Below are 54,901 nucleotides of genomic sequence, written 5' to 3'. Positions count from 1 at the left end.
CCTCAGGAAGGCTTGTGGTTTGAGTGACGGGTGTGCAGCTAGGCTACGTTCCGACTTTCGTGTGGGTGCCGACTTTATGACATCACCAAAAGGCAATTCATCGGATATTCTCCGCAAACCCCCAGTTCCCCACTTGCGAAGATTATCTGCAACTGTGCCCTCTACAGGCTTCCGGAAGAGAACCCATGGTTCCCACATTGACCGTGGCATAACCGAAATATCAGAGAATTCGTCGTGAGCATTCTTGGGGCGATCTCCACCTCGCATTGTCTGGACCAGACGAATGATTTCCCCCCTCTTCTCCAGTCCCGCCAATCCAAGCGAATTTGAAACCAAATGAGAAACAAGGGGATTCGAAGCAATCATCACATGAGCGCCGGGTACGAGCACAGGCAATAATGCCTCACCGAGATTTCGGAAGAAATTCTTCAAATGCTCAAGGTCGGCATCGGTAAGGGTGGTGAAGCGAGGCAGAGGAGACCTCTTATGGCCATCAAATGAGGGAGGAATTCGCCAAACCCCGCCTTTCCCGCTGCGAAGCTTCTGCTGATGGCTTTGCGTATATTCCACAAGCCCATACGGTGGGTCTGTAACGACACCGTGAATCGACTCGTGCGGTTGTGAACGCAACCAATCGAGGGCATCTGCCTGGTACAGCTTCGCCGAGCCAAAAGTGACAACTGGTGATTCGGCCGGATCGTTTGCAGTCTCTTCAATCTGGGCCGTCACCCCTTGCTCCCCAGCTTGTAGGCGCCTCGACCAGTACGAATGAAACGTCCTGGCGTGTTGAGCCTGAGGTAGGAGCGAACGGAAGACCTTGCCACCGGATGGCCGATGATTTCACTCACCGCAATAACCAGCTCGTCAATGGTCGCGCCATTGGGTCGGCTCGACAGCGTGGTTATGATCGCATCCCGCACCTGACCGGGGCTAAGTCTCGTCATCGAAGTCTCCATCGTATGGACGTCTGGACGTCTTTCGCCGAGACTATACTACTTGGGTCCGACAACAAGTAGTAGGCCAAACGGCGTTGCGTGCGGTTTGCGCCAACGCGAACGGTGACGCGCGTTCGTGAGCGCACACGGTCACAGCTCTAGTCCCAGATCCTGCAATTGATCAAGCACGTGACCTACATGTCACCCAGGGGAGGAACCCTCAGGTCCGCGCCATCGGCCTACCCTCAGGCACAGTCGCCAATCTCGCGCGCAACCGGGGGAGGGGGTACTCCGCACCGAGGACGAACATCGCCGGGCGGGCCCCTCCCTCCTTGCAGCGCGACTCCGATGCGGCCTGTTCGCCTGCTTCCCCCGCCTGCCAGTACTTGAACTCGTCCCATGCGTTCAGGGCCGCTTTCCGATTGCCGCCCAGCCGTTCACACGCCTCGTTGCCCGTTTTCGGGGGAGGGGTCATGGTCTTCAGTTCCGCCAATCGATCACGGCGAGGCCGACCAGCCTTCTGTGGAGTTACCCCACCTTCGGCGGTGATCTCCCACGCAATCCCATCCTCGGTTTCGTTCATGACGAACGTCCCGACGATGAACTTGTCAGCCGAACCGTCCTCCATCGGAACGCAATTCCGCGACACGGTCCCATGCCGATCCTTGTTCCCGGTCAGCAGCGATTGGCCGCCCTGGCCGGGGATGAACGGCTCTTTGCCTGTCACGCGGATAGATACGCCGCTGATGCGTTGCAGCTTCGCCGAGGACCCTTGCGCACCATGCCTTGCGCTGTCCGGGTTTTTCGATACGTGATCGATGTAGGCCACCACTGCACCCGTCTGTGACATCGGAACCATCACCCGGAAGTTCACACGGTTGAAGTCGTCGGCGTCGTTCGCCGAGCCCCCGCTCATGGTGACCACGGTCCCGATTGAGTCGATCACCACGAGCGACGGACGCCACCGCTTCATGTCCTCCACGATGGCTTCCAGGTCCTCAATATCCGAAGGCGTGCAGTACAGGAACTTGCCCTTGTCGGCGATGGTTTCGCGCAGTGTACCGAATGCTTCGAGTCGCCAACGGATTGCGCCGCGCCCGTTGTCATCAACGTCGATGAATAGGACCCGGCCGCCATCGTTGAGTGTCTCGCTGACCACCGCGAGCATCAGCCACGTCTTACCTTCCCCCGGTGGTCCGAAGATCGCGTTTACCGCATTCGGATACAGAAGCGCTTGCCCATCGATGCGTCGGCAGATAGTTGGCTCCGGGGCTGTGTCCGCCCCCTCGAAATCCATGTTCGCGTACAGGTCCGGGCGTAACAGGACGCCAGTACCAGTACCGGCGGCACCCTGGGGTTGGCTGGTATCGGTACCAGTCACTGGCTCGCCTCCGGAATCGACCACAGGACTCGGTTCGACTCGTATCGAGTGGATTTCACCCTGAGCCAGCCAGCAGCAACAGTCATGTGATCCTCACTAAATCCGCGGACGGTAGCCGCCTTCAGCACGTGCTGACGCGGCAGTGGACCAGCGTTCAGGATGCCGCGAAGGAATTCGACCGAGCCCGGCTTGACCTTCATTCCCTGTCCCGCACGGAGTGTCACGGCACCTTCTCCCGAAAGTGCAGCCAGCGTGGCGCAGATTCGTTCCTCTGCGGGCATGTCGCTGGTGAGTAGTGCGCGGATGGCGTTCTTGTCCATGATCATGCGGCCACACCACCACGAAGCCAGTGGTCCAAATCTTCTGGGAAGATCCGCCAGCGCCCTTTCGGTGCGCGGCGCTGGTAGCCCTTTAGTTCACCGGCCAGGAGGGCGGCATAGATGCTGTTCTGGTGGCACCCAGCGACGCGTGCAGCTTCAGCCGGGCTCATAGGTGTGGTCATCGCGACCTTCTCCTTGCTTGTCGGAATTATTGCCAACCTCAAGGGGCGGGAGATTCAATATCTCACCCCTCTCGACCAACCGTACACCACGGTTCTCGGCTGATACCCACAACTCCATGTCCACGCATCGCAGTATCGTGCTACTCTTGCACTGCGCTAGGGGCAAGAGTTGAAAGGAGTGGACCGTTGTGGATGACAAAAGTGACCAGGATTACTACGGCGACTATCCCGATGAGGTCGATCCGTCACATGGTGAAGATTTCGACGTCGACCTCGAGGTGTTCTACCGACTGCATCAAGGGGAGAGGCTTGACGCCGAGGACCGGGCGCGGTTCGCAGCCAAGATCATGCGGGAACGTCAGGCGCTGAAACTGACTCAAACTCGGCTGGCCGAACTTTCCGGCGTCCCCGTGCGCACAATCAAGGGCATGGAGGCGTCCGCGCCGACCGTGCCGCAGCTCGCGAACCTGCTCAAACTCTGGGATGGCATCTCCACAGTCAAGGGAGCGGCTAATCCGGCTCCCGCAGTCACCGCCGACTGGCCAGCCGACCCTGTGCAGGTCCTCGCCGACGTGGTCGGCCCCATGTACGCGGCGCTCACGCCGCAGCAGCAGGCGGCGGCCCTGCGGCGAATTGTGCTGCTACTCAATGAGATCAAGGAGAACTAGCTAGATGACGACCACCAACAAGGAGAGGGCCACCAACTACCCCGGAATCTACGAGTACGACGTTCGAAAGACCCCGAAGGACAAGGGGATTCGATATCGGGTCGTTTATCGGACACCGGCAGGCAAGCAAACGTCAAAGTCTGGCTTCAAGACCCTCGGTGCGGCCAAGTCGTTCCAGGCAGAGACGGAAACCAAGAAGGCCACAGGCGATTACATCGCACCTTCTGCCGGTCGAATCAAGGTCGGCGCGCTCGCGCCGGACTGGCTGAAGGAGAAGGGGGCCACGACCGCAGAGACGAATTCGGGGCCTTTGGAGTCGTCGTGGCGTAACCACGTGAAGGAGCGCTGGTCGGGCGTCGGGGTCGGAGACGTGGACACCGAGGACGTGAAGACCTGGATTCTGGACATGCGGCTGGCAGCTCAGCAGCGCGCAGAGAAGAACAGCAAACCCGACATTAATGCCGGTGCCACCGTCATCATCCGCGCCTACGGTGTCCTCGCGGGCATCCTGGATCTCGCAGTGAGTCGTGGCCTGCTGCCCAAGAATCCGGCGCGCAGCAAGACGGTCTCCAAGGTGATGCCGAAGAAGCTCCGCAAGAAGCACATCTACCTGACAGCCGAGGATGTTGGCCGACTATCGAAGGAAGCTGACGTTCACGGTCACGGTCTGCTTGTACTCGTACTCGCTTACTGCGGTATCCGGTGGGGTGAGGCAATCGCGTTGCGGGTCTTCGATATCGACTTCATGCGCAAGCGGCTCTCGATCACCAAGGCTGTGACCGAAGAGACCGGGTTCAAGGTTGGCCCGACAAAGGGGCGCGAGAACCGCGAGGTACCAGTGGCGAGGTTTGTCCTCGATCTGCTGCGGTTCCACGTCGAGGATTTGAAACCTGACGCCCTGGTGTTCCCGAACAAGGAGGACGCCACCAAGTACCTCGGACGGTCCAAGAGCGATGATGGCTGGTTCGTCGGCGCGGTAAAGCGGGCCAAGGTTCAGCGGATCACACCGCACGATCTCCGGCATACCTGTGCGTCACTGGCGATCTCGGCGGGTGCGAACGTGTTGGTGCTGTCGAAGATGCTCGGGCACAAGGACCCATCCGTAACGCTGAACGACTATGCAGACCTGTTCAATGCGGACCTGGACAACGTTGCGGACATCATGGATACGCGGTACTCATCCGCCGCCCGTTGCGGAAATGTTGCGGAACCGACGGATCGCGATCCGATCGCGGCATAAAAAAGGCCCCTGAACTGGGCTTAGCAGGTCAGGGGCACTGGCGGTGGCGGAGGGATTTGAACCCTCGGAGGGGGGTTACCCCTCACACGCTTTCGAGGCGTGCTCCTTAGGCCGCTCGGACACGCCACCGCAGGTGACTTTACCTGAGGGGACCCGGGATTCTGAAATCGCCTGGAGAGGGGGGTCAGGGGCGGTGGGTGCGGAAGAAAATGTCGAGGAGAGCGGCGCATTCGGGTTCGAGGACGCCGGCTCGGACTTGGGGGCGGTGATTGAGACGTCGGTCACGGACTACGTCCCAGAGGGAGCCGACGGCGCCGGTTTTGGGTTCCCAGGCGCCGAAGATGAGGCGGTCTACCCGGGAGAGGACGAGGGCGCCGGCGCACATGGTGCACGGTTCGAGGGTGACAGCGAGGGTGCAGCCCTCGAGGCGCCAGCCGTCGCCGACCACTCGGGCGGCGGCGCGCAGGGCGAGGACTTCGGCATGGGCGGTCGGATCGCCCAGGGCCTCACGGGCATTGGCGGCGCGCGCCAGCTCGCGGCCCTGGGCGTCGAAGACGACCGCGCCGACGGGGACGTCGCGCGGATCCGCGGCGGCTGCCGCGGCGATGGCGGCCCGCATCATCGCCTCATCGGAGGCGAGCGAGCCGATCAACGCGGGAGCTTGTCCAGGACCGCGGAGAATTCGTTGGCGAAGCCGAGGCGCTGGGCGATCATGCCGAGCTGTTCGTCCGGGTAGAGGTCGGTCTCGGCGAGGATCACCGACAGCACCGGTTCGGGCAGGCCGAGGTCGGACAGCACGCCGAGGTCGCCCTCCTCCCAGGGCTCGATGTCGTCGAGCTCGTCGGGGTCGATGTCGGGGATCTCGATATTGAGTTCCTCCAGTACATCGGCCGCGATGTCGTAGTCGATGGCGGCGGTGGCGTCCGACAGCAGGATTCGGCTGCCGGTCGGGCCCGGGCGCAGGATGATGAAGAATTCGTCGTCGACGTCGAGCAGGCCGAAGACCGCGCCGGAACTTCGCAGCGTGCGCAACTCGTGCTCGGCCGCGGACAGACTGGACAGTGCGGCCTCGCTCAGGGGCGTCACTTTCCAGTTGGCTTCCTCGCGGACAACCGCCACTGCGAACCCTTCCACGTCGTCGAACTCATCCGACGCCGCCCTGTTCGTGCTCGAGCGCTGTGCTGCCATGGCCGCAACGGTAGTCCGCTTCGGGGGAAATGTTGAAGTCGTATGCCAATCTGATCGCATGACGGGCACTCCGAAACCAGCTGTCTGCGTCCTGGGTACCGGTTTGATCGGCGGATCGGTGCTGCGCGCCGCCGCCGCGGCCGGCTACGAGGCGTTCGGCTACAACCGCTCCGAGGTCGGCGCGAAGGCCGCCCGGATGGATGGATACGACGTGATCAGCGATGTCGAGGCGGTGCTCACCCGGGCCGCCGGGCGCGACGCGCTGATCGTGGTCGGCGTGCCCATGCCCGCCATCGACGCGGTGCTCTCGGATGTGAAGACCTTCGCCCCCGATTGCGTCCTCACCGACGTGGTGAGCGTGAAGGCCCCGGTCGCGGCGGCCGTGCAGCGGCACGAACTGGGCGCGCGCTACGTCGGCGGGCACCCGATGGCCGGGACCAGCGAATCCGGTTGGGCGGCATCGGCTCCCGACCTGTTCAAGAACGCGGCCTGGGCGGTCAGCGTGGATCCCGGTGTACACGCCGACCCGTTCCGGCGTGTCGCGCAGCTCGCGCTGGACTGCGGCGCGGTGGTGGTCCCGGTGCTGGCGGTCGAGCACGACCGCGCGGTGGCCCGCATCTCCCACCTACCCCACGTCCTGGCCGAGGCCCTCGCCATCGAGGGCGCGAACGGCGGTCCCCTGGCCCTGGGTCTGGCCGCGGGTTCCTTCCGCGACGGCACCCGGGTCGCCGCCACCGCCCCCGACCTGGTCCGCGCCATCTGCGAACCGAACGCCACCGCACTGCTCGACGTCCTCGACGACACCCTCGAGGTCCTCACCCAGGCCCGTGACAGCCTCCGCGCCAACGGCACCATCACCGAACTCACCGAGGCGGGCCACGACGCCCGCACCGACTACGACGACAACGAACGCTGGTTCATCACCGATGTCCGCCCCGGCGACCACAACTGGCTGACCAAGCTCATCGACGCCGGTCGCTCCGGCGGCGTCCTCAACTCCCTCGACTGATTCATCGAGTGGCAGGTTCTGGAGGGGGCAAATCCCCTCCAGCATCTGCCACTCGGCGGATCAGATGCGTTCGGCCAGGCCGGGGTAGTCGAGGAGGAAGCCGTCGGGGTCGACGGTGACGGTCGCGCTCGATACGGGGGACAGGACGTGGATGCCGTCGGGGCCGCTGCTGTAGGTGAGGCTGGCTTCCTGGACGAGCAGGTCGGGGAGGCGGACGTAGACGACCGGGACCTGGACGTCCTCGCTGGCATGGGCCAGGCCGTATCTACGGATCGGGAGGGTGTTGAAGAAGGGGCTCAGCACCACGTCGACGTCCAAAGCTCCGCCGAAAGTGGATCTCACGTGGGTGTTTCCGGCGTCGATGAGCCAGTAGTTCTCCTCGTCGCGGGCGATCGAGGCGTGGCGTTCGCCCGTGGCGAGCGTGCTGCGCAGGGACAGCCGCTTGGTGACCCCGGACTCGTCGGTGACCAGGTCGTAGGAGGCGCTGAAGGCGGGGTGATCCTCGCACTCACCGGCGATGATGCGGCCCGCGGCGCGAATCCGGTTGCCGCTCAGCACCACCCGCACCGACTCCATCCGGGACGCGTTGTGTGCCCGCCAGGTGAGAATCGCCGGCCACCGTGGTGCGCCCGGCTTGGCTTCCTCACTCCCGTTATCCGTCACGCCTATAACCGTAGTTGCAGGTGTCCGCACACTCGCGCTCCCCGGCCGGTATCACTCGCGACGGGGGACATCGTGATCAACATGCAATGGTGTGCGCCGGTTCTCGGCATTTCCGCACGCCATCGCATGCTGATCAATTGTCCTGGTGATAGCGGACGGCTCTGGGTGGGGGCTGTGGAACAGTGTTGATCACCATGGGGGTGTGGGTACTCGAGTAACCTGCTCGGGGCACGGGGACTCCGGGGTGAAAGGGACTGTTGTGACGGGCGCGCGGATGGTCGGGCTGTTCGCCGGGATCGGCGGGCTGGAGCTCGGGCTTGCGGCGCACGGGTGGCGCAGTGAGTTGCTGTGTGAGATCGACTCCGGTGCGCAGGCCGTGCTGGGCGCGCATTTCCCCGATGTGCCATTGCATTCCGATGTGACCAAGCTGCGTGCGCTGCCCGCCGGAACCGAGCTGGTGGCGGCGGGATTTCCCTGCCAGGACCTGTCGCAGGCCGGGCGCACGGCCGGAATCACCGGGGCCCGTTCGGGTTTGGTGGACGAGGTGTTCCGGCTGGTCAAGCGGAAGAAGGGCCCGCGCTGGCTGCTCATCGAAAATGTGCCGTTCATGCTGCAGCTCGGCAGCGGGGCGGCCATGCGCCACATCACCGACGCGCTCACCGAACTCGGCTACACCTGGGCCTACCGGGTGGTGGATGCGCGCGCGTTCGGGCTGCCGCAGCGCCGCGAACGGGTGCTGATGCTGGCCTCACGCACCGATGATCCGCGGCCGATCCTGTTCGGGGCGGATGCGGGCCCCCGCGATGGGGGCCATCCGGCGCAGGATCCGTGCGGCTTCTACTGGACCGAGGGCACCCGTGGGCTGGGGTGGGCGGTGAATGCCGTGCCGACGCTGAAGGGCGGCTCGGGTCTCGGCATCGCGAGCCCGCCGGCCGTGCGGCTGCCGTCGGGTGAGCTGGTGACTCCCGGCATCACCGACGGTGAGCGCCTGCAGGGCTTCGATCGGGACTGGACCACACCGGCTTTGACGGTTCCGGGCATTCGGCACGGGCATCGCTGGAAGCTGGTCGGCAATGCGGTGAGCGTGCGCATGGCCTCGTGGATCGCCGAGCGGATCACCAATCCGACCGACGACCCGGTGCCCGAGGGAGAACCGTTGACCCGCCGCAGCTGGCCCTCGGCGGCCTGGGGGCATGGCGGGGTGGTGCATCGGGTTCCGGTGTCCACCTGGCCCGTTCACGCGCCCTACGAGGATCTGCGCTGGTTCCTCGACGATTCCCGGCTGCTCTCCGCACGGGCGACCGCGGGATTCCTGCGCCGCACGCGCATGGGTTCGCTGCGTTTTCCCGAAGGCTTCCTCGACGATGTGGAGAACCATCTCGAGCGCATGGGGGGCGCGCCGCGCGAGGCGGCATAGGGTGCCCTGATGGCACAGGCGCGACCGGGCACCGATGCGGCGACCAGTGCCCGCATGGCCAAGCAGCGGCGGGTGGGCACGCAACCGGAGCTGGCGCTGCGGCGGGAATTACATCGGCGGGGCAAGCGGTTCTTCGTGGACAGGGCTCCGCTACCGGGCCTGCGGCGGCGGGCAGACATCGTGTTTCCCCGGCGGAAGGTCGCGGTTTATGTGGACGGATGTTTCTGGCACAGCTGCCCGGAGCATGCGACGCGACCGAAGAACAATGCACAGTGGTGGGCCGACAAGCTCGCGGGAAACGTCGCGCGGGATCGGGATACCGATGCCCGGCTGGCCGCCGCCGGGTGGACCGTGATCCGGGTTTGGGAACACGAGGGCGCGGAATCGGCTGCCGACCTGGTGATGCGGGCGCTGGCGCGCGGGGTGTGACGGGCGTGTTAACAAATGCGCCACAATGGACTTACGACCGGACCAGCCGACCAGTCCGGACAGATCAACTGCGGGCAGGGCAGTACGAGTAAGCGAGGCCAGCGAAAGCGAGCGCGGTGATGATGCCAACCGAGCAAAAACTAGCCGAGGCGGCTCCGGGTGAAAACGCTCGGCAGCCGCGGTGGCGCCGGGCGCTCCGCTGGTTCATCGCGATCTTGATCGCCGTCGCCGGGCTCGGCTACTCCTCCTGGGTGCTCGAGTTCATCCTGCCCATCCCCAGCGACCCCACCAATACCTTCCTCAGCCAGCTGGCCGAGAAGGGCGCACCCTTCCGGTGGGTGTTCACCACCGGTGACACCGTGTCCGGCTCGCTGCTGGTGGTGGCGGGACTGGGTGGCGTGCTGCTGTTCTCGCGGCGGCGCTACTCGACCATCGGCTGGGTGGCGCTGGCCTGCTTCGGCGCGGCCACCATCTCGGACGCGCAGTGGCCCATCGTGCCGGATGATCCGAGCAGGCCCAAACGCTATGTGGATACCGGGCTTTTCCCACAGCTGCATCAGATTCACGCGCTGACCAGCACCCTGGCCGTGTTCTCCATCTACATCGCCATGATCGCTTTCACCGTGGCGGCCTTCAAATATCGGCGCTGGCCGATCCTGCGGCACACCGGATTGTGGATTCTGATCGTGGGTTCCGCGGTGACGGCCTGGATGCTGATCGCCGACAATCTGCCCGGCAATTACGGTCTCGGCATCGCGCAGCGCATCCAGGTCGGGGCCATGTCGCTGTGGCTGGTGGCGCTGGCGGTGCAAATCGTTGTCGCCGAACGGGATTCCGGCATTCCGGCCCGCCGGGGGCGCACCGCCGCGACGTCCGGCCGCTGACCGCCGGAAGCGTCTAGGGTCGGATTCGTGACCAGCGACGCCCCGCAACTCGCCGAGACCACCGCCCTGCTCGACGCCGTCGCCACCGCGACCGCGCCACTCGTTCCAGCGGTCGCCGCCCTGACCGACGCCGACCTGGTCGAACCATCGCTACTGCCCGGCTGGACCCGCGGCCATGTGCTGGCCCATCTGTCCCGCAATGCCGACAGCCTGGTCAACCTGCTGCTGTGGGCCCGCACCGGCATCGAAACCCCGCAATACGCAAGTCAATTCCTCCGCGAAGCCGACATCGAGGCGGGCGCGCCCCGCCCCCTGCGCGAGCAACTGGAGGATCTCACCGCCTCCCACGAACGCTGGCTCGCCCTGGCGCGCGTCATGCCGCCGGACCGTTGGCCCGCCCTGGTCCGCAATCGTCAGGGCGGAGAAATCCCCGCCACCCGGATCCCCTGGATGCGGCTGCTCGAGGTGGAAATCCACCACGTCGATCTGAATGTCGGCTACACCCCGCAGGACTGGCCCGCCGATTTCGTGGCGCGATTGCTCGCCCAGTCGGTGGGTGAACTGTCCCCGAAGGTCGATTCCGCCCGTACCCTCACCGCCACCGACACCGGCTACACGGCCGTACTCGGCACCGGCGACCCCGTCGCGGCGGTGGCCGGTCCCGCGGCGGCGCTGACCGCGTGGCTCATCGGCCGTTCTCCCGGCACCGGACTCAGCGGCGATCTGCCGAGTCTGGGCGCGTGGAAGTAGCGGCCTCCGCGCGCACCGGAACGAGCCGGTAGGTGACCCACGAACTGTGCGGCAGATGCGGTTTGTCGATCTTGATGTGCAGGTTCCGGACGACGCCGGTACCCGGATCGGCGACCCGCAGGATGGGTCGCAGCGTCGCCGGACCGTCCGGATCGGTGGCGTACATCCGCTCGAATTCCGGATGCACCCGGCACCGCTCGATGATCTCGTTCAGCACGGTTTCGGGCACCGAGAGCGGCCCCATCATGCGCAGCCCGTAGGTGAATCCGTGCGCCACCTGCTCCCAGTCCACGAGCATCCGCTCGGCCTCCGGATCGGTGAACAGATAGCCGAGCAGATTCGACCGCGCCCGCAGCCCGGGAAAAGCGGCGGCCCACGCGGCATTGACACCGAGCACGTCGCCCTCGGGCAGCGCCAGATAGGCGGCCGGATAGGGCAGGTCCTCGAGATCGGCGAGCGCGTCGGCGTCGGGCAGGGCGGGCGAGGGTCCCAGCACGCGGTCCAACGCACCCGGATACAGCGCCGCCACGATGCGCTCCCGATAGATGTACGGAATCCCCAGCGCATCGAACAGCGCCCCCGCGAACTCGAGGCTCGGCGTCAGCGTCCCCGCCTCCACCTTCTCGATGGCCGACTTGGACCACCCGGTGCTCCCCGCCAGCTGAGCCTGCGTCATGCCGAGCGCATCGCGCCGCGACCGAATGAACACCGCCAGTTGCCCTTTGGACATCGACTCCCTCTCACTTCGCGGTCCGCCCCACCTCGCTCCGGGCCCGGATTCTCACCTCTGGTGCGACACCACCCTATTGACTTTCCCACACCGGAAAACAACCCTTGACCAGGTGCTGGAACCCGCATGCCCGGGGTTGGTGATGCGCGGGAGGGGTGCGCATCAACCCCACACCCCCGGCCGATCACAGCTCGCCACCTCCCCCACCACCCACTCTCCCCAAATGACAACGGCCCCAAACCGATTCGGTGTGGGGCCGTTGCCTTGCGCGCCCGGAGAGACTCGAACTCCCAACCTTCTGATCGAGAGTTTCGATCAACGTGCCGGTGGTGTGCAGGATTTCGGCACAAACCCGCAGTTGTCAGTTCAAGTCGGTAAGAACGACGGACCTGCACACCCTGCGGGTTTGGACCGGGAAATCACGCAAAGCGCACCCCGAATTCTTGGGGAAATTTTGGGGATAGGTCGAGTCCGTACACCCCGCCACCGCATGAGCGAGTGTCGATTCCATGCAGCCGGCCGCCCTGTGTCGAGGTCGCCGGTTTGCACCTCGCTCGGGTTCACGACCGACTCCGTCCGGTCAGCCGGTAGCCCCGGCGGGACGACTGACCGGCACGATCGTGACGAGGCCGTCGAGGCCCTCGAAGTCCTTCGGATTGGTCGTGTACAGCGGCAGCCCGTTGCGCGCAGCGGTGGCGGCGATCATGAGGTCGGCCGTCCGGCGTCGCGGCTGTCGGCCGATCGCATATACCGAAGCGCAGATCAGCCCGAAGATGCGCGCGGCTTCGCTGTCGTAGGGCAGCGCCTCTCCGAACGTCGCCTCCGTGTGCTGCAACACCGCAATCCGGCGAGCGCGCTTGATCGGATCGTCGGTGGCATACGGTCCCCGTGACAGTTCGCCCAAGGTGACCGCGGTGATAGCGGATTCGACGGGCAGTTCGGCCGGATCGAAAACCGACAACGCGGCGACGATGCTCGTGTCGAGCACGCCCCTCGCCAGGGGATCGTTCACAGGCCGGTCCCTTCGAACGGGTCCTCGGACAACTCGTCGGTGACGGCCGTATCCAGGTCACGCCGCAACTCCTCGTAGTCCAGCGTGGGAGCGGTAGCGAACATCGTCTGGGCCTGGCTGGTGCGGACGAAGCGGTGTCGCCTGATCGGCGTTACCTCGGCCAACGGCTCACCATTGATGGTGAGCAGGTATTTCCGACCTTCCCGCAGCCCGCGGGTCACGGCACCGGAGTCGTTGACAAATTGCCGGACGCTGACCTCGGTCGGCGGGGACATTTCCGGGACAGCCATAGATACACCGTACCACGCTGTGGCACGGTGCGGGTCTGATCGGGATGAAGATCTGCCAGCACACAGCGGGCACCGCCAACGCGCGACCGGCCACAACGGCCGAGAAGACCATCACATCGAACCCAATTTACGGCCATAATTCATCACCGAAATATGGCGACATAGGGGTTTGATCATGGACGTCGGAATTCGAGAACTCCGCGACAGCCTCACCCGTCACCTGGCCGAAGTTCGCTCCGGCCGCACCGTTACCATCACCGATCACGGACGGCCGATCGCCCGCATAGTTCCCGTCGAGCAGCCGACCAGACTCGAACAGCTGCGGGCCGAAGGGCGAATCCAAGCGGCACGCAAGAAGAAGCAGCCGGCGCCCACGCCCGTCCGTGGGAAAGGCATCGTCAGTCAGCTGATCGACGAGCAGCGCCGATGATCGGATACCGGGACACATCGGCGTTCGTACGGCCTGTTGATCGAGGAGCCGAACAGTCCGGCCCTGCCGCCGATGCTGGAATGACGCCGCCGCCGTGGTGTCAAGCCGGATGCTCTACGTCGAAACCGCTGCCGCACTGGCACAAGCCGACCGCATGGCACGCCTCGACGAAACCGGGCGTGCGGCCGGTCGACGACTCCTCGACCAACTCTGGCCACAGATAGATGTAGTCGAAGTGGACGAACCCCTGATCCTGCGCGCAGCACAACTGGCGGGCACCCTGGCGCTGCGCGGCTACGACGCGGTCCACTGCGCATCGGCCGAACAGTTGGAGGACACCGATCTCGTCGCCGCCTCGGGTGACAAACGCCTCCTCGACGCGTGGAGAGGTTTGGGAGTGGCGACCTTCGACACCAACGCGGCAGAGTCCACGACCTGAGCTTGATTTCGGGGCGCGCCGACCTCGTGCGGGTTTGCTCGCTCAGCCGGGTGGGCAGTGAGATCGGTCGGTATTGCGACCTTCATCTTTCCGCCCTGAACCTACACAATTTCAGCGTGCCCAATGTCGGTACGCCTCGATCCATTCGGCTCCGCTCGGAGGAGGCGAGGGCAAGGGGAGGTCGAGAATGCCGATTGCCTGGCGGGACCGCCCGTGGGTGCAGATGGCGACAATCCCACTGCCAGCCAGCAAGTCGATCGAGCTGACGGTGACCGTCAACCCGAAGACCTCCACCTCGAAAGGGGTCTCCAGGTGGTCGACGATCATGGTGTAGAAGCCGACCAGCTGTTCTTCGTCGCCGTAGGCGTCCACTGTGGCTTCTTCGACCATGGCCCGCAGCTGCGCTTCTGTGAGCCTGCCCATCTCGTGGCCTATCGGTTGCGACGGAGAAGTTCGGCCAGACGCTCGCCGACGACGGAGATGCTGGGCGTCGGCGCGCGATCGAAGAATTCCTTCTTGCGACGGCGCAGCAGAGCTTCTCCGTCGCGGTCCCAACAGAATCCGGGCTTTCCCAACAACTTACGGAACACCGGATCGGCCCCTTCCCGATGACGCTCGACCAGACGCCGGATCGGCAGTGTGGAAACGGAATCGTCACGCAGATAGCCGCGCAGCACCGCGAGGTAGGTCCGGTCGCCGGCGAGCGCGGGATCGGCGAACAGGGCCTCCAGCCGACCGAAGTCGCCATAGAAGTTGAGCCCTTCGACCTCGTCGTAGATCACGCCGACCGTCTCCGCGTCCCACAGCTGCTCGGGCAGTTCGGCAAGCATGTCAGGAGTCGGTCCGGCCGCGGCGGCGCGCTTGGCCGCCTTGTCGTCGAGACCCGCGAGTGCCTTCTGCCGGCGTCGCCGGTAATGCTCGCTCAGTCCCTCCCGGAACTCCTCCACCGGCAGCACCACCAGGTCGCCGCCGAACAGGTCGATGAAATCCGCGCGGTCCTGCGCCTGCATCTCCCAGGCTCGCCGCAGCAGCTCGGGGTTGCGGCGCAACAACTCCGAATGCGCGGTCAGTATGGTCAGGGCGTTCTGCGCTACTTGGCGCACCGCGGATTTGGGGAGCGCCACGAAATTTCCGCTGACGAGCCACGCATCAGCATCCTGCGACAGGGGCACAATCCTGGCGATGGCGAACATGCCCTTTCGCAGACGAGCGAACGGCGCAGCCCCGAGATTCGAATAGACGCGGTAGACCAGGTCGTCGATCAGGTTGTGCAGCACAATCTCGACCCCATCGACGAGCCTCACCTCGAAGCATCCCTCGACGACGTCGCGCCATCCCAGCAGCAGCTCCCGATCACCGCCGGACAGCGGCGGACGATGTTGAGCGACAAACCGTTCGACGACGGTACGACCGTCGGGCAGTCGATGCTGCAGCGCGAAATGATCGACGGTCAGAATCGCCAGGTCTTCGTCCAAATAGCCCTGATCGTCGGCGGCGTCGATCAGCGCGGCGGTCAACTGCCTGTCGAAACGCGAACTTTGCGCGAACGCCACCAGTTCCGCCTTGAGCTCACCGGCGCGATAGATCAACTCCTCGAGTGGACCGGCCGCAGCTCGCTGCGAATTCTTGATCGCCTTCAGAATCCTGTCCTTGCTCCTCAGGTGACGGTGCCGACGTCTCCAGACCCTACCGGTGACCGGCACCCAATAATCCGGAAACCTCACGGCAGCATGCGATTCCGCTGAAAATCCCCCTCAACAGGATGCGGTGTCTCACGATGTCCCTCACACACCGTCGACGAGCAGGGCAGTGCACGGCAGACTGGTTGCTCGTGGAACGCTATCCCGGAGAACTCGAAAGCCTCCGTGCGGAGACCGCTCGTCTGCGCCGTCTGCTCGATCTGACCGAGCAGCAGGCTCGTGCCGCCGCTCCGGACCAGACAGCGGTGGGTACGCCGGTCGACATGCGTTCCAGTCCGGAAGCCAAGGTCCGGTTCTATCTCGACCTTTTCGGTTGCCGCGACGACGTCTACGCGCTCCGCTGGGAGAACCGCCGTGACGGCCGTTCGGGTTGGATGCCTGCCATCCGAGGCCGATGGAGCAAAGGCAGGTCGCGGGCGGAAGCGCCGTATCTGCCGCTCACAGACGACGTCATCGCCGGTCATTTGCGCGGCGATCACCACGTCGGCCTGTACCCGCTCACCGACGATGACACCTGCTGGTGGGTAGCGGCGGACTTCGACAAGAGCGCGGCCATGCTCGATGCGCTGGCATTCCTGAAAGCCGCTCGCGCCAAAGACATTCCAGCAGCGCTCGAGGTGTCCCAGTCCGGGCGTGGCGCGCATGTCTGGATCTTCTTTGCCGAACCCACACCCGCGACCACGGCGCGGCGGATCGCTACCGGCCTGCTCGCCGAGGCAATTCAGCTGCGCGGCAGCATGAGTCTGTCCAGCTACGACCGGCTGTTCCCGTCGCAGGACACCCATACCGGCCGCGGCATGGGCAATCTGATCGCCGCACCACTCAACGGCACCCGACGCCGACACGGAACCACGCTGTTCTTGGATCCGGCCACCCTCGAACCGTTCGACGACCAGTGGGCGTACCTGTCGAGCATCCCCCGGCTGTCGCCGAAACAGGTCGACGCACTGGCCGCCGGACTCAGCGAACCGAAGGTCGGCCACAATGTCCGGCGGCTTCAGCTACCGACCTCGTCGAAGATCGTGCCCCGCCCGGCACCGATCATCCGTGCAACGTTCGAGGCGCGGCTCCAGCTGAGCATTGCCGATCTCGGCCCGGCCATGATCTCAGCGGTCAAGCACGCCGCCTCCATCCCGAATCCGGAGTTCTATACCCGCCAGCGCGCCCGCCGAAGCACCTGGGACACACCACGATTCCTGCGCAGCTACGACGAAACCCTCGACGGCGACCTGATCCTGCCCCGCGGACTACTTGCCCTGCTCACCACCCTCGTCGAATCTGCCGACAGCACACTGAATATCGACGACAACCGCATCGGCGGCAGCGAGCAATCCTTCACCTGCGCGAGCGAGCTGCGGCCCGAACAGCACACCGCGTTGCACGCCATCGAATCCCAGGACACCTGCGTGCTGGTTGCGCCGCCCGGTACCGGAAAGACCGTGATCGCCTGCGCGGCAATCGCTTCCCGCGCCAGGTCGACATTGATCCTCGTGGACCGCAAAGCCCTCGCCGACCAATGGCGAACCCGGATCCTCGAATACCTCGGCATCAAATGCGGACAGATCGGCGGGGGCCGCTCCAAAACCACCGGGGTAATCGACGTCGCCCTGTTACCCACCCTCGCCCGCCGCGCCAATGTCGATGAGCTCACCCGCGACTACGGCTTCGTCGTGGTCGACGAATGCCACCACATCGCCGCCTCCGCCTTCACCGAGGTCCTCAACCAGATCCCCGCCCGCTACTGGCTCGGTCTCACCGCCACCCCATACCGGCGCGACCAACTCGACGACCTCATCTACCACCAACTCGGCTCACACACCCACACTATCGACGCACCCGCAGCAGGCCAGCTGCCGGCGAGCGGCGACGCGCCCGCACCGCATCGAGTTCTCCACGTGCACCCAACCCAATTCGCCTATGACGGCGACGCCGATCCCAGCCAGCCCGGCGGGATCGCCGAGATCTACCGCGCACTCGTCGCTGACGACGACCGCCTGAAACAGATCGTCACCGATGTCCTCGACGCGCATCAGGCGGGTGCCAACATTCTGGTCCTCACCACCTGGGTCGACCACGTCGACGCACTCGCCAAACACCTCACCGCCGCTGGCTGCGACGACATCATCACCCTGCGCGGCGGGACGAAAGCCCGTGAACGCCAGGCCATCATCGAATCGATCGCAACGCGCGCAGCCAGCGGTGCCCCGCTGCTGCTCGTCGGTACCGGCTCCTACATCGGCGAAGGCTTCGACTGCCCTGCCCTCGACACGCTGTTTCTCGCCGCACCCGTCTCGTTCAAGGGCCGCCTCGTCCAATACGCCGGACGCATCACCCGCTCCCACCCCGGCAAGACCACCGCGACCGTTCACGACTACCACGACGTCCTCACCCCCGTGATCGCCTCCTCGCTACGCAAACGCGCACCCGGGTACACCGAACTCGGGTTCCCAGACCCACGGAAACCCGGACACTGACCCAAGGCATCAGTCCGCGTCGACGGTGCCGATCTTCCGTCCGTGGAAGTAGAAGTCGCAGTAGATGCCGAATTCGTCGACCATGTCCGCGAACTCGTCGAACAGGCGCTGCGGTGGAAGCGTTTGAGTGAGCATCGCTTTCAAGAACTCGGTGGCGGTGCCCTCGTAGAAGCCCCAGCGGCTGTGGGTCTTGCTGCCGACCACGATGGGCCAGGCATTCGGGTCGGCTCCGGTTGAGTGCCACAGGCAGTATCCGCCGTCGGCGAGTTTGCCCCACGCGGTCAACGATTGCGGGTCGAGGGTGAACCCGTCGGGGATGTGATCGCATTCCGGGGGCAGGTCCGGATTCTCCAGACGTTCACGCGCGTCCCGGATCCACCCGGCCAGATCAAGTGAGGGTGCAGTGGCATTCGGCACGGACAGCCGCACGATCGAAGAGAACTCGGATTCGCCATAAGTGTCGACCAATCGCTTGTAGTCCTCCGGCAGGGCCGTTCCAACCTGCCGCTCGACGGCTCCCCAGTCCACGACGGGCCGCGCCACGGTCTGCGGCACCGGGAGCATGTCCTGCAAGTCGTCGGGCGCAGTCATGAATCGAGTCCTGCGCCTAGGGAGTTGTCGATGATGGGAGGGAGCCACATCGCGGCGAGGACTTCTCAACTCAGCCCCAGTCGGCGCAGCTTGCTTCCCCGCACCGAGAAGGTGCGGGCGACCGTGCTCGAATCTCTTGTGCAGTAGGTGTCGTACCGGGCTTCCTCATCTGTGAACGGATTCCAGTCGATACCCCACTTGCGTAGCCACGCCCGGACGTCGTCCTGGATCCAGCCCTCCTCCCCAATGCGAGTGAGCACCACCACCCATGGATCGGACGCATCAGTCACCCGAAGCAGTATGCACCGCATCGGCCTTACTCAAGGCTGGTCTGACGGCAGCCAGCAGGTGGAACGTTTGGCCGCGAATTCTTGGCATATTCTTGGTGGAGGTCAAATAATGCCCGCCGAACCAAGAAGCCCCTGACCGATAATGCCTGGTCAGGGTCTTCTTCTTGCGCGCCCGGAGAGACTCGAACTCCCAACCTTCTGATCCGTAGTCAGATGCTCTATCCGTTGAGCTACGGGCGCAGGATTATTCAGTTTGTTCACTCGGCGTACCGAGTGGTGGCGGAGGCGAGAGGATTTGAACCTCTGGTCCCCGTGAAGGGACAACTCATTAGCAGTGAGTCCCATTCGGCCGCTCTGGCACGCCTCCTGGTGCCCCTCTTCGAGGGCACCGGTTCCTTTCGAACCGCCGGGACAGAAGATTACACAGCGGGTGACCAATAGGCCAAATCGGCTGGTCAGCGTAGGTGGGAGTCGAACCATTCGTAGATTCTGGCCTGCGCGTCGAGGACGTAGGCGTCGTCGAGGGCGGACGGGTCGAAGCCGGGGTGGTCGGGGCGGTGGTGCAGGCCGGGGTAGGTGACCACGAGGGTGGCGACGTCGGCGCGGGCGGCGGCATCGCGGAGGCGGTCGACCTGGTCGAGCGGGGTGAGGGGGTCGTCCTCGCCGAAGAGGCCGAGCCAGGGGGCCTTCAGGTTGGGGGCGGCGGCGAGCAGGGCGACGGCCTGCGGGGTGAGGGGTGTCTCGATGCCGGGGGCGGCGATGCTGATGGCCGCGCCGACACGGCGGTTGGTGGCGACCAGGGCGGCGGCGGTGCCGGCGGAGTCGAAGCCGAGTACGCCGATGCAGTCGCGGTAGACGCCGTGCCCGGTGAGCCAGTCGAAGCAGACGTCGAAATCGGCGAACAGGTCTTCGCCGAAGACGCGGTCGGGGGTGTTGCCGTTGGCGGGCCGATGGAAGAGATCGGGTGCCAGGACGGTCCAGCCGTCCGCGGCGAGCGCGTGCATGAGTTCCAGCAATGGCTCGGTGAATTCACGTGATTCGTGCAACACCACGATGCCGCCGCGAGCGTGTCCCTCGGGCTCGAGCACCGTGAGCGGAACGGTGCTGGTGTCGTGCACAGGGGCGTGTTCTCGATAGATGCCCGACATAGGGCCACTGTAGTTGCGCTAGGTAAAAACGCGATAAATCTTTCCGGGGGTCCGGTATTCCGGAGATATTCCGGCCGAGCGGCATTCGAGCAACCGGGCTCACACCCCGAGGCGGCCGGAAACAGCCGGGACATAGGGTGGAGGGGTGAGCGCGCACATTCGCCCGGACCTCGATGCCATCCCCGCGTACGTCGCCGGGAAGACCCACCCCGGCGCGGTGAAGCTGGCCAGCAACGAGACCACCTTCCCGCCGCTGCCGTCGGTGACCAAGGCCATCGCCGAGGCGGTCGAGCTGTCCAACCGGTACCCGGACAACCACTCCATCGAATTGCGCGGCGCCATCGCGGATTTCCTGGGCGTGGAGCTGGAGAACGTGGCGGCCGGGTGCGGCAGCGTGGCGCTGTGCCAGGAGCTGGTGCAGATCACCTGCCGCAATCCCACCGACGAGGTGCTGTTCGCCTGGCGCTCGTTCGAGGCGTACCCGATCGTCACGCAGGTGGCGGGGGCCAAGGCGGTGCAGGTGCCGCTGGATGGTGAATTCACCCACGATCTGGACGCTTTGGCGGCCGCCATCACCCCGAACACCCGGGTGGTATTCGTCTGCAACCCGAACAATCCGACCGGTACCGCGCGCGGCAAGGCCGAGATCGTCGAGTTCCTCGACAAGGTCCCGACCGACGTGCTGGTGGTGCTGGACGAGGCCTACTTCGAGTACCTGCGCATGCCCGCCGAGGACTTCCCCAACGGCGTCGAGCTGGGCCGCACCCGGCCCAATGTGCTGGTGCTGCGCACGTTTTCGAAGGCGTACGGCCTGGCCGGGCTGCGCGTCGGGTACGCGGTCGGCGCGCCCGAGGTGATCACCGCGCTGATGAAGGTGCACATCCCGTTCAGCGTGAGCCGGGTGGCGCAGGCCGCGGCCATCGCCTCGCTGGAGGCCCGGCACGAGCTATTGGAGCGCACCGATGCCGTTGTGGCCGAACGCGATCGCATCCGTGACGCGCTGCTGGCAGCCGGCTACCGGGTGCCGGTGAGCCACTCCAACTTCGTCTGGCTGCCGCTGGGCGACCGCAGCGCCGAATACGGCGCCGCCAGTACCGAAGCCGGGGTCATCATCCGGCCCTACGGCACCGACGGCGTGCGCGTCACCGCGGGCGACCCGCACGAGAACGACGCCTTCCTGCGCTTCGCCACCGACCCGGAGATCGTGGCACAATTCCGCCTCTCCGGGCCTTCAGCGCACGGCTGAGAGCCGTCGACGTCGAGAACGCGGGCCGGCGGTTGAGAGCCAACCCGATTTTGGACGTACCCGGTGAGTTACCCCTACCGTCGCGAAATACGTTGTCACTTTGGCATACGCCGAGACATTGAGGCGACGGTCGGCTAACCCACGCCGAGCCCAGCCGCCATCGTGGGCCAGGAGCGGGGCAGTTCGTCGGCCCAGTAGGGCCAGGAGTGGGTTCCGGTGGGTCGGCGGTTCACCGTTGCCGGAATGCCCAATTGCGCCAGCCTGTCGGCCAATTGGCGGGTGCACATGTCGGCTCCCGCCTCGATGGGCCCGCCGAACAGCACCGCGTTGCGCAGATCCGGATTGCCGGGGGTGTCGTGCTCGCCGGGCATGCCGTTGCCGGAGGACAGGTAGACGGCCTTGCCGCGCAGGGCTTCCGCGTGACCGAGGACGTCGTGGGCGGCCCACTGCGGATCGTCGGACGGGCCGAACATATTGTCCGGGTCGCCGCCAAAGGTGCCGACCACGGCGCGCGCCTGGGCCTGGCCGAAGTCGGAACTCATTGCGTAGCAGCCGCTGTGGGCCGCCACGGCGCGATAGAGGCCCGGATTGCGGGTGGCGAGCATCATGGCGGCCTCCGCGCCCATGGAGACGCCCTCGAGGCCGTTCATGCCGTCGCCGTCGAAGCGGGCGTCGATGAGCGGGGGCAGTTCGCGGGTCAGGAAGGTCTCCCAGCGATGGGTGCCGAGCTTGGGATCGCTGTGCAGCCAATCGGTGTAGTAGCTGGCGGGGCCGCCGAGGGTGAAGGCCACGTTCACGTTCTTGTCGGCGAAGAAGGACAGCGCGCCGCCGCGCGCGGTCCAATTGTTGACCTCGGCGGCTGCGCTGCGGCCGTCGAGCATGTAGACGGTGGGGCGCGGCGAGTCGCGGCGCGCGGGGAGCAGCACCTGGACCTGGACGGTGCGGCCCATGGCCGGGGAGGCGACGAAGACGTCGAAGAGGTTGCCGGAGAGGGGCTCCACGCGGTCGATGCGCGCCCGCCCGGGATGCACGGGATCCACGCCGGGCGCGGATTCCTCATTGGAGCCGGTCTCGACGGGCGGATCCGTCAGGGCCGGAGCTGATTCGGTGACGACCGCACCCGCCAGCAGCACGACACCTGCAAGGGCACCGAGGAGGCGACGCGCGCTGCGGCTGACCACTCAGCCACATTTACCAGAAACGATCAGTCGGCGGCGAGATCGCGTTCCCAGCGCGTCTCGATATCGGTGAAACGCCAGACCGCGAGCGCCGCCGCCCAGGTGAGTGCGAACAGCCCGACGATGATGTAGCCGAGGGCGCCCAGGTCCAGGTTCCCGATCCAGGCCACGAAACCCGATGTGATCTCCAGCTTTTCGACGAAGATCGAGACGATCTCCTGCACGCCGATGAGCAGCGCCACCGCCACCGAGAGGCCGGTGATCACCAGGTGGTAGTAGATCTTGCGGACCGGCCGCGCGAAGGCCCAGTCGTAGGCGTGGCTCATGAACGCGCCGTCGAGCGAGTCGAACAGCGCCATGCCCGCCGAAAACAGCAGGGGCAGCACCAGAATCGCGTACCAGGGCAGCCCGGTGGCGGCCGCGCCGCCCGCGATGACCAGCAGGCCGACCTCGGTGACGGTGTCGAAGCCGAGCCCGAACAGCAGGCCGACCGGATACATCTGCCAGGGCTTGCGCACCAGCCGCATGACCGGCCCGAGGAACCGGTTGAGCAGGCCGCGCTCGGCGAGCGCCCGTTCCAGCGCCGCCTCGTCGAGGTCGCCGCCGCGCATGCGCCGGTACACCCGCCAAATCCCGATCAGCGAAACGAGATTGAGCAATCCGATGGCGATGAGGAAGCTCCCGGAAACGGTCGTCCCCCACAGCCCGGTCCACTCGTGCAGGCCCGACCCCTGATTCTCCAGCGACCCGGCCAGCGCCCGCACCCCGAACGCCAGCAGCGCCACCATGACGAACACGATGCTGGAGTGCCCGAGCGCGAACCAGAAGCCGACGGTGTGCGAGCGCGCACGACCGTTCTCCGCCACCAGTTTTCGCGTGGTGTTGTCGATGGCGGCGATGTGGTCTGCGTCGAAGGCGTGCCGCATGCCCAGGGTGTAGGCGGTGATCCCGAGCCCGACCCCGAAGACCGAGCCCTGCACCACGTGATGGCCGGGCACCACGAACAACAGCAGGGTGCCCCAGCCGAGAAGGTGAAGCGCGAGAACGGCCAGACCCATACCGATCCAACCGCGCACGCACACACCTCATCATCGATAAGAAATGGCGGAAGCGGAGGGATTTGAACCCCCGGTTGCTTTCACAACGCTCGCTTTCAAGGCGAGTGCATTCGGCCGCTCTGCCACGCTTCCAGGCGACTGATGGTAGCTGATGGCGCGTGCGGTCTGCCTCCCACTTCTGGTTCCGGCGGATCGGTCAATCGAGATCGGCTATCTCCCGGGCACCGGCGCGGTGGTCGGCGGCCAGGTTCACCAGGTCGAGGGCGGCGGCGACGGCGGCCAGCTGCTGGGGTGTGAGCAGGTCCACGAAGAAGCGGCGGACGGCGGCCACGTGACCGGGGGCGGCGGCGCGCAGGCGGCGCAGGCCCTCGTCGGTGAGCTGGGCCAGCACGCCGCGGCCATCGTCCTCGCAGGCGATGCGGCGGACCATCCGCTGGGCCTCCATGCGGCGGATCTGGTGGGTGAGGCGGCTGCGGGAGGAGAGCACGCCGACGGCGAGATCGCTCATGCGCAGCGCGCGGCCCGGCGCCTCGGAGAGCTGCACCAGGATGCGGTAGTCGGCGAAGGAGAGGTCGCAGTCGCGTTGCAGCTGGCGGTTGAGGTCGGCCATCAGGCGCTGGCTGCCGTCCATGTAGGCCCGCCACGCCCGCTGCTGTTCGGGGGTGAGCCACCTGGGTTCGGCCGAGATCCGGCCACCAGTGTCGACGGCCGCACGCTCGGTGTTGTGACGGCGGTTGATCGCCCCTCCTCCGCTCGGCGGCCCGGACGCACTCTTCCCAGAGCAGTGTTCCTCCCCGGCGCGGCGCTAAACGCGGTACGAGGAGATCATGGTGCGACTCAGGTCGTGCAGGCTGGTGCAGCCCGAAAGCCCCATGGCCGCATCGAAATCCGCGAGCAGGGTGCGCAGCGCGTGCCGCACCCCGTCGGCCCCGGCCAGGCCCAGACCGTACACCCAGGGCCGGCCGTAGAGCACCGCCTTGGCGCCCAGCGAGAGCGCGATCATGACATCGGAGCCGGTGCGGATCCCGGAGTCGAACAGCACATCCGCGCGATCGCCGACGGTGGCGACAATGGTGGGCAGAGCATCGAGCGCGCCGACCGCGCCGTCCACCTGGCGGCCGCCGTGATTGCTCACCACCACCGCGTCCGCACCGGCGTCCACCACCTGGCGCGCGTCGTCGGGGTGCAGCACGCCCTTCACGGCGATGGGCAGTTCGGTCCAGTCGCGCAGCCGGGCGATATCGGCCGGGCGCAGACCGTGATTCCCGAAAAGTCCGATCCAGGTGAGGACCGCCGCCTGCAGCGCCTCGGCGCTCTGCTCGGGCGGGGCGGCGAGCCTGGCGCGGAAGACCGGATCGGATAAGTAGTTGGCAATGCCCTTGCCCTGAAGGAACGGCAGGTGCCCGAGCTGCAGATCGCGGGGCCGCCAGCCCAGGCTGGGGGTGTCCGCGGTGACGACAATGGCCTTGGCCCCGGACTTCTCGGCGCGTTCCACGAAGGAGCGGGCCAGCTCGGTGTCGTTGGGCCAGTACAGCTGATACCACCAGTCCCCGGCCCGTTCACCCACCTCCTCGATGGTGGAGGAGGCGGCGGTGGACAGGCACATGCCGATGCCCAGTTCCCGGGTCACCTCGGCGACCACGGTCTCGCCGCGCTCGTGCAGCAGGCCGAGTACGCCCACCGGGTCGGTGAGAATCGGTGCGGCCAAATGGGTTCCGAGCACCTCCACCGAAAGATCGCGCGCCCCCGGGCCGCTCGCGCCGCGCAGGATGCGCGGCAGCAGCCGGTATTTCTCGAAGGCGGCGAGATTGGCGTGCGCGGTGCGCTCGGCGGACGCGCTGCCCGCCACATAAGCGAAGGCCGCCGGATCCAGCACTTCCCGAGCCCGCTCTTCCAGACCCGCCGCCGTCATCGGTAGCGCCGGGACCGTGCCCGCCAGGCCGGAGAGATAGATCTCGTTCTGGAAATCGACGAAACTGCTCATGCCCCGGAACGCTAGTACCTTCCACCCCCGCGCGGAGGGGGTCGAAGTTACTTTCCCGGAGCGTAACTTTCGGGTCCGGAAATGTCGGTTTCGGTCGGTAAATGCCGGACGCGGTCAGCGCTTGCGCACGCGGACCAGGGCGCGCGGCGCGTCCTCCGCGACGAAGCCCGACATCGCCATGGCCGCCAGGATGATCATGCCGCCGAGGCCGGACAGGGTGGTGATCATGGAATCTCCTTTCGAATCCCTCCGTTCCACGGTGACGGCCGATGCTGAGCGGATGCTGTGCCGACGCCGAGGAGAGCCTGACACTAATCGGTGATCTCCGGTCGTACGCTCGTTTTCATGTATGCGGTGACGCTCGACGGTTTCGGTGGGCCCGAGGTCATGAAATGGGCGCAGGTGGAGGACTTGCCCGCGCCCGGACCGGGCGAGGTTGCGATCGATGTGGTGGCCGCGGGGGTGAATCGCGCGGACCTGTTGCAGCGGCAGGGTTTCTACCCGCCGCCGCCCGGGGCCAGCGACATCCTGGGGCTGGAGGTGTCCGGCGTGGTCGCGGAAGTCGGTGCCGGGGTGCGGGATTGGCGGGCCGGGGATCGGGTGTGCGCGCTGCTGTCCGGTGGCGGCTACGCCGAGCGGGTGCTCGTGCCCGCGACCCAGGTGCTCCCGGTGCCGGAGGGGCTGGACGTGGCCGCGGCGGCCGCACTGCCGGAGGTGGCGGCCACGGTCTGGTCCAATCTGGTGATGACCGCGGGCCTGCACAGCGGGCAATTGCTGCTGATTCACGGGGGTGGCAGCGGAATCGGCACGCACGCCATCCAGGTGGCGCGGGCGCTGGGCGCGCGGGTGGCGGTCACGGCGGGCTCGCAGTTCAAGCTGGAGCGGTGCCGGGAATTGGGCGCGACGGTGCTGATCAATTACCGCGAGCACGATTTCGTGACCACGCTGCACAGCGAATATCCCGGCGCGGACATCATTCTCGACAATATGGGCGCGGCGTATCTGGAACGGAACGTCGAGGCGCTGGCCGAGGACGGGCACCTGGTGGTGATCGGCATGCAGGGCGGGGTGAAGGCGGAATTGAATCTCGGTGCGCTGCTGGCCAAGCGGGGTGCGATTCACGCCACCAATCTGCGGCGGCGGCCCGAGACCGGACGCGGGTCGAAGGCGGAGATCATCACCGAGTTGCGCCGCCACCTGTGGCCGCTGGTGTCCGACGGGACCGTGGTGCCGGTGGTGTCGGCCGAGATTCCGGTCACCGACGCCGCGCAGGCCCACCGCCTGCTGGACTCCGACGAGACCGTCGGCAAGGTGGTCCTGCAGATCCGGGAGCCCTAGGTGTCGAGCGCCGCGAGCGCGCGGCCCAGCTGCTCGATCTCGAATCTCGTTGTGTAGGGCGCGAGTCCGATGGTCACGGCACCGCCTTCGTCATTGACGCCCAGGGCGTCGAGGAGGCGGCTGCCGCCGTGCGAGCCGCTGAGCGTGCCGATGCGGGCATCGGCCAGCTTGGCCGAGACCTTCTCCGCCTGCATGCCCGCGATGGTGAAGCTCACCGTCGGGATGCGGGTGGAGGCCCGGCCGATGACGGTCAGGTTGGGGATGGTGTCCAGTACCGCCATCAGATCCTCGAACAGCGAATCGTGGTGGTCCTGCAGCGAGGTGATCGACATCTCCAGGCGCTCGCGGCGGGTGCCGGTGGCGCGCTCGTCCAGCCCGGCCAGATAGTCGATGGAGGTGGTGAGCCCGGCCAGCAGCGCGTACTGGTGGCCGCCCACCTCGAGCCGTTCCGCGCCCTTGGCATAGGGATTGAGCGACATGGACGGAATCCGGTCCAGGAACGCGGGATCACGGAAGACCAGTGCGCCGATCTGCGGGCCGCCCCAGGCGGGTGCGCTGAGCGCGATCACGTCGGCATTGAGTTCGTCGATATCGATGAGCGCGTAGGGCGCGGCCCCGAAGCAGTCGGCGACCAGTAAACCGCCGACCTCGTGCACCCGGTCCGCGGCCACCCGCACCGCGGGCGCGGAGCCCACGATGGGTGAGGCGGCGGTCAGCGCCACCAGCCGGGCGGTGGGTCCGATGAGTTCCTCGAACTGCCAGGCCGGCATTTCGCAGGTCTCGATCTCGACTTCGGCCCAGCGCACATGCGCGCCATAGCGATTCGCGATGCGCAGCCACGGCGCGACATTGGCCTCGTCATCCAGGCGCGACAGCACGATCCCGGTGCCCAGACCCAGCCGGGAGCTCAGCGATTCGGCCAGCCAGGCCAGCAGTACCGCGCGATCGGGTCCGAGCACCACACCCGCCGGATCGCCGCCGACCAGATCGGCGACGGCCTCACGGGCCGCCTCCAGGATCGCGGCACTGCGCTTGGCCGCGCCATGCCGGTTCGTATGGGAGAAGGCGGAGGTCCGGAAACCCGTTGAGACGGCCCGGGATACCGAATCCGGGACCAGCATGCCCGCTTGCGGGTCGAGGTGGATCCAGCCGTCGCCCAGGGACGGTATGAGGCCCCGCACCCGTGCGACGTCGTAAGTCATGCTGGCCACTCTAAAGGGAGAGGGCACAACTGGGTAACGGTAGGCAGTGTTTGATTGCCTCCGCTTCGCTCCGGCAGGGTTCGCGGCCCTGAAGGTCCCGGTCTTCCCTCCTCCGCTCCTCCGCTTCGCTCCCGTTTCCGCTCCAAGCGCTGGGTGGTGGAGCGCAGTCCAGCCCGGGACGGGCCGCGAACCGCCAGGTGGTCGGTCACTCGGCCGTGGAACATCGGAGCGGACGTCCGGCATGTTTCAGGCCTCATTTCGGACGACCAGGTATTGCGAACTGGGGTGGCGCTGGGCAGGTTCGGGCCGCATTGGGCAGGATGGGGGGCATGACGCAATCGGATGGGGTGCCGGAATCCATCGTCGTGCTCGGCCCCGAGGGAAAGCCGCTGTTCATCCCGGCGGCGGCGCAGATCGGCGGCGAACCGGTGGAGATCACCGGACAGCTTGTCGGTGCGGATAATTCGGACGAGACGGACGACTCGCGAGATCCGGAGTCGCTCGCGGACATGGTCGAGCAGCCCGCGAAGGTCATGCGCATCGGCACCATGATCAAGCAGCTGCTCGAAGAGGTCCGGCACGCACCGCTGGACGACGCCTCCCGCACCCGCCTGCGCGAGATCCACCGCACCTCCATCCGCGAACTGGAAACCGGCCTGGCCCCGGAACTCCGCGAGGAACTCGAGCGGCTGGCCCTGCCCTTCACCGACGACACCATCCCCTCCGACGCGGAACTGCGCATCGCCCAGGCCCAGCTGGTGGGCTGGCTCGAGGGCCTGTTCCACGGCATTCAGACCGCGCTGTTCGCCCAGCAGATGGCGGCCCGCGCCCAGCTCGAGCAGATGCGCCAGGCCCTGCCCCCGGGCATGAGCCACGGCGGCGACCCGCGCGGCGGGCCGAGCTCGGGCGGCGGACAGTACCTGTAAGCGGTCGACCTGCAGGTTCGCGGCGCGTCTCGTTCTGGACTGAGTGGAGCCGGAGGAGCGAAGCGGGGGAGGCGGAGGGAGGGAAGAACGAGACCTCCAGCGCCGCGAACCCGCCCCGGAGCGCAGCGGAGGGGCAAGTTGGGCACAGCTTCTCGTCGCAAAGGTAGAGCTATTAGATAAGGTCGGGTGCTGTGCCTGCTGCCGCTCCCCCCGACTCGGTGACTACCGAGGCTGCGCCGGATAATTCCCCGGTGCCGCTAGTGTCGGACTCTCAGACGTTCCGTCGCGCGTTCAAGGACTTCCGGGACGGATTCTCGCAGCGCGAGCTGTGGCTGTCGCTCGGCTGGCAGGACATCAAACAGCGGTATCGGCGCTCGGTGCTGGGTCCCTTCTGGATCACCATCGCTACCGGTGTGCAGGCAGCGGCCATGGGTTTCCTCTACGCCACCCTGTTCCATCAGCCGCTGCACACCTACCTGCCCTATGTGACGGTCGGCCTGATCGTCTGGAATGTCATCAATGCCAGCATTCTCGAGGGCTCCGATGTCTTCGTCGCCAATGAGGGCCTGATCAAACAGCTGCCGTCGGCACTGAGCGTGCACGTGTATCGCCTGGTGTGGCGGCAGTTCCTGTTCTTCGCGCACAACCTGGTGATCTATCTGGTCATGCTGGTGGGCTTCGGCGTCTTGCGGGATCTGCACTGGACGGCCATCCTGGCGATTCCGGGCATTCTGCTGCTGTTCCTCAATGCCATGTGGGTGTCCATCGCCTTCGGCATCTTCAGCACCCGCTACCGCGATATCGCGCCGATCCTCGGCAGCATGACGCTCATGCTCTTCGTGCTGACGCCGGTCATGTGGAGCACCAAGTCGCTGCACGATCAGGGCGGCACGGTGAGCGAGCGGGCCCGGCTGGTCGAGCTGGTGCCGACCTACCATTATCTGGAGATCGTGCGCGCGCCGCTGCTGGGCGAGCCGCAGCCGCTGCGGTCCTGGATCGTGGTGCTGGCCATTACGGTCGTCGGCTGGGCCGTCGCCGTGCTGGCCATGAAGCAGTTCCGTTCCCGCGTCCCCTACTGGGTGTGAAGGCTCAATGACCGACCATGTGAGTATCGAAACCCAGAACGCGTGGGTGGAGTTCCCGATCTTCGACGCCAAGTCCCGTTCGCTGAAGAAGGCGTTCATGGGCAAGGCGGGCGGTGCCATCGGCCGCAACCAATCCGACGTGGTGGTGGTCGAGGCGCTGCGCGACATCAATCTGTCGCTCAAGGAAGGCGATCGGGTCGGCCTGGTCGGCCACAATGGCGCGGGCAAATCGACACTGCTGCGCCTGCTTTCGGGCATTTACGAACCCACCCGCGGCAGCGCGCGGATTCGCGGACGCGTCGCGCCGGTCTTCGATCTCGGTGTCGGCATGGATCCGGAGATCTCCGGCTACGACAACATCATCATTCGCGGTCTGTTCCTCGGGCAGACCCGCAAGCAGATGCTCGCCACGATCGATGAGATCGCTGAATTCACCGAGCTCGGCGACTATTTGGAAATGCCGCTGCGCACCTATTCCACCGGCATGCGGGTGCGGCTGGCCATGGGCGTGGTGACCTCCATCGATCCGGAGATCCTGCTGCTCGACGAGGGCATCGGCGCGGTCGACGCGGAGTTCATGAAGAAGGCGCGAACCCGGTTGCAGGAATTGGTGTCCCGCTCCGGTCTGCTGGTGTTCGCCTCGCATTCCAATGAGTTCCTGGCGCAATTGTGTGATTCCGCTCTCTGGATCGACCACGGCAACGTGCGGATGCACGGTGGAATAGAGGAAGTCGTGCGAGCCTACGAGGGCCCGGAGGCGGGTGATCACGTGGCGCAGGTGCTGCGGGATCTGGAACGTGAACGTGAACCGGAACGGAATCCCGCATGAGTGAGCAGTCCACCCCCATCTACGGCGATGATGCGCGCATCGTCGCCATCGTGGTCACGCACAAACGCCGGGAACTGCTGGCCGAGTCGCTGAAGGTGCTCGCGAGCCAGACCCGGCCGCTGGACCATTTGATCGTGGTGGACAACGGCAATGAGGCCGAGGTCGGGGAGCTGGTCAAGCAGCAGCCCATGGAGACCACCTACCTGGGTTCGGAACACAATCTGGGCGGGGCGGGCGGTTTCGCGCTCGGCATGCTGCACGCGCTCACCATGGGCGCGGACTGGGTGTGGCTGGCCGACGACGACGGGCGGCCCGAGGGGCCGGAAGTGCTTGCCACGCTGTTCGATTGCGCCAAGCGGCATCAGCTGGTCGAGGTGTCGCCGGTGGTCGCCGATATCGACGATCCGGATCGGCTGGCCTTCCCGCTGCGGCGGGGGGTGGTGTGGCGGCGACTGCGGTCGGAGCTGGGAGACGAGGATTTCCTGCCAGGGATCGCGTCGCTGTTCAATGGCGCACTGGTTTCCGCCGAGGCCGTGGACAAGATCGGCGTGCCGGATCTGCGGCTGTTCGTGCGCGGCGACGAGGTGGAGGTGCACCGGCGGCTGGTGCGGTCGGGGCTGCCCTTCGGCACCTGTTTGCAGACCTCCTACCTGCACCCGAACGGTTCGGCCGAGTTCAAGCCGATCCTGGGCGGGCGCATGCACACCCAGTACCCGGACGATCCGATCAAGCGGCACTTCACCTATCGCAATCGCGGGTACCTGATGGCGCAGCCGGGCATGCGAAAGCTGTTGCCACAGGAGGTTGCCCGATTCGGGTGGTTCTTCCTGGTGCAGCAGAAGGATCCGGCGGGGCTGATGGAGTGGCTCCGACTACAGCGCATGGGCCGCCGCGAGCAGTTCGACAAGCCCAAATCCTGACGCTCGAAAAATACGTTGCGCCAACGGGGACAGCCTGCGAAGGTTGTCCCCGTTCTTGTTCGGCTGGAGTCTCCCCGAGACTCGCGAGGGAGTGAAGGAGGTGGATCACGTGACAGCGACAGTGCGGATTGTCGTGCCCGGGCGAGCGGTCGCCCCGCGCGTATCCACCTCGAATACCACTCGCTGAGTCCGCGATCCGGGCTCGGCCCATCAAAGGACTCCACAAATGGCATCGGTCGATCTCGACCTGCTTGTTCCCTTCGGCTGGAACTCCACCCTCGCCGCCGATTACCTGCCCTTGCTCGGTGACGATCTGATTCCGGCCCGCGTGATCCGCATGGATCGCAGCGAATGCGATATCGCCGCACCGCTGCCCACCGCCGACTACCAGAGCCGGTTGACGGCCGCGGTGGTGCGTGCACAACTCCCCCGCTCGGATTCCGAGATCAGTGGGCTGTGCACCGGTGACTGGGTGGCCATCGACGCCGGGCGCACGGTGCGCGCCCTGCTGCCGCGCCGGACCGCCATCGTCCGGGCCGCCGTGTCCGGACAGCCGGATTCCCGCGCCAAGTCGGCCAACCAGGTGCTGGCCGCGAACATCGATACCGTCCTGGTCTGCACCGCCGGTGACGGAGATGTCGATCTCGGCCGCATCGAGCGGCTGCTCGCCCTGGCCTGGGAATCCGGTGCGCAGCCGACCGTGGTGCTCACCAAAGCCGATCTGGCACGCGATATTCCGATCGACGCCGTCCGGGCCGCCGCGCCCGGCGTGACGGTGCTGGCGGTCAGCGCGTCCACCGGTGTCGGCATGGATGTGCTGGCGGGCGTGCTCTACGGCACCGTCGCTCTCATCGGGCCCTCCGGCGCGGGCAAGTCCACCCTCGCCAACGCCCTGCTCGGCTCGGAAGTGTTCGCCACCAGCGAGGTTCGCGCCGGCGACAAGCGCGGCCGCCACACCACCGTGCACCGGGAACTGCGCCCGCTGCCCGGCGGCGGTGCGCTGATCGACACCCCGGGCCTGCGCTCGGTCGGCCTCTGGGATGCCGCCGAGGGCCTCGGCCGCACCTTCAGCGATGTCGAATCCCTGTCCGCCCAGCGCCGTTTCACCGACTGCTCGCACGAATCCGAACCGGGCTGCGCGGTGCTCGCGGCCATCGCGTCGGGCGCGCTGCCGCAGCGACGGCTGGACAGCTACCGCAAGCTCAGCCGCGAGAACGAGTGGCTGGCCGCACGCAGCGACGCCCGGCTGCGGGCCGAGCGGGAGAAGGCGTGGAAGACCATCAACAAGAATCAGCGCCGCATGTACAAGGAACGCGGCAAGCGGCGCTGAGCCTAGGGTGGTGGGATGACCAGCGCATCGAGCCGCCTGCGGGCCCTGCCGGGGGCCGTGGGTTATCTGCTGGTCGGCGGGTTGACCGGGGCGGCGGCGCTGTTCGCGGTGGTCGGGTTGCTGCTGGTGGCGGGGCTGGGCCTGGTCGGCGTGGGGATTCCGGCGATTCCGGAGGCCCTGCGGCTGATCCGGCCGCTGACCGAGTTCGAACGGCGGCGGGCGGGGCGGCGGCTGGGTGCGCCGATCGTGGTCGAGTACCGGCCGGTCACCGGGGATCTGCGGCAGCGGCTGGCGACGGTGTTCCGGGACCCGGCCGTTCGGCGTGACCTCGGGTGGCTGGTCGTCCAGGCCACCACCGGGGTGGTGATCGCGCTCTTCGCGGTGGGTCTTCCGCTCGGTGTCCTCAATCAGCTTGCGATACCGGTGTATTGGCGGTTCGTTCCGCCCGACGCGCCCGTCGACAGCTTCGGCTTCGTCGTGAACTCCTGGCCGCTGGCGGGGTGGAGTGCGGCCATCGCGATTCCCTTGGCCGCGCTCACCCTCCAGATCCCGCTCGTCGCACGCGGGCAGGCGCTGCTGGCTCGGACGCCGCTCGGTCCGGCGCGCGGTGCGAATCTGGAGGTCCGGGTCGCGGAGCTGACCGCCACCCGCGCGGCCGCACTGGATGCGCATGGGGCGGAGTTGCGGCGCATCGAACGGGATCTGCACGACGGGGCGCAGGTTCGGATCGCGGCGGTGATCATGCAGCTGGGGCTGGCGGACCAGCTGCGCGAACGGGATCCGGCGGCCGCGGGTGAGCTGGTGCGCAAGGCACAGGACACGGCGGAGGCCGCGCTGGCGGAACTGCGGGACGTCGTGCGCAGCGTCTACCCGCCGATCCTGGCCGATCGCGGACTGGCGAGCGCGCTCACGGCATTGGCGGCCCGCTCCCCGATCCCCGTCGAACTCGAGCTGGGTCCCACGATCCGGCGGGGCGGGGAATCCGGTGACGACGCCGAGTTCGTCATGGCGCGGCGACTGCCGGCCGCCGTCGAGGCGGCGGCGTACTTCGTGATCACGGAGGCGATCACCAATGCGACCAAACATTCCGAGGCACAGCAGGTTCGGATTCGGCTCGGTGGCGGCGACGCATCGCTCGAGGTCGAGGTGCGCGACGACGGCGTGGGCGGCGCGGCCGAAATCGAAGGCGGCGGGCTCGCCGGGATGCGGCGGCGGGCCGAGGCGCTGGACGGGCGGATGGAGCTGAGCAGCCCGGCCGGTGGGCCTACCGTGGTGCGGGTCGAATTGCCGTGTGGGTCATGAGGAAAAAGGTGAGCGGGGTGATGGCGTCGTGCGGGTGGTGATCGCCGAGGATGATGCGCTGCTCCGGGAGGGGCTGGCGCTGTTGCTGAAGACCGCAGGAATCGAGGTGGTCGCCGACCGGCCGGCAATCTTCTCGATCAGCATGCCGAGCAGGACGTAGTTGGTGTTGGTGTAGACCGAGCGCGCACCGGGCTCGAATCGCGGCGGCATGGACATGGCGATGCGCACCAGATCAGCGGGTTCGTAATGGGCCCATCGGATTTCCTCGGCATCGGGCTTCAGTTGCAGGCTGTTCGGGGCGGGCGTGAGCGCCGGATCACCACCGGCCACGTAGTCCGGCAGGCCGCTGGTGTGCTGCAGCAGCTGATGGACGGTAATGCGGTTGCCGTCGTTGCCATTGCCCCGTACCACGCCCGGTAGATAGCGTTCGATCGGCGCTTCCAGGTCGACCTTGCCATCGCCGGCCAGCTGCAGGACCACGGTGGCGACGAAGGTTTTGGTATTGCTGCCGATTCGGACCCGGGAGCCCTCGGCGATGGGTGCGCCGGTGGCCGTGTCGCCGACCCCCGCGGTGCGGACGCGATGGCCGCCCGGGCCATCGATGGTCACCTGCGCGCCCGGAAACCCGTGTTGCCGGACCAGTTCGTCGAGCAGACGGGTCAGTTGCGGGTCGAGGGCGCCGGGACGGTCGGTGGCCGCGCGATGGGTACCGCATCCCTGGACGGCCAGCACGGCCGTCACCACCATCCCCGCCGCCAACGCCCTGCGCCAACGGGACCGAGCTGTGCTCATGGAAGATATTCCTCCTGTTCAAGCCGGTTTTCCGGCCATTTCGAGCCTAGGAATCCGAATGCGCGCGGCCCATGCCCCGCACACCCGAATCGCGGTTGTGCGCGGGACCCGGGTGGGGTAGCGCCGGCACTACCTATATGCACCTTGTTGCATAGTGCCCATTTCTCGCCTACTGTCCGAGATGCGAGAGTTTCTGCCCCGCCGACTCACCCGGGCGCGGATGATCGGATTCGGGGCGACAACAGCAGAACAGGAGTGGATCCATGACCGGAGCACAGAGGCCGCTGGCGGGTCGGACCATGATCATGTCGGGTGGCAGTCGCGGGATCGGGCTGGAGATCGCCAAGCGGGCGGCGGCCGATGGCGCGAACATCACCCTCATCGCGAAAACCGATGCGCCGCATCCGAAACTGCCCGGCACCATTCACACCGCGGGCGCGGAGCTGGAGGCCGCGGGCGGCACGGTGCTGAAATACCTCGGCGACGTGCGCGACGATGAGGCGGTGGCGGATGCGGTGCGTCAGACCGTGGAGCGGTTCGGCGGCATCGACATGGTGGTCAACAACGCCTCGGCCATCGACATCTCCCCCACCGAGCTCCTGCCCATGAAGAAGTACGACCTCATGCAGGACATCAATTGCCGCGGCAGCTTCCTGCTGTCCAAGCTCAGCATCCCGGCCCTCAAGGAATCCGCCCAGGCCGGGCGCAACCCCCACATCCTCACCCTGTCCCCGCCGCTGAACCTGGACCCCAAGTGGGCGGGCATGGCCCTGGGCTACACCATCGCCAAATACGGAATTTCGCTCACCACACTGGGTCTGAGTGAAGAGCTGCGTAAGTACGGCATCGGCGTGAACTCCCTGTGGCCGCGCACCACCATCGCCACCGCGGCCGTGAAGAACCTCCTCGGCGGCGAGGAAATGATCGCCACCTCCCGCACCCCCGACATCTACGCCGACGCCGCCTACCTGGTCCTGACCTCCCCTGCCAAGGACACCACCGGCAACTTCTTCATCGACGACGACGTCCTCGCCGCCTACGGCATCACCGACCTCGACAAGTACCGTGTGGTCCCGGGCGACGGCGAGCTCACCACCGACCTTTTCCTCTGAGACGAAACATGGCCCGGGACTTCGCGTCCCGGGCCATGGTCAGGTGAATATCCTGCCGTCTAGTCGATTCCGTAGAGGCGTTCCCAGTTCTCGCGGCTGGTGAGTTCCGGCATGGCGGCGCGCCAGCGGTTCTGGAGGCCGGGGAGGTCCTTGCGGAGCTGCTTGAGGACGCGGTAGGTGCGCAGCAGCAGGCGGCGGGCGGTTGCCTTGTCGCGCACGCGGACTCGGACGCCGGATTGGGAGGCGTCGGTGACGACCACGTGGTTGAAGAGGCCGACGTGCCACCAGTGGGCGTCCTCGCGGGTGACCGCGACGGGGCCGGGGATGACGCGGCCGGTCCACTGGTTGAGGGCGCGCTTGTAGAGGACCAGCAGCGGGTGGCTGGGCTCGCCGCCGGCGCGGCGGACGTGCAGGTGCGCGTTGGCGACCGGGGAGGTGGCGGCCGCGTGCTTGGCGGTCTCGGGGTAGTCCGAGCGCGAGCCGCGGGCCTTGGCCAGCGCCTCGATGCCGCCGTCGCGCAGGATCTCCGGGCCCTTCAGGTAGTCCTCGATGCCCTGCAGGGTGGTGTGCGCCAGGCCGTACTGCATGCCGACCAGGTATTCGGCGATCTCGCGGAACAGCTGGCGGGTAATGGCTTTCGCGTCCAGGTCATGGTGCAGGGAGGACACGATGAGCGAGTTGCGCGAGGAGAAGTAGCGCGCCCAGTCGTCGAAGTCCTTCCAGTAGAAGTCGGCGTGCCAGACCGCGGCATTGGGGAGGGTGACGGTGACGAAACCGTTCTCCCGCGCGCGCAGGCCGTATTCCACGTCGTCCCACTGGAAGAAGATCGGCACCGGCAGCCCGATCTGCTTGACCACCTCGGCCGGGATCAGGCAGGTCCACCAGGCCTGGTAGCCCGCGTCCACCCGGCGCTCCTGGTGCTTCTTGAGCATGGAGGTGTTGCGCAGCGCCTTGGCCACCTTCTGGCCGTGGCGCAGCTTGCCCAGATTCGTCTCCTCCGCACCGACATTCAGGTAGTCGGGGTTGAACAGGAACAGCATCTGCGCGCCCACCAGGGTGGGTTCCACGGTCAGATTGGCGAAGGCGTTGAGCCGCAACACCGTTTCCGGCTCGCACAGGATGTCGTCGTCCATGAGGATGACGTCGGCGTGCTCATTGGCGGCCGACACCTCGTAGAGGCCGCGCGTGAAACCGCCCGCGCCACCGAGATTCGGCTGCCGGATGTAGCGCAGCTTGTCGCCGAACTTCGGCTGGGTCTCGCCGAACAGCGCCTGATCCTGGACCAGGTCGGCGCCCTGGTCTACCACGTACACGGCGTCGATGAGCGACAGCACGGTCGGGTCGGAGGCCAGGGCCGCAACGGTATTCGCGCAGTCCTGCGCCCGGTTGAAGGTGCAGATGGCGATGGCCACCGGGCGCACCTGCTCGGGCGCGGCCGCGGTCCAGGCCAGATCGGTGATCACGGCCTCGCCGCCGAGCGCCTCGATCTCGAGCCAGATCGCGCCGCCGTCGACGTACATGTCCAGCGGCGCGTTCAGCACCACCCGGCCGGTCTCGCGCACCACGGCGGTGTCGACCACGCGACGGTGCCCGGCGATATCGGAGGCGGCCAGCCGCACCCGCACCTTGCCGGACACCTCGAGGGTCATGCCCACCTCGACCTCGGTGACCTTGGTCCAGCGCTGCCAGTAGGCGGCGGCGAAGCGCCCGAAGTAGGTATTGGTGCTGACCGACGCGCCCTTCTCCAGGCGCAGCGTCTGCCGTTCCCGGGTGACCTTGCCCTTGGCCACCGCGTACAGGTCATCGCTGATCTTCGGCGCGGGTCCCATGAAAATGCCGCGCGCCAGCACCATCCGTTCCGGCGCGGCGTGGTCCGCGCGCAGGGTCGCGGGCGCTTCTACGCTCTTGCGGTCCTCGGTTTCGGTCACGGCCTGGGCCGACGCATCCATGAATCCCTCGACATCCTTTGAATAATTAGACACCGGCTCAATCCGACGTGGTCGCACCGCCACTGTCTCTTGCTCGGCCGGGCGAGAATATCAATCACCAATCATGGTGGCAGCGCGAACCCGAACTTAGCGATCGCCCTCGCGTGTTCCGGTGAAGACGAATTTGCCGTATGCCCAGAATCGGAAGCCCATGGCCACCGCCTGGCCGATGAGAGTGCCGGAAACGTTGTCCGCCAACGGACTGTCCAGTCCGAGAACATAGCGTGAAAATCCGAGGCACCCCAGCTGCAGTCCGATCGCCATCACATTCAGCACCGCGTAGATGAGGATGTGCCGCGCCCCGGTATCGCCGTCGTGATCGGAGTAGGTCCACCACTTGTTGCCGAAATAGGTGACCACCGTGGCCACGCCAATGGAGATGATCTTGGCGACCAGCGGGAGGTGGAACAGCGGGCCCTCGCCGCCGGTGAAGACCAGCAGGTTGTAGGTGCCCGCGTCGACCACGAAGCCGATCGCCCCGACCACCAGGAACGCGCCGCCGCGCTGCATCAGGCCGCGGAGCTTCCCGGTCGGAGAGGCATCCGGCGCGGTTTCGCTCACCGCCGTGGACTCGTTCGCAGACACCGGCCGACGGTACCCCAACCCGCCACACCCATATACCCGTGACGGTCGGGTACCCTCCCCGGTGTTCATATTCGCCTCCGATCAGAGGATTGACCGGGTGGACTCCACCGAGCTTCGTATTGCCGCCATTGTGCCGTGCCACAACGAAGAGGCCGCCGTCGCGAAGGTCGTCGCCGACCTGAAGGCCGCCGTCCCGGGCATTGTCGTCTACGTCTACGACAACCTGAGCACCGATGCCACCGCCGAAAAGGCGCGCGCGGCCGGTGCGATCGTGCGCACCGAGAATCGCAAGGGCAAGGGCAATGTGGTGCGCCGCGCCTTCGCCGATATCGAGGCCGACGTTTACCTCATGGTCGACGGCGACGACACCTATGACGCCGCCGCGGCCCCCGAGATGATCCGCACCCTGCTCGAGGGTCCCTACGATCACGTGCTCGGCGTGCGCCGCGAAGTCGAGGCCGGTTCGGCCTACCGGGCCGGGCACGAGACCGGCAACAAGGTGCTGAACGGCGTGGTGGGCAAGGTCTTCGGCGAGAACGTCGAGGACATGCTGAGCGGCTACCGGGTCTTCTCCCGGCGCTTCGTGAAGTCCTTCCCGGCGGTGTCGCGGGAGTTCGAGATCGAGACCGAGCTGACCGTGCACTCGCAGCACCTGCGGGTCCCGCAGACCGCCGTGCCGGTCGGTTTCCGCGATCGGCCCGCGGGCAGCGAATCCAAGCTGCGCACCTACAGCGACGGCTTCAAGATCCTGCGCCTGATCGTCGGCCTGGCCCGGCACGAGCGTCCGGTCGCCTTCTACGGCCTGTTCGGCACGCTGGCCTGGCTCGTCTCGGTCGTCCTGATCACCCCGATAGTGATCGAGTTCTACCGGATTCACGAGGTCCCGCGGTTCCCGACGTTATTCCTCGGCTTCACCCTGCTGCTGCTGGGCAGCCTGGCCTGGACCGCCGGGCTGATCCTGGACGGCATCCGCCGCTCCCGGCACGAGGCCGCCCGCCTGATGTATCTGCGTTACTCCGCGGTCGGCGAGGACGCCGCGGCCGGTTCGACGCGATGACGGTGAGGCTTGCCGGGCAGAATCCCAACGGCGAAGCAGAATCGGACACCGTGGTTACCGAAACGAACGAGAACCCCGTCGCGGTGTCGGAACAGACCCCGGCCAAGCCGGAGAAGATCCCGGCCGCGCAGCCCGAGCACCGCTCCGGCCTGCGGCGCGCGGTAATCGGCGTCGAGCGGCGATTCGGTTCGGCCGCGGTGCTTTTCATCCTGATCGCGGGCATTTTCGGCGCGGTGTGGTCGGTGCTGACCCCGCCGTTCTGGGGACACGACGAGATCACCCAGTTCGGCCGGGCCTACCAGGTCGCGCACGGCGGTTTCCTGCCGGAGAAGATCCACGACGATCGCGGCCCGGCGTGGGGCGGCGACGTGCCGGTCAGCATCGACACGCTGATGAGCTACGCCTTCCACGACTACAACGACAATCCGGACGAGCCGGAGCCCATGGTCGCAGACCCGCACGCCTACGACGAGCTCGGCGCGGCGGCGGTCAGCGACGAGACCAAGCAGGTGTGGTTCACCAATACCGCCGCCTACTCGCCGATTCCGTATCTGCCGCCCGCGGCGGGCATCCGCATCGCCGAGGCGCTGGATCTGAATGTCGGCGGCATGGTGCTGGCCACCCGGTGGGCCGGGCTGATCGCGTACCTGGTGATCGTCGGCTTCGCGCTGCGTGTGCTGCGCGGGCACCGGGTGCAGTGGCTGGCCTTCACCGTCGCGGTGCTGCCCATCGCGCTGTTCCAGGCCGGGACCGTCACCACCGACACCGTCACCAACGCGCTGGCGCTGCTGCTGTCGGCGCTGGTGGTCAAGGGCCTGTTCCTCGGCGAGCGGCTCTCCAAGCCGGAGACGGTGGCCGCGCTCGCCACCACGGTCCTGCTGCCGGTGTGCAAGCCGACCTACGTGCTGATCGCCATGCTGACCGTGCTGATTCCCGCGCGGCGCTTTCACTTTGGATCCAGGTCCGGTTTCGACGGCACCGAGCGGGTCGCGGCGTGGCAGCGAGTGCTGCCGTGGGCGACCGCCGCGGTGGGCGCGCTGGTATGCGCGGTGTGGATGAAGATCGCCGCCCCGACCGGTGACGGCATGAGCCTGATGCGGCCCGAGAAGGACTGGGGCAATGTGCGTCCGGGCGACCAGCTGCACGGCATCCTCACCGACCCGGCGCATTTCCTGCGCGTCTTCGGCGACAGCATCGCGCGTCGTGACCAGCGGTGGTTCACCCAGTTCTTCGGTGCGCTCGGCTTCTCCTACGTGGAAGTGCCCGCGCTGACCATCCTGGCGAGCCTGCTGGCCTTCATCGTGAGCATCGGTGTCGCCGAGCGCTTCGCACCGCGCGCCGCGAGCCGACTGAGCACCTGGGTGGTGCTGCTGACGGTGGCCGCCAGCGTGGCCATGATCTACGTGACGCTGTACATGTCCTTCACACCGGTCGGCTATTACATCATCGACGGCGTGCAGGGCCGCTACTTCGTGCCGCTGGCGGTGCTGGCGCTGGCGGTGCTGCTGCGCTGGATGCCCTTGCGGCTCACCGATGCCGCCGGACGGTTCCCGGTGCGCGGTGCGGCCGTCACGGTGGCGGGGGCGACCTCGGTCGCGCTGATCGCCGCGGTGGTCAAGTACGCCACCATCGTCTGGGGCTGATACCGAATCCGCGGCTGGCATGCGTTGGTGGGGTTGCGGAGCCGGTGGCGCAGTTGGTCCCGCACCCGGCGAATTGCCTTGGTGTTGCTGGTCATTGTCTGCATCCTGCTGACGCCCGTCCTCGCGGCCGCAGTATTCCTGCGTCTCGAGGACGCCGGGACACCGCCCTCCGATGCCCGGACCCGCGGCCGGGACGCCCTCTGGCTCGGTCACGCCTGGGTCGACGGCCGCGAATCCGACGCCGATATCGCCCAGCTGGGAATTCGGCTCTCCGGCACCGGAATCAAGGACCTCTACGTCCATACCGGCCCGCTGGACAATGACGGGACGCTGCCCGCGGAGCTGTATCCACAGGCGCGATGGTTCATCGACGCGGTGCATCGGACGCTGCCCGGAATTCGGGTGCAGGCGTGGCTCGGAGATGTGCTCGCCCCGGAATTCGACGGCCTCGATACCGAGGATCCCGCGACCCGCGATCGAGTTGTCACGACATCCGCCCGGGTGCTCGATCTCGGATTCGACGGCATTCACTTCGATTTCGAGCCGGTACGCTCCGGCTCGATCGGATATATCACCATCCTCGATCAAGTGCGCGCGGTCACGTCGAGCCGCCACGCGCTGCTGTCGGTATCCGCGCCGGTTATCGATCCGCTACCGGGTTTGCATTCGCTCGGCTGCGCCCTGTTCGATCACGGGAAATGGTGGTCCCAAGCCTATTTCGCGCAGGTGGCTCGACGGGCCGACCAAATCGCGATGATGTCCTACGACACCGCCATGCCGACCCGCTCGCTCTATGGCGGATATGTCGCTCAGCAAACCACCCTCGCCCTGCAGGTCACCCCGCCGACCGTGGATCTGCTGATGGGCCTGCCCGCCTTCCGGGCCGACGATCTCGGCCATCACAGTGCGGCCGAAACCGTCGCGGCCGGGATTCGTGGCGTCCGTTTGGGTTTGAGCCGCACCGACCGCGATCGCCGGGCCTTCGGGGTGGCGCTCTATGTGGATTTCACTGCCACCGAACAGGATTGGGCGGACTATCGGCGCGACTGGGCCTAGCGCGCACGTCGCCGGAGGCGACCGGAGAACCCTGTCGCCCGCGACCGCTACAGCACTTTCTCGCCCGCGGCGATGTAGGCCGTCTCGGTCGCGGCTTTCTGCGGCCGCCACCAGGATTCGTTGTCGCGGTACCACTCGACGGTGGCCGCCAGCCCCTGCCGGAAATCGCGGTAGCGCGGCTCCCAGCCGAGTTCGGTGCGCAGCAGCGAGGCGTCGATGGCGTAGCGCAGATCGTGGCCGGGACGGTCGGTGACGTGGTCGAAGTCGTCGGGCGCGCGACCGAACGCCTCCAGGATCAGCTCGACCACGGACCTGTTGTCGCGCTCGCCCTCCGCGCCGATCAGGTAGGTCTGCCCGATCCGCCCGCGCTCCAGGATCTCCCAGACCGCGCTGTTGTGATCCTCCACGTGAATCCAGTCCCGGACCTGATGTCCGCTGCCGTAGAGCCGCGGCCGCACCCCGTCGATGAGATTGGTGATCTGGCGCGGGATGAACTTCTCCACGTGCTGGAAGGGCCCATAGTTGTTGGAGCAGTTGGAGATCGTGGCTCGCACCCCGAAGGACCGCACCCACGCGCGGACCAGCATGTCACTGGACGCCTTGCTGGCCGAATAGGGACTCGACGGGTTGTAGGGCGTGCTCTCGTCGAATGCCTTGGGGTCGTCGAGTTCCAGGTCTCCGTACACCTCATCGGTGGAGATGTGGTGGTAGCGCACCTGGTGGCGGCGCACGGCCTGGAGTAGCGAATAGGTGCCGATGATATTGGTCTGGACAAAGGGCCACGGGTCGGCCAGCGAATTGTCATTGTGGGATTCGGCGGCGAAATGCACCACCGCGTCCACACCGCCGACCAGGCGGTCCACCAGGGCGGTGTCGGCGACGTCGCCGTGCACGAACTCGATGCGGTCCGCGACCTGGTCGAGCGAGGCGCGGTTACCCGCATAGGTGAGTTTGTCCAGAACGGTGACGTGCATACCCGCACGGTGGGTCACGGTCTGATGGACGAAGTTCGCGCCGATGAATCCGGCGCCGCCGGTTACGAGCAGTCGCACACGGAAACATTACGTCGAGCGGGCGGGGCCGCGCGGATGGGTCCGGAAGTTGCCGTCTTTACACCAGCCGGGGATCCCGCGTGCGCGGAATCGGTCATCCCGCTGAAACATATGTACTTAATTGAAGAGCTACCGCTTGGTTGAAATGTCGGAATTTCGAGACTGGACCGCGACTTGCGCCGTCGAACAGTCACAATCCGGAAAGCACGCTTTGTGACCTTCATCACAAACATGACGCTGAGTGGCGTTCCGGCGGATCGTATATCCGCGCCAAAACCTTTCCTGCGCAGCAAGTTTCCACCACCTTGCAGACCGCATGATCGTCATGGTGAACAAAATTTGAACGAACGGTCACGATGGGTTCACCGCTCGTTAGCTGTCCTCCATTTCGATTCGTGTTGTCCCCCCGAGCTCTTCGATGAGGTTTCAACAAAATGCTGATGAGGAAATTCGCCGTGACCGCGGCCCTGGTGACCGCTGCTGTCGGAATCACCGCCGGCACCGTCAACGCCGCGCCCGCCGCCACCAACGACGCCGCGCCGATCGACTACACCGCCACCCAGACCGAGACCGGCGTGACCATCCGCACCGACGGCGGTTCGATGGTCGTCGAGGACGGCATCTTCAAGATCAAGGGCGCCGACGGCACCGTGCTCACGGGCGCTCCGCTGAAGTTCCAGGTCGACGACTTCACCTTCCCGATCGCCGCCGAGATCTCGGATCACACCGCGACCCTGACCCCGCAGGTCGAGATGGACAAGGCGACCTACACCCCGCAGAACGTCAAGGACGTCGCCCTGCCCTACGAGGACCAGGCTCCCTGGAAGTCGGACTACGACCGTGAGCAGGCCGCCTTCAACCGCATGAAGGACACCATCGGCACCGGTGCCACCATCGGCACCCTGGTCGGTGGCCTCGGCGGTGCTGCCCTGGGCTGCATCATCGGCGCCGGTGTCGCGGCCGGCTTCGCCACCATCGGTTCGGCGGGCATCCTGATGGCCATGTTCGTGCCGCTGCTGGGCGCTGCCGGTGCGGGCTGCATCGTCGGCGCGGGTGCGCTCGGCTTCGTCGGCACCCTGGCCGGTCAGCTGTTCATCACCGCTCCGGTCGCCATCGCCGCCGCGATCCAGTACTTCTCCACCATCAACGAGCCGCACATCCAGGCTCCGGCCAAGTAATACGCGGCCCACGGCAACACGAAACCCCCGCCCGGTTCACCCGGGTGGGGGTTTCGCTTTCTCCGGTAACAGATGTGGGGCCCGAGATTGTACGCCCCGAGCCCCACATCATCAATCACGCTGTGCCGGTTCGGGACTACGCGGTGCGTGCGATCCGTTCGGCGGCAATGCGGTCCCGGACGAACCGCGACACACTCGCCAGCGCGGCCCGGCTCTCGGGCATGTTCGGGAAGATGGCCATGAAGGCGTGCACCTGCCCGCGCCAGATCTCGAGGGGGGCGGGCACCCCGGACTGGGCCAGGCGGTGGGCCATGATCTCGCTGTCGCGGCGCAGCACCTCGTCCTCGGCGACGATGAGCAGCGCGGGCGGCATGCCCGCCAGCACGTGGTTGACCGGCGAGAGCCGCGGATCGAGGTGGCCGTCGACCTCCGCGCCCATCTTCACCACCGATTCCAAGGCGGACAGCGGGATCAGCGCGTCCCGGTGGTAGTTCGGGTGGTTGCGCTTCTCGGTGCAGTCCAGATCCAGTGCGGGGCACAGGCCGACCAGCCCGGCGGGCACCGGCAGCCCGGCGTCGCGGGCGCGCAGCGCGGTCGCGAAGGTCATGTAGCCGCCGGCGGAGTCGCCCGCAAAGACCACGCGGGAAGCCGGAACCCCGTGCGCGAGCAACCATTTGTAGGCGGTCAGGCAGTCGGTGACCGAGCCCGCGATATCGGTCTCGGGCAGCTGCCGGTACTCGACGCTGACCACCGGCAGCCCGGTGCGCCGGGCGAGCGCGGCCACCACGGGGCGGTGGGTGTCCAGCCCGCACAGGAAGAATCCGCCGCCGTGCATATAGAGGACGGCACCGTCGCGCAGCGACTTGCGCGCCCCGGCGGGCCGCACGATCTCCATGCGGAAACCATTGAGCCGCACCTGCTCCCGTTCCACCCCGCGCGGCGCCGGGCGGAACTTGGCCAGGGTGTTGATGACCGTGCTGGCCACCGGCATGGAGGCGGCGGTGACGGGCACCAGCTCACCGGCGGGCCGGATCATGGTGCGGGAGACGACGGTCAGCGCGCGGGCGGCGGCACTGGTCCGGTTCGGATTCTGGACGGGGACGTCCTGGAGGGCCGTATCTTTCACAGGCCGTTCGTGAGCCATCGCGCACCTACCTCGTTGTTGGCGCGCCGAGCCGTTCGTCCGGAGCGACCGAAACGTGGGCTCGGCACCCGGCGCGCGAGAGTCGGCGCTGACATCTCACATATCGTCATTTCAGAACACCATGAGAACGTGACCTACGCAACAGAAATCGCCAGATCGGTGCCCCGGTAAACGGGCGTGATCGATTCGGGGTCCAGTCGGAACCTAACCGCCACGGTCCGCGATCGAACTGGCAGACTGTCGTGATATGCGCGGAATCATCCTGGCCGGGGGCACCGGATCGCGGTTGCACCCGATCACGCGCGGGGTGAGCAAACAGCTGGTCCCGGTGTACGACAAACCGATGGTGTACTACCCCCTGTCCACCCTCATGCTGGCGGGGATCCAGGACATCCTGGTCATCACCACCCCCGAGGACAGCGACGCCTTCGCCCGCCTGCTCGGCGACGGCAGCCGCTTCGGCGTCTCCATCTCCTATGTGGTGCAGCCGGAACCGGACGGGCTGGCCCGCGCCTTCGTGCTCGGAGCCGACCACATCGGCACCGACAGCGCCGCACTGGTGCTGGGCGACAATATCTTCCACGGCCCGGGCCTGGGCACCCAGCTGCAGACCTTCCACGATCTGGACGGCGGCGCGGTGTTCGCCTACCGGGTCTCGGATCCGACCGCCTACGGCGTGGTCGAATTCGCCGACGGCCGGGCCGTTTCCATCGAGGAGAAGCCCAAGGCGCCGCGCTCCAACTACGCGATTCCGGGGCTGTACTTCTACGATAACGACGTGCTCGCCATCGCCCGCGACCTGAAGCCGTCCGACCGCGGCGAGTACGAGATCACCGATATCAACCGCGCCTACCTGGAGCAGGGCCGCCTGCACGTACAGGTGCTGGCCCGCGGTACCGCCTGGCTCGACACCGGCACCTTCGACTCGCTGCTGGACGCCGCCAATTACGTGCGCACCATCGAGCAGCGGCAGGGCCTCAAGATCGGTGTGCCGGAAGAGGTCGCCTGGCGGCTCGGCTTCATCGACGACGACCAGCTGACGCGGCTGGCCGAACCGCTGGTGCGGTCGGGATACGGCAAATACCTGCTGGGCCTGCTGGACCACGGGCGAACCTGGGAGTAGGCATGCGGATTCGGGAACTGTCGATACCTGGCGCGTGGGAGTTCACGCCCCGACTGCTCGGAGACAGCCGCGGCGTCTTCTACGAGTCGTTCAAGGCCTCGGAGTTCGAGAAGACGGTCGGGCGGCCCTTCGAACTGCTGCAGGTCAATATCTCCACCTCGGCCGCGGGCGTGCTGCGCGGCATTCACTACACCGAGAACCCGCCCGGCCAGGCCAAATACGTGACCTGCGTACGGGGCGCGTTCCTGGACGTGGTGGTGGACCTGCGCCGGGACTCGCCGACCTTCGGCAAGTGGGACGCGGTCGTGATCGACGATGTGGAGCGCAAGTCGGTGTTCCTGACCGAGGGCCTGGGCCACGCGCTGCTGTCGCTCGAGGACGACTCGACCGTCAACTACCTGTGCTCGCTCGAGTACTCCCCCGAATTCGACCGGGATCTGGACGCTTTCGACCCGGACCTGGCCATCGAGTGGCCGACCGTGGGCCGCAATGGCACACCGCTCACCTTCATCCGGTCCGACAAGGACGCGGCGGCTCCGCGCCTGGCGGATTTGAAACAGCCCAACTGATCTCGGAAAACAACTGAGGCGCACCGCTTTCGCGGTGCGCCTCAGCGTTTTTCAAGAGACCGGCCGGGTCCGTGTGAGCGGCGGGCCCGGCCGGTGGTGACTAACCGACCAGTTCGACCTCCAGCTCGCGGGCCTCCTGGCGGCGGGCCCGGAGCTGGGGCAGGAACACCGTCAGCGCGACCAGGGCTCCGACGATGGAGACGCCGGCGGCGAATTCCAGACCGGGACGGTAGGTGTCGAGCATGGCCTGCGGGGTCGGGCGGCTGGGCACGCTCGAGGTGACGATGGCGGTGGTCACCGCGAGCACGATGGCCGCGCCGACCTGCATGGCGGTCTGCAGCACACCGGCCGCCAGACCCTGCTCGTCATCCTCGAGACCGCTGGTGGCCTGAATATTGATGGCCGGGAAGCCGACCCAGCCGATGCCGACCAGCAGCACCGCGGGCAGCAGCACCGTCAGGTAGGACGGCGCGGTGTCGATGCGCAGGTAGAGCAGGTAACCCACGGCCATGACCACCATGGTGATCGCGATGATCGGGCCGGTGCCGAAGCGGTCGACCAGCTTGTCGGAGACGAAGGCCGAGGCGACCACCAGCAGGCCGACCGGCAGCAGCGCCATCGACAGCTTCAGCGGCGACCAGCCCAGGGTGTCCTGCAGGTACAGCGTGGTGATGAACTGCCAGCTGAAGTACGAACCGGCCACGGCGATGATGGCCAGGCTGGCCCGGACCAGGGTGGGCTTGCGCAGGATGCCCAGGCGGACCAGCGGGTAGCGAACCTTGTTCTCGGCGTAGACGAATGCCGCACCGAGCGCGGCCACCGCGACGAAGGATCCGATGGTGCGGGCCGAGGCCCAGCCCGCCTGCGGCGCGGAGACCACGGTGTAGACCAGCAGCAGCATGGTGGCGGTGGACAGCAGCGCGCCGATCAGATCGTGGCCACCCTCCTCGGCGGGCTTGTCCTTGGGGACCAGGAAGTACGCGGAGACCAGCGCGGCCAGCGCCACCGGCACCGGGAGCAAGAAGGTCCAGCGCCAGCCGAGGCCGGTCATCAGGCCGCCGAAGAGCAGGCCCATGGAGTAACCGCCCGCACCGAAGACGGTGTAGATGGACAGCGCCTTGTTGCGGGCCGGTCCCTCGGCGAAGTTGGTGGTGATGATGGACAGACCGGTCGGCGCGGTGAACGCGGCGGCCAGGCCCTTCACGAATCGGGTCAGGATGAGCAGCGCGGGCGAACTGACCAGAGCGCCTGCGAGCGAGGCCAATGCGAAGACGCCCAGGGCGATCAGGAAGACCTTGCGGCGGCCCAGCAGGTCGGCGGTGCGGCCGCCCAGCAGCAGCAGGCCGCCGTAGCCGAGCACGTAACCGCTGACCAGCCACTGCAGGGTGGAGGTCTGGATGTCGAGTTCGGTGCCGATGGAGGGCAGCGCGACGCCGATCATCGACACGTCGAGGCCGTCCAGGAAAAGCACGATGCACAGGGTGATGAGCATGCCCCAGAGCCGGGCGGTCCACTGCGTGGTGTCGGCCGCGGTGCTCACTGCGGGGCGGGTCTCGGTGGAAGTCACGAGAGTGGACAGTACATGCACGCGCATCAAATGCACAAGCATTTAATGCGGTTGCATGAATTGACCTCACCCACTAGGATGGCCGCATGCCGAAGCCGACCGCGCCTGTCGAACGGCCCGTGGTGAAGTCGTTGAAGTCGACGACCGCACCCGCCGGGCTGGTCAGTGAGTGGCGCGATCTGCTGGCCCGGCACGCGACGACCTCGTGCGCTCTGGAAAAGGAACTGCAAGGCCGCCACCACATCGGGCTCAGCGAATTCGAAACCCTCGACCGCCTCGTCGAAGCCGGCAGCGACAGCTGCAAGATGAGCGATCTCGCCAATGACATCTATCTGAGCCAGAGCGCGCTCTCACGCACAGTGGCCAGGCTCGAGCGCGACGGGCTCGTCGATCGCACGCTGTGCACCGAGGATCGGCGCGCCATCTTCGTGTGCGTCACGGAAAAAGGGCGCGAACTGCACCGGCAGGCCGCGCCCACGCACCGCGAGGTGCTGGCCCAGATTCTGGGCTAGATACTCCGGTCAGACCGCCGCGCGCAGTGTGTCGATCACCGGAAGTGCGTCCTTCGCAAGGGAACTCACGCCCGCGAAGGCCTCGCGGTAGCGTTCGACCTCGTGCTCCTTGTCGAGATACGAAGAACCGGTGAGGGATTCCACGTACACCACCGGCGGTTCGGTGGGCTCACCTGCAGCGGTGGGGAATTCGAGCAGCACGAAACGGCCCGCGTCCATGCCGTGGTGGTAGCCGCATTCGGCGGGCAGCGTCCGCAGCCGGACATTGGGCAGCTCGCCGAGCTTGCGCAGCCGGTCCAGCTGGCCGCGGGTGACGTCGTCACCGCCGATGCGGTGCCACAGCACCGCCTCGGAGATCACCACGTCCAGCTGCAGCGGCGATTCGGCGCGGGTGAGCAGGGATTGACGGGCCAGGCGCACCCGCACCCGGCGGTCCATCTGCTCGGCCGAGATGCCCGGGTAGGCGCCCGCGAGCACGGCCCGCATGTACTGCTCGGTCTGTAAAAGACCAGGCACCAGCTCGTTCTCGTAGCTGGTGAAGCGCCCGGCGGCCTCCTCCAGGCCGATGTAGACCTCGTAGCCCTCGTCGATCACATCGCTGAACTCCGTCCACCAGCCGCGGGCCTTGGTCTCGCGGGCCAGCGCGGTGAGCGGTTCGATGGATTCGTCGGGAGCGCCGTAGATCCGGCACATGGCCTCGACGTCCAGACTGCGTAAAGAGGTCTGACCGGTTTCGATGCGCCAGATCTTGGCCTCTGACCATTCCAGTCGCTGTGCGGCCACCCGGGTCGTCATGCGCGCGCGATTGCGCAGGTCGCGCAGCTGTCGGCCGAGTTGGCGGCGCGGCACGGTCGATCCGGTAATCCCCTGCGGTAGAGCCATTCGTCCCCCTATACCAGTGTTGCGATCGCATTGTTGCACAGGAAAACTCAGCGATCCATGGACGCGGGACGCGGCCGGGTGGTCAGGATATCGGCTCTACCCAGGCTACTTCCTGGAGGAGCGCTTGCGGAAGCGCCAGAATTGAACGGCCTGAACATCTTTCGAGAGCTGATTGACCGGTTCGGCCACGTCCGACAGCGCCTGGAAGAGATCGTCGGCCATATCGGCGATGTGCGAGACCCGCCCGGCCAGCCGGGAGGCATTGAGCACGAACTCCAGCAGCAGGCGCACCGTCGCGGCGATCACCAGGCCCAGCGGGATGGCGAAAACGACCGCGAACACGATGCCCAGCCACGCCGAAATCCGCCAGAGCCCCACGGTTCCCACGATCGGAATCGCGAAAGCCCCGGCCAGGCCCAGCAGATACGCCAGCGGCAGCAGGGTGCGGGTGGCGGCGCGGTGGAACTGCACGTCCAGCAGGGCGCGCGCGGCGTCGACGCTCCAGGACCCGAAAGCGCTTGGGCTGGAGAAGGGTTCGACCGGTTCCTCGGCCTCCTCCTCCGCGGCGATGCGGCGGGACATGCGCCGGGTCGCGGACTCCTTGAAGGCGGCCCAGCGGCCCTCGGAGATGATCTCGTCGAACTCGTCGAATTCCCCGAGTTCGGCGGTGTTCCCACCCGATTGGTCGGCCATGCCGACGATCTCCTCTCCCGCAGACCATTTCGGCCGCTCCAGTGTCTCCGGTAACGGACGGAGAGCACAGTCCGAGACAGTGTGTTGTAGAACACGTCCTCGCCGGGGGCGGCTATGGACCCGAGCCGGGACGCCAGTGCCCTTGACGGCGTCGGCGCAGGCAGAACCGTTGTCCCTATGTGATGTCCCTTTTGGGACGAAGTCATCAAAGGGTCAAAACGGACTGGACACACGGCGTTCCGGGCCCCAACCGGACTCGGGGTGGAAAACAGTGTGTAACGACCCGAACGCCTCGTTCCGATACGTCGCACAGAGCAGGAACTAGATCTACCGGGGAATGGAGAAACCAGTGCGTACGACGTTTTCGTCAGCCGTTGAGGAATCTGCGCAGGAATACATCCAGCGCGGCTGGACGGTCGCCGAAACCGCCAATGGCATCTGCCTGGTCACCGACGACGAACTCTCGGGCATCGAGGTAACCGGCGAGACCGCCGCGTTCGTGCGTCGCTACCTGCGCGCCAACAACCTGACCGGCCCGGTCATCGAGATCCCGGGCGCCGAGCGCCGCGAGATCCACCTCGTCACCGGCCTGCGCAAGGCCGGGCGCGCCATCGAGGCGCTGCGCGAGGCGGGCATGGTCGTCCACACCGACGGCGCGGGCATCCCGCTGCCGCCGAGCAAGCTGTCCGCCGGTGCGGCCTGCTGGGGCGTCGCCCCGCACGAGGCCCGCTGGGTCCCGCCGGTCGTCGCCGTCGCCGCCGCCGTTCGCGCCGCCGCCAAAGGAGCGCCGCAGGCCGCTCGCATCGCCTCCTGATCTCATAGCGCCGGTCGGCACCGGCTCGAATACCGGAACGAAACCCGCGAGTGCACCCCGGCGCTCGCGGGTTTCGCTGTATCCGGGTCCGAACGTTGCAAATTGAGAGAGAGCGGACATAATCCGAGGCTCCTCGCTCGGGAGTCACCGGAACCGAGTTCCGGGAGAGTGCTCCGATTCCGCTAGATCCTGTCAAGCGCAAGGCGATTCGCCGGTCGTGAACCCCTCCAAGATTTCGCGCGGAAAGCTGTAGGAGTCCGTACCCATCCGGCGCGGCAGGTGTTTCGCCCGCGAAGCCTCCGGGCGATCATTGGGTATGACCCACGTCACGGACAGCCCCCGGACACTGCTACGCACCTGCCCGCTCTGCGAGGCGGTGTGCGGCCTCGAACTCACCCTCGACCCCGACGATCGCATCGTCTCGGTGCGCGGCGACCACGCCGATCCCTTCAGCAAGGGGTTCATCTGCCCCAAGGGCGCGACCCTCGGCGCACTGGACTCGGACCCGGATCGCCTGACCGCGCCGATGATTCGCGATCGCGCCACCGACAGCTGGCGGACGGCGAGCTGGGACGAGGCCTTCGAGGTGATCCGGGAGCGGCTGCCGCAGGTGTCGGCGAGCTCCGGGAATTCGGCGGTCGGGCTGTATCTGGGCAATCCCAATGCGCACACCGTGGCGGGCGCGCTGTACGTGCCGCTGCTGATCCGAGCGCTGGGCTCGCGCAGCCTGTTCTCGGCCAGCACCGCCGATCAGATGCCCAAGCAGGTGTCGAGCGGGCTGATGTTCGGTGATCCGCTCACCGTGGCGGTGCCGGACCTGGATCGCACCGACTACCTGCTCATGCTGGGCGCGAACCCGCTGGAGTCCAATGGATCGCTGTGCACCGCACCGGATTTCCCGGGCCGGTTGAAGGCGCTGCGGCAGCGCGGCGGACGCCTGGTGGTGGATCCCCGGCGCACCCGGACTGCCAAACTGGCCGACGAGCACCTGTTCGTGCGGCCGGGCAGCGATGCCTACCTGCTGTTCGGGATCGTGCACACGCTGTTCGCGGAGGATCTGGTCGATATCCGCGTCGAGGTGAACGGGCTGGACGAGGTGCGCGCCGCCGCGGCCGAATTCACGCCGGAGTTGGTGGCGCAGCGCAGCGGGGTGCCGGCCGCGACCATCGTGCGGATCGCCCGCGAGCTGGCCGCCGCGCCGAGCGCCGCCGTCTACGCCCGGATCGGCACGTGCACGGCCGAATTCGGGACGCTCACGCAGTGGCTGGTGGATGTCGTCAATGTGCTCACCGGCAATCTGGACTCCCCCGGCGGGGCCATGTTCGCCACCGGAGCCGCCCTGGGCATCGTGCGGTCCCGGCCGTTCCGCACCGCGCGCTGGGGCAGCCGGGTGCGCGGATTGCCCGAGGCCATGGGCGAATTGCCGGTCGCCACGCTGGCCGACGAGATCCTCACCCCGGGTGAGGGGCAGATCCGGGCCATGGTGACGGTGGCCGGGAATCCGGTGCTGTCCGCGCCCAGCGGCGCCCGCCTGGACGCCGCCTTCGCCGGGCTCGAGTTCATGGTGAGCGTGGACCGCTACCTCAACGAGACCACCCGCTACGCCGACGTCATCCTGCCGCCGCCGCGCATCGCGCAGTCCCCGCACTACGATTTCGCGCTGCTCAACTTCGCGGTGCACAACTACGCCCGGTACTCGCGGCCGCTGGTGCCGCTGGGCGCGGGCGAGATGTCGGAGGCGGAGGTGCTGGCGCGGCTGGCGCTGGCGGTCTCGGGTCAGCGGCCGCAACCGGGGCTGGATCCGCTCACCGTGGTCGACGAGATCGTCATCGCGGGCACCCTGCACAAGGCGGGCATGGCCGAGCGGCGCGGTGAGCTGATCGGCGCGAACACCACCGAGCAGCGCATCGACATGATGCTGCGACTCGGGCCGTTCGGCGACTGGGCCGCCACCCCCGACGGCAGCGAATGGCGCGGCAAGCTGAATCTACAAGCGCTGCTGGACAATCCGCACGGCATCGATCTGGGCGCGCAGGAGCCGCGGCTGCCCGGCGTGCTGCGCACCGCCTCCCGCAGGGTCGAGCTCGCGCCGGACGAGATGCTGGCCGATCTGGAGCGGCTGCGGGCCCGGATGCGGGCCGAGCAGCCGGAGATGGTGCTGGTGGGGCGGCGGCAGCTGCGGTCCAACAACAGCTGGCTGCACAATGTGGCGCCGCTGGTCGGCGGCTCGAATCGCTGCACGCTGCAGATTCATCCGGATGACGCGGTCCGGCTCGGGCTGAACGGCCGGGCGGTGGTGAAGTCCGCGGCGGGCACGCTGACCGTGGAGGTCGAGCCGACCGAGGACATCATGCCGGGCGTGGTGAGCCTGCCGCACGGCTGGGGCCATGGGGACAGCGCGCAGTCGGTGGCACGGGCGCACGCCGGGGTGAACGCCAATGCGCTGACCGATGATTCGCTGGTGGACGTGCCGTCGGGGAATGCGGTCTTCAATGGCGTACCGGTGACGCTCACCCGGGCGTGACGAATTGGACGGCCATTAAAGACCTTTCGGTATCTAGTGTCC

Annotated in this window: 58 protein-coding genes and 4 tRNA genes (1 of these 62 cut by a window edge); 29 read left to right on the top strand and 33 right to left on the bottom strand. The window is 66.8% G+C overall.

Annotated features, from left to right (window positions below; genetic code table 11):
* From NS2_RS37425 to NS2_RS38420, 5 genes are all read right to left on the bottom strand, one after another.
* Positions 1-729 carry the 5' portion of a DNA-methyltransferase gene (locus NS2_RS37425; protein WP_228102583.1) on the bottom strand. The gene continues 186 nt to the left of window position 1, outside the view, so only the first 729 of its 915 coding nucleotides appear in the window; its start codon is at positions 727-729; its stop codon lies beyond the left edge, outside the window.
* Positions 726-944: a hypothetical protein gene (locus NS2_RS13385; protein ID WP_143161506.1), complete on the bottom strand. Its 219-nt coding sequence runs from the start codon at positions 942-944 to the stop codon at positions 726-728. Before NS2_RS13385 ends, NS2_RS37425 begins: the two co-directional genes overlap by 4 nt.
* A 211-nt stretch (positions 945-1,155) precedes the next feature.
* Positions 1,156-2,316 (bottom strand): AAA family ATPase, encoded by a 1,161-nt coding sequence (locus tag NS2_RS13380; RefSeq protein ID WP_071812264.1) that lies wholly within the window; start codon positions 2,314-2,316, stop codon positions 1,156-1,158.
* Positions 2,313-2,642 carry a hypothetical protein gene (locus tag NS2_RS13375; protein WP_033087768.1) on the bottom strand — a complete coding sequence of 110 codons (330 nt, stop codon included), beginning with the start codon at positions 2,640-2,642 and terminating at the stop codon, positions 2,313-2,315. Before NS2_RS13375 ends, NS2_RS13380 begins: the two co-directional genes overlap by 4 nt.
* Positions 2,639-2,806, bottom strand: coding sequence for a helix-turn-helix domain-containing protein (locus NS2_RS38420; RefSeq protein WP_353526765.1), 168 nt, complete (start codon positions 2,804-2,806; stop codon positions 2,639-2,641). Before NS2_RS38420 ends, NS2_RS13375 begins: the two co-directional genes overlap by 4 nt.
* Here NS2_RS38420 and NS2_RS35990 point away from each other — a divergent pair.
* The 3 genes from NS2_RS35990 (at position 2,757) to NS2_RS13360 (ending at position 4,726) form a co-directional block, all read left to right on the top strand.
* Positions 2,757-2,921 (top strand): hypothetical protein, encoded by a 165-nt coding sequence (locus NS2_RS35990; protein ID WP_162483913.1) that lies wholly within the window; start codon positions 2,757-2,759, stop codon positions 2,919-2,921. The genes NS2_RS38420 and NS2_RS35990 overlap by 50 nt on opposite strands.
* Positions 2,922-3,006: 85 nt before the next feature.
* The gene (locus tag NS2_RS13365; RefSeq protein ID WP_033087767.1) at positions 3,007-3,486 is read left to right on the top strand and encodes a helix-turn-helix domain-containing protein; all 480 of its coding nucleotides are present in this window, start codon (positions 3,007-3,009) and stop codon (positions 3,484-3,486) included.
* 4 nt (positions 3,487-3,490) lie between these two features.
* Positions 3,491-4,726, top strand: a complete 1,236-nt coding sequence (locus tag NS2_RS13360) for a tyrosine-type recombinase/integrase (RefSeq protein WP_081985890.1) — start codon at positions 3,491-3,493, stop codon at positions 4,724-4,726.
* A 38-nt stretch (positions 4,727-4,764) separates the two neighbouring features.
* On the opposite strand, the gene NS2_RS13355 is transcribed toward NS2_RS13360, so the two are convergent.
* The 3 genes from NS2_RS13355 to NS2_RS13345 all read right to left on the bottom strand — a co-directional run bounded on the left by NS2_RS13355 (position 4,765) and on the right by NS2_RS13345 (position 5,914).
* Positions 4,765-4,855: transfer RNA gene (locus NS2_RS13355), tRNA-Ser, on the bottom strand.
* A 55-nt stretch (positions 4,856-4,910) separates the two neighbouring features.
* Entirely contained in the window at positions 4,911-5,348 is a 438-nt protein-coding gene (locus NS2_RS13350; protein ID WP_033087783.1) for a nucleoside deaminase, read from the bottom strand.
* Between the two features lie 26 nt (positions 5,349-5,374).
* Positions 5,375-5,914 carry a tRNA adenosine deaminase-associated protein gene (locus NS2_RS13345; RefSeq protein WP_033087766.1) on the bottom strand — a complete coding sequence of 180 codons (540 nt, stop codon included), beginning with the start codon at positions 5,912-5,914 and terminating at the stop codon, positions 5,375-5,377.
* 58 nt (positions 5,915-5,972) lie between these two features.
* Here NS2_RS13345 and NS2_RS13340 point away from each other — a divergent pair, with 58 nt between their 5' ends.
* Positions 5,973-6,923, top strand: coding sequence for a prephenate dehydrogenase (locus NS2_RS13340; protein WP_033087765.1), 951 nt, complete (start codon positions 5,973-5,975; stop codon positions 6,921-6,923).
* Positions 6,924-6,983: 60 nt separating this feature from the next.
* Here the strand turns inward: NS2_RS13340 and NS2_RS13335 are convergent, their stop codons facing one another.
* A complete protein-coding gene (locus NS2_RS13335) occupies positions 6,984-7,586 on the bottom strand; it encodes a putative glycolipid-binding domain-containing protein (RefSeq protein WP_071812263.1) in 603 nt (200 codons plus the stop codon).
* Between the two features lie 274 nt (positions 7,587-7,860).
* Between NS2_RS13335 and NS2_RS13330 the strand changes: the two genes are divergently transcribed.
* The 4 genes from NS2_RS13330 (at position 7,861) to NS2_RS13315 (ending at position 11,066) form a co-directional block, all read left to right on the top strand.
* Positions 7,861-9,003: a DNA cytosine methyltransferase gene (locus NS2_RS13330; protein WP_186817595.1), complete on the top strand. Its 1,143-nt coding sequence runs from the start codon at positions 7,861-7,863 to the stop codon at positions 9,001-9,003.
* 9 nt (positions 9,004-9,012) lie between these two features.
* Entirely contained in the window at positions 9,013-9,432 is a 420-nt protein-coding gene (locus NS2_RS13325; RefSeq protein ID WP_033087762.1) for a very short patch repair endonuclease, read from the top strand.
* Between the two features lie 215 nt (positions 9,433-9,647).
* On the top strand, positions 9,648-10,316 hold the full coding sequence (locus tag NS2_RS13320) for a DUF998 domain-containing protein (RefSeq protein WP_230464016.1): 669 nt from the start codon (positions 9,648-9,650) through the stop codon (positions 10,314-10,316).
* A 27-nt stretch (positions 10,317-10,343) separates the two neighbouring features.
* Positions 10,344-11,066 (top strand): maleylpyruvate isomerase family mycothiol-dependent enzyme, encoded by a 723-nt coding sequence (locus tag NS2_RS13315; protein ID WP_033087761.1) that lies wholly within the window; start codon positions 10,344-10,346, stop codon positions 11,064-11,066.
* Here NS2_RS13315 and NS2_RS13310 read toward each other — a convergent pair.
* The 3 genes from NS2_RS13310 to NS2_RS13300 form a co-directional block, all read right to left on the bottom strand.
* The gene (locus NS2_RS13310) at positions 11,029-11,796 is read right to left on the bottom strand and encodes an MmyB family transcriptional regulator (protein ID WP_045439465.1); all 768 of its coding nucleotides are present in this window, start codon (positions 11,794-11,796) and stop codon (positions 11,029-11,031) included. The two genes, NS2_RS13315 and NS2_RS13310, sit on opposite strands and share 38 nt — an antisense overlap.
* A gap of 580 nt (positions 11,797-12,376) precedes the next feature.
* A complete protein-coding gene (locus NS2_RS13305; protein WP_033087759.1) occupies positions 12,377-12,808 on the bottom strand; it encodes a type II toxin-antitoxin system VapC family toxin in 432 nt (143 codons plus the stop codon).
* The gene (locus tag NS2_RS13300) at positions 12,805-13,098 is read right to left on the bottom strand and encodes a hypothetical protein (RefSeq protein ID WP_083414807.1); all 294 of its coding nucleotides are present in this window, start codon (positions 13,096-13,098) and stop codon (positions 12,805-12,807) included. Before NS2_RS13300 ends, NS2_RS13305 begins: the two co-directional genes overlap by 4 nt.
* A gap of 175 nt (positions 13,099-13,273) precedes the next feature.
* Between NS2_RS13300 and NS2_RS13295 the strand changes: the two genes are divergently transcribed.
* On the top strand, positions 13,274-13,528 hold the full coding sequence (locus NS2_RS13295) for a type II toxin-antitoxin system Phd/YefM family antitoxin (RefSeq protein ID WP_033087758.1): 255 nt from the start codon (positions 13,274-13,276) through the stop codon (positions 13,526-13,528).
* A gap of 109 nt (positions 13,529-13,637) precedes the next feature.
* Positions 13,638-13,967: a type II toxin-antitoxin system VapC family toxin gene (locus tag NS2_RS13290; RefSeq protein WP_230464015.1), complete on the top strand. Its 330-nt coding sequence runs from the start codon at positions 13,638-13,640 to the stop codon at positions 13,965-13,967.
* Positions 13,968-14,078: 111 nt separating this feature from the next.
* Here the strand turns inward: NS2_RS13290 and NS2_RS13285 are convergent, their stop codons facing one another.
* Together NS2_RS13285 and NS2_RS13280 are read right to left on the bottom strand one after the other, a co-directional pair.
* The gene (locus NS2_RS13285; RefSeq protein ID WP_033087757.1) at positions 14,079-14,390 is read right to left on the bottom strand and encodes a hypothetical protein; all 312 of its coding nucleotides are present in this window, start codon (positions 14,388-14,390) and stop codon (positions 14,079-14,081) included.
* An 8-nt stretch (positions 14,391-14,398) separates the two neighbouring features.
* A complete protein-coding gene (locus NS2_RS13280; protein WP_200885915.1) occupies positions 14,399-15,556 on the bottom strand; it encodes a hypothetical protein in 1,158 nt (385 codons plus the stop codon).
* Between the two features lie 242 nt (positions 15,557-15,798).
* Here NS2_RS13280 and NS2_RS13275 point away from each other — a divergent pair, with 242 nt between their 5' ends.
* Complete coding sequence (locus tag NS2_RS13275; RefSeq protein ID WP_228102582.1) at positions 15,799-18,141, top strand: DEAD/DEAH box helicase; 2,343 nt, start codon at positions 15,799-15,801, stop codon at positions 18,139-18,141.
* Between the two features lie 9 nt (positions 18,142-18,150).
* On the opposite strand, the gene NS2_RS13270 is transcribed toward NS2_RS13275, so the two are convergent.
* The 5 genes from NS2_RS13270 to NS2_RS13250 all read right to left on the bottom strand — a co-directional run bounded on the left by NS2_RS13270 (position 18,151) and on the right by NS2_RS13250 (position 20,170).
* On the bottom strand, positions 18,151-18,732 hold the full coding sequence (locus NS2_RS13270; protein WP_033087755.1) for a hypothetical protein: 582 nt from the start codon (positions 18,730-18,732) through the stop codon (positions 18,151-18,153).
* A gap of 65 nt (positions 18,733-18,797) precedes the next feature.
* Positions 18,798-19,022 carry a hypothetical protein gene (locus tag NS2_RS13265; RefSeq protein WP_143161504.1) on the bottom strand — a complete coding sequence of 75 codons (225 nt, stop codon included), beginning with the start codon at positions 19,020-19,022 and terminating at the stop codon, positions 18,798-18,800.
* A 167-nt stretch (positions 19,023-19,189) separates the two neighbouring features.
* Positions 19,190-19,262, bottom strand: a tRNA-Arg gene (locus NS2_RS13260).
* 37 nt (positions 19,263-19,299) lie between these two features.
* Positions 19,300-19,389 (bottom strand) — tRNA-Ser (locus NS2_RS13255).
* A gap of 88 nt (positions 19,390-19,477) precedes the next feature.
* Complete coding sequence (locus NS2_RS13250; protein ID WP_033087753.1) at positions 19,478-20,170, bottom strand: dienelactone hydrolase family protein; 693 nt, start codon at positions 20,168-20,170, stop codon at positions 19,478-19,480.
* 145 nt (positions 20,171-20,315) lie between these two features.
* Between NS2_RS13250 and hisC the strand changes: the two genes are divergently transcribed.
* The gene (gene hisC, locus NS2_RS13245; protein WP_033087752.1) at positions 20,316-21,416 is read left to right on the top strand and encodes a histidinol-phosphate transaminase; all 1,101 of its coding nucleotides are present in this window, start codon (positions 20,316-20,318) and stop codon (positions 21,414-21,416) included.
* 134 nt (positions 21,417-21,550) lie between these two features.
* On the opposite strand, the gene NS2_RS13240 is transcribed toward hisC, so the two are convergent.
* From NS2_RS13240 to NS2_RS13220, 5 genes are all read right to left on the bottom strand, one after another.
* Entirely contained in the window at positions 21,551-22,597 is a 1,047-nt protein-coding gene (locus NS2_RS13240) for an alpha/beta hydrolase (RefSeq protein WP_033087751.1), read from the bottom strand.
* Positions 22,598-22,620: 23 nt separating this feature from the next.
* The gene (gene nicT, locus NS2_RS13235; protein WP_147207176.1) at positions 22,621-23,652 is read right to left on the bottom strand and encodes a Nickel transporter NicT; all 1,032 of its coding nucleotides are present in this window, start codon (positions 23,650-23,652) and stop codon (positions 22,621-22,623) included.
* A 44-nt stretch (positions 23,653-23,696) separates the two neighbouring features.
* Positions 23,697-23,784 (bottom strand) — tRNA-Ser (locus NS2_RS13230).
* A 64-nt stretch (positions 23,785-23,848) separates the two neighbouring features.
* Positions 23,849-24,283, bottom strand: a complete 435-nt coding sequence (locus NS2_RS13225; protein ID WP_081985888.1) for a MarR family winged helix-turn-helix transcriptional regulator — start codon at positions 24,281-24,283, stop codon at positions 23,849-23,851.
* 174 nt (positions 24,284-24,457) lie between these two features.
* The gene (locus NS2_RS13220; RefSeq protein WP_033087748.1) at positions 24,458-25,636 is read right to left on the bottom strand and encodes an alpha-hydroxy-acid oxidizing protein; all 1,179 of its coding nucleotides are present in this window, start codon (positions 25,634-25,636) and stop codon (positions 24,458-24,460) included.
* Between the two features lie 345 nt (positions 25,637-25,981).
* Between NS2_RS13220 and NS2_RS13215 the strand changes: the two genes are divergently transcribed.
* Positions 25,982-26,974, top strand: a complete 993-nt coding sequence (locus NS2_RS13215; protein WP_033087747.1) for an NAD(P)H-quinone oxidoreductase — start codon at positions 25,982-25,984, stop codon at positions 26,972-26,974.
* Here the strand turns inward: NS2_RS13215 and NS2_RS13210 are convergent.
* The gene (locus tag NS2_RS13210; protein WP_033087778.1) at positions 26,971-28,176 is read right to left on the bottom strand and encodes a cysteine desulfurase-like protein; all 1,206 of its coding nucleotides are present in this window, start codon (positions 28,174-28,176) and stop codon (positions 26,971-26,973) included. The genes NS2_RS13215 and NS2_RS13210 overlap by 4 nt on opposite strands.
* A gap of 329 nt (positions 28,177-28,505) precedes the next feature.
* Between NS2_RS13210 and NS2_RS13205 the strand changes: the two genes are divergently transcribed.
* The 6 genes from NS2_RS13205 to NS2_RS13180 all read left to right on the top strand — a co-directional run bounded on the left by NS2_RS13205 (position 28,506) and on the right by NS2_RS13180 (position 34,568).
* A complete protein-coding gene (locus NS2_RS13205) occupies positions 28,506-29,102 on the top strand; it encodes a bacterial proteasome activator family protein (protein WP_033087746.1) in 597 nt (198 codons plus the stop codon).
* Positions 29,103-29,320: 218 nt separating this feature from the next.
* Positions 29,321-30,187, top strand: coding sequence for a galactan export ABC transporter permease subunit Wzm/RfbD (gene wzm, locus NS2_RS13200; RefSeq protein ID WP_052086362.1), 867 nt, complete (start codon positions 29,321-29,323; stop codon positions 30,185-30,187).
* Between the two features lie 7 nt (positions 30,188-30,194).
* On the top strand, positions 30,195-31,016 hold the full coding sequence (wzt, locus tag NS2_RS13195) for a galactan export ABC transporter ATP-binding subunit Wzt/RfbE (RefSeq protein ID WP_033087744.1): 822 nt from the start codon (positions 30,195-30,197) through the stop codon (positions 31,014-31,016).
* On the top strand, positions 31,013-31,936 hold the full coding sequence (gene glfT1, locus NS2_RS13190) for a galactofuranosyltransferase GlfT1 (protein WP_045438584.1): 924 nt from the start codon (positions 31,013-31,015) through the stop codon (positions 31,934-31,936). The genes wzt and glfT1 overlap by 4 nt, the downstream gene beginning before the upstream one ends.
* Before the next feature lie 226 nt (positions 31,937-32,162).
* Positions 32,163-33,266, top strand: a complete 1,104-nt coding sequence (gene rsgA / locus NS2_RS13185) for a ribosome small subunit-dependent GTPase A (protein WP_147207175.1) — start codon at positions 32,163-32,165, stop codon at positions 33,264-33,266.
* A gap of 15 nt (positions 33,267-33,281) precedes the next feature.
* Complete coding sequence (locus NS2_RS13180) at positions 33,282-34,568, top strand: sensor histidine kinase (protein ID WP_033087742.1); 1,287 nt, start codon at positions 33,282-33,284, stop codon at positions 34,566-34,568.
* On the opposite strand, the gene NS2_RS13175 is transcribed toward NS2_RS13180, so the two are convergent.
* Positions 34,563-35,360, bottom strand: a complete 798-nt coding sequence (locus tag NS2_RS13175) for a serine hydrolase domain-containing protein (RefSeq protein ID WP_081985887.1) — start codon at positions 35,358-35,360, stop codon at positions 34,563-34,565. The two genes, NS2_RS13180 and NS2_RS13175, sit on opposite strands and share 6 nt — an antisense overlap.
* A 263-nt stretch (positions 35,361-35,623) precedes the next feature.
* On the opposite strand from NS2_RS13175, the gene NS2_RS13170 reads away from it, so the two are divergent.
* Positions 35,624-36,472, top strand: a complete 849-nt coding sequence (locus NS2_RS13170) for an SDR family oxidoreductase (RefSeq protein WP_033087741.1) — start codon at positions 35,624-35,626, stop codon at positions 36,470-36,472.
* Positions 36,473-36,531: 59 nt separating this feature from the next.
* On the opposite strand, the gene NS2_RS13165 is transcribed toward NS2_RS13170, so the two are convergent.
* Positions 36,532-38,421: a glycosyltransferase gene (locus NS2_RS13165; RefSeq protein ID WP_052086358.1), complete on the bottom strand. Its 1,890-nt coding sequence runs from the start codon at positions 38,419-38,421 to the stop codon at positions 36,532-36,534.
* A gap of 126 nt (positions 38,422-38,547) precedes the next feature.
* Positions 38,548-39,045 carry a GtrA family protein gene (locus tag NS2_RS13160; RefSeq protein ID WP_033087740.1) on the bottom strand — a complete coding sequence of 166 codons (498 nt, stop codon included), beginning with the start codon at positions 39,043-39,045 and terminating at the stop codon, positions 38,548-38,550.
* A 97-nt stretch (positions 39,046-39,142) separates the two neighbouring features.
* On the opposite strand from NS2_RS13160, the gene NS2_RS13155 reads away from it, so the two are divergent.
* The 3 genes from NS2_RS13155 to NS2_RS13145 all read left to right on the top strand — a co-directional run bounded on the left by NS2_RS13155 (position 39,143) and on the right by NS2_RS13145 (position 42,801).
* Positions 39,143-40,102: a glycosyltransferase gene (locus tag NS2_RS13155; RefSeq protein ID WP_033087739.1), complete on the top strand. Its 960-nt coding sequence runs from the start codon at positions 39,143-39,145 to the stop codon at positions 40,100-40,102.
* Between the two features lie 50 nt (positions 40,103-40,152).
* A complete protein-coding gene (locus NS2_RS13150; protein WP_235263958.1) occupies positions 40,153-41,745 on the top strand; it encodes a DUF2142 domain-containing protein in 1,593 nt (530 codons plus the stop codon).
* Positions 41,746-41,826: 81 nt separating this feature from the next.
* Positions 41,827-42,801, top strand: a complete 975-nt coding sequence (locus NS2_RS13145; RefSeq protein WP_228102579.1) for a glycoside hydrolase family 18 protein — start codon at positions 41,827-41,829, stop codon at positions 42,799-42,801.
* A gap of 47 nt (positions 42,802-42,848) precedes the next feature.
* Here the strand turns inward: NS2_RS13145 and rfbB are convergent, their stop codons facing one another.
* A complete protein-coding gene (gene rfbB / locus NS2_RS13140) occupies positions 42,849-43,853 on the bottom strand; it encodes a dTDP-glucose 4,6-dehydratase (protein WP_033087738.1) in 1,005 nt (334 codons plus the stop codon).
* 434 nt (positions 43,854-44,287) lie between these two features.
* On the opposite strand from rfbB, the gene NS2_RS13135 reads away from it, so the two are divergent.
* Complete coding sequence (locus tag NS2_RS13135) at positions 44,288-45,031, top strand: DUF8020 domain-containing protein (RefSeq protein ID WP_033087737.1); 744 nt, start codon at positions 44,288-44,290, stop codon at positions 45,029-45,031.
* A 136-nt stretch (positions 45,032-45,167) separates the two neighbouring features.
* Here the strand turns inward: NS2_RS13135 and NS2_RS13130 are convergent, their stop codons facing one another.
* The gene (locus tag NS2_RS13130) at positions 45,168-46,157 is read right to left on the bottom strand and encodes an alpha/beta hydrolase (RefSeq protein ID WP_228102578.1); all 990 of its coding nucleotides are present in this window, start codon (positions 46,155-46,157) and stop codon (positions 45,168-45,170) included.
* Positions 46,158-46,422: 265 nt separating this feature from the next.
* Here NS2_RS13130 and rfbA point away from each other — a divergent pair, with 265 nt between their 5' ends.
* Positions 46,423-47,298 carry a glucose-1-phosphate thymidylyltransferase RfbA gene (gene rfbA / locus NS2_RS13125; protein WP_033087735.1) on the top strand — a complete coding sequence of 292 codons (876 nt, stop codon included), beginning with the start codon at positions 46,423-46,425 and terminating at the stop codon, positions 47,296-47,298.
* 2 nt (positions 47,299-47,300) lie between these two features.
* On the top strand, positions 47,301-47,867 hold the full coding sequence (locus NS2_RS13120) for a dTDP-4-dehydrorhamnose 3,5-epimerase family protein (RefSeq protein ID WP_033087734.1): 567 nt from the start codon (positions 47,301-47,303) through the stop codon (positions 47,865-47,867).
* A gap of 100 nt (positions 47,868-47,967) precedes the next feature.
* On the opposite strand, the gene NS2_RS13115 is transcribed toward NS2_RS13120, so the two are convergent.
* Complete coding sequence (locus NS2_RS13115) at positions 47,968-49,461, bottom strand: MFS transporter (RefSeq protein WP_370737308.1); 1,494 nt, start codon at positions 49,459-49,461, stop codon at positions 47,968-47,970.
* Positions 49,462-49,520: 59 nt separating this feature from the next.
* Here NS2_RS13115 and NS2_RS13110 point away from each other — a divergent pair, with 59 nt between their 5' ends.
* Positions 49,521-49,946, top strand: a complete 426-nt coding sequence (locus tag NS2_RS13110; protein WP_081985886.1) for a MarR family transcriptional regulator — start codon at positions 49,521-49,523, stop codon at positions 49,944-49,946.
* Between the two features lie 9 nt (positions 49,947-49,955).
* Here NS2_RS13110 and NS2_RS13105 read toward each other — a convergent pair whose 3' ends face one another.
* Together NS2_RS13105 and NS2_RS13100 are read right to left on the bottom strand one after the other, a co-directional pair.
* Complete coding sequence (locus NS2_RS13105; protein ID WP_033087733.1) at positions 49,956-50,828, bottom strand: helix-turn-helix domain-containing protein; 873 nt, start codon at positions 50,826-50,828, stop codon at positions 49,956-49,958.
* A gap of 105 nt (positions 50,829-50,933) precedes the next feature.
* Entirely contained in the window at positions 50,934-51,521 is a 588-nt protein-coding gene (locus NS2_RS13100; protein ID WP_033087732.1) for a DUF4282 domain-containing protein, read from the bottom strand.
* Positions 51,522-51,858: 337 nt separating this feature from the next.
* Between NS2_RS13100 and NS2_RS13095 the strand changes: the two genes are divergently transcribed.
* Both NS2_RS13095 and NS2_RS13090 read left to right on the top strand, forming a co-directional pair.
* Positions 51,859-52,335, top strand: a complete 477-nt coding sequence (locus NS2_RS13095) for a hypothetical protein (protein WP_155238998.1) — start codon at positions 51,859-51,861, stop codon at positions 52,333-52,335.
* 316 nt (positions 52,336-52,651) lie between these two features.
* Positions 52,652-54,859, top strand: a complete 2,208-nt coding sequence (locus tag NS2_RS13090; protein WP_033087731.1) for a molybdopterin-dependent oxidoreductase — start codon at positions 52,652-52,654, stop codon at positions 54,857-54,859.
* Positions 54,860-54,901 lie beyond the last annotated feature (42 nt).

It is taken from the genome of Nocardia seriolae NBRC 15557, from assembly GCF_007990715.1.
Taxonomy (GTDB): Bacteria; Actinomycetota; Actinomycetes; order Mycobacteriales; family Mycobacteriaceae; genus Nocardia; species Nocardia seriolae.
This window is presented reverse-complemented; position numbering and strand designations above follow the sequence as displayed.

Excerpts from the sequence above, each read along its gene's own strand:
- NS2_RS35990 (WP_162483913.1), top strand. The coding sequence starts at position 2,757 with ATGCTGTTCTGGTGGCACCCAGCGACGCGTGCAGCTTCAGCCGGGCTC.
- NS2_RS13225 (WP_081985888.1), bottom strand. The coding sequence starts at position 24,283 with ATGGACGGCAGCCAGCGCCTGATGGCCGACCTCAACCGCCAGCTGCAA.
- NS2_RS13285 (WP_033087757.1), bottom strand. The coding sequence starts at position 14,390 with ATGGGCAGGCTCACAGAAGCGCAGCTGCGGGCCATGGTCGAAGAAGCC.
- NS2_RS13345 (WP_033087766.1), bottom strand. The coding sequence starts at position 5,914 with ATGGCAGCACAGCGCTCGAGCACGAACAGGGCGGCGTCGGATGAGTTC.
- NS2_RS13110 (WP_081985886.1), top strand. The coding sequence starts at position 49,521 with ATGCCGAAGCCGACCGCGCCTGTCGAACGGCCCGTGGTGAAGTCGTTG.
- NS2_RS13105 (WP_033087733.1), bottom strand. The coding sequence starts at position 50,828 with ATGGCTCTACCGCAGGGGATTACCGGATCGACCGTGCCGCGCCGCCAA.
- NS2_RS13175 (WP_081985887.1), bottom strand. The coding sequence starts at position 35,360 with ATGAGCACAGCTCGGTCCCGTTGGCGCAGGGCGTTGGCGGCGGGGATG.
- NS2_RS13095 (WP_155238998.1), top strand. The coding sequence starts at position 51,859 with ATGGAGAAACCAGTGCGTACGACGTTTTCGTCAGCCGTTGAGGAATCT.
- NS2_RS13165 (WP_052086358.1), bottom strand. The coding sequence starts at position 38,421 with ATGGATGCGTCGGCCCAGGCCGTGACCGAAACCGAGGACCGCAAGAGC.
- NS2_RS13120 (WP_033087734.1), top strand. The coding sequence starts at position 47,301 with ATGCGGATTCGGGAACTGTCGATACCTGGCGCGTGGGAGTTCACGCCC.
- NS2_RS13325 (WP_033087762.1), top strand. The coding sequence starts at position 9,013 with ATGGCACAGGCGCGACCGGGCACCGATGCGGCGACCAGTGCCCGCATG.
- NS2_RS13210 (WP_033087778.1), bottom strand. The coding sequence starts at position 28,176 with ATGACTTACGACGTCGCACGGGTGCGGGGCCTCATACCGTCCCTGGGC.
- NS2_RS13290 (WP_230464015.1), top strand. The coding sequence starts at position 13,638 with ATGCTCTACGTCGAAACCGCTGCCGCACTGGCACAAGCCGACCGCATG.
- NS2_RS13115 (WP_370737308.1), bottom strand. The coding sequence starts at position 49,461 with ATGCGCGTGCATGTACTGTCCACTCTCGTGACTTCCACCGAGACCCGC.
- NS2_RS13215 (WP_033087747.1), top strand. The coding sequence starts at position 25,982 with ATGTATGCGGTGACGCTCGACGGTTTCGGTGGGCCCGAGGTCATGAAA.
- NS2_RS13385 (WP_143161506.1), bottom strand. The coding sequence starts at position 944 with ATGACGAGACTTAGCCCCGGTCAGGTGCGGGATGCGATCATAACCACG.
- NS2_RS13135 (WP_033087737.1), top strand. The coding sequence starts at position 44,288 with ATGCTGATGAGGAAATTCGCCGTGACCGCGGCCCTGGTGACCGCTGCT.
- NS2_RS13330 (WP_186817595.1), top strand. The coding sequence starts at position 7,861 with ATGGTCGGGCTGTTCGCCGGGATCGGCGGGCTGGAGCTCGGGCTTGCG.
- NS2_RS13375 (WP_033087768.1), bottom strand. The coding sequence starts at position 2,642 with ATGATCATGGACAAGAACGCCATCCGCGCACTACTCACCAGCGACATG.
- NS2_RS13340 (WP_033087765.1), top strand. The coding sequence starts at position 5,973 with ATGACGGGCACTCCGAAACCAGCTGTCTGCGTCCTGGGTACCGGTTTG.
- NS2_RS13205 (WP_033087746.1), top strand. The coding sequence starts at position 28,506 with ATGACGCAATCGGATGGGGTGCCGGAATCCATCGTCGTGCTCGGCCCC.
- NS2_RS38420 (WP_353526765.1), bottom strand. The coding sequence starts at position 2,806 with ATGAGCCCGGCTGAAGCTGCACGCGTCGCTGGGTGCCACCAGAACAGC.
- NS2_RS13250 (WP_033087753.1), bottom strand. The coding sequence starts at position 20,170 with ATGTCGGGCATCTATCGAGAACACGCCCCTGTGCACGACACCAGCACC.
- rfbA (WP_033087735.1), top strand. The coding sequence starts at position 46,423 with ATGCGCGGAATCATCCTGGCCGGGGGCACCGGATCGCGGTTGCACCCG.
- nicT (WP_147207176.1), bottom strand. The coding sequence starts at position 23,652 with ATGGGTCTGGCCGTTCTCGCGCTTCACCTTCTCGGCTGGGGCACCCTG.
- wzt (WP_033087744.1), top strand. The coding sequence starts at position 30,195 with ATGACCGACCATGTGAGTATCGAAACCCAGAACGCGTGGGTGGAGTTC.
- NS2_RS13220 (WP_033087748.1), bottom strand. The coding sequence starts at position 25,636 with ATGAGCAGTTTCGTCGATTTCCAGAACGAGATCTATCTCTCCGGCCTG.
- NS2_RS13180 (WP_033087742.1), top strand. The coding sequence starts at position 33,282 with ATGACCAGCGCATCGAGCCGCCTGCGGGCCCTGCCGGGGGCCGTGGGT.
- rsgA (WP_147207175.1), top strand. The coding sequence starts at position 32,163 with ATGGCATCGGTCGATCTCGACCTGCTTGTTCCCTTCGGCTGGAACTCC.
- NS2_RS13090 (WP_033087731.1), top strand. The coding sequence starts at position 52,652 with ATGACCCACGTCACGGACAGCCCCCGGACACTGCTACGCACCTGCCCG.
- NS2_RS13170 (WP_033087741.1), top strand. The coding sequence starts at position 35,624 with ATGACCGGAGCACAGAGGCCGCTGGCGGGTCGGACCATGATCATGTCG.
- NS2_RS13100 (WP_033087732.1), bottom strand. The coding sequence starts at position 51,521 with ATGGCCGACCAATCGGGTGGGAACACCGCCGAACTCGGGGAATTCGAC.
- NS2_RS13350 (WP_033087783.1), bottom strand. The coding sequence starts at position 5,348 with ATGATGCGGGCCGCCATCGCCGCGGCAGCCGCCGCGGATCCGCGCGAC.
- NS2_RS13270 (WP_033087755.1), bottom strand. The coding sequence starts at position 18,732 with ATGACTGCGCCCGACGACTTGCAGGACATGCTCCCGGTGCCGCAGACC.
- NS2_RS13300 (WP_083414807.1), bottom strand. The coding sequence starts at position 13,098 with ATGGCTGTCCCGGAAATGTCCCCGCCGACCGAGGTCAGCGTCCGGCAA.
- glfT1 (WP_045438584.1), top strand. The coding sequence starts at position 31,013 with ATGAGTGAGCAGTCCACCCCCATCTACGGCGATGATGCGCGCATCGTC.
- NS2_RS13360 (WP_081985890.1), top strand. The coding sequence starts at position 3,491 with ATGACGACCACCAACAAGGAGAGGGCCACCAACTACCCCGGAATCTAC.
- NS2_RS13310 (WP_045439465.1), bottom strand. The coding sequence starts at position 11,796 with ATGTCCAAAGGGCAACTGGCGGTGTTCATTCGGTCGCGGCGCGATGCG.
- NS2_RS13295 (WP_033087758.1), top strand. The coding sequence starts at position 13,274 with ATGGACGTCGGAATTCGAGAACTCCGCGACAGCCTCACCCGTCACCTG.